The sequence below is a fragment of the Lutibacter litoralis genome (assembly GCF_014646675.1).
Lineage (GTDB): Bacteria > Bacteroidota > Bacteroidia > Flavobacteriales > Flavobacteriaceae > Lutibacter > Lutibacter litoralis.
The window spans coordinates 57,672-103,565 of sequence record NZ_BMNS01000009.1; the positions used below are offsets into that span (position 1 = coordinate 57,672).

Annotated in this window: 46 protein-coding genes (1 of these 46 cut by a window edge); 17 read left to right on the forward strand and 29 right to left on the reverse strand. The window is 29.9% G+C overall.

Annotation, left to right across the window (positions count from 1 at the left end; translation table 11 throughout):
• The 4 genes in view from IEW75_RS13805 to IEW75_RS13820 are tightly spaced (at most 21 nt apart) and all read right to left on the reverse strand, a layout consistent with a single transcriptional unit that may run on beyond the window.
• A protein-coding gene (locus tag IEW75_RS13805) for a hypothetical protein (protein ID WP_134247117.1) crosses the window boundary here: on the reverse strand, window positions 1–599 show its 5' portion. It extends 415 nt beyond the left edge of the window; only the first 599 of its 1,014 coding nucleotides appear in the window; its start codon is at window positions 597–599; its stop codon lies beyond the left edge, outside the window.
• Window positions 600–620: 21 nt separating this feature from the next.
• Window positions 621–1,328, reverse strand: coding sequence for a 16S rRNA (uracil(1498)-N(3))-methyltransferase (locus IEW75_RS13810; protein ID WP_134247116.1), 708 nt, complete (start codon window positions 1,326–1,328; stop codon window positions 621–623).
• On the reverse strand, window positions 1,328–2,446 hold the full coding sequence (locus tag IEW75_RS13815; protein ID WP_134247115.1) for a GTP cyclohydrolase: 1,119 nt from the start codon (window positions 2,444–2,446) through the stop codon (window positions 1,328–1,330). The genes IEW75_RS13810 and IEW75_RS13815 overlap by 1 nt, the downstream gene beginning before the upstream one ends.
• A gap of 15 nt (window positions 2,447–2,461) precedes the next feature.
• Entirely contained in the window at window positions 2,462–3,394 is a 933-nt protein-coding gene (locus tag IEW75_RS13820; protein WP_134247114.1) for a transporter, read from the reverse strand.
• Between the two features lie 102 nt (window positions 3,395–3,496).
• Here IEW75_RS13820 and IEW75_RS13825 point away from each other — a divergent pair, with 102 nt between their 5' ends.
• A complete protein-coding gene (locus tag IEW75_RS13825; RefSeq protein ID WP_134247113.1) occupies window positions 3,497–3,760 on the forward strand; it encodes a DUF4834 domain-containing protein in 264 nt (87 codons plus the stop codon).
• An 87-nt stretch (window positions 3,761–3,847) separates the two neighbouring features.
• Window positions 3,848–6,268, forward strand: a complete 2,421-nt coding sequence (locus IEW75_RS13830; protein ID WP_134247112.1) for a YfhO family protein — start codon at window positions 3,848–3,850, stop codon at window positions 6,266–6,268.
• Between the two features lie 5 nt (window positions 6,269–6,273).
• On the opposite strand, the gene IEW75_RS13835 is transcribed toward IEW75_RS13830, so the two are convergent.
• A complete protein-coding gene (locus IEW75_RS13835) occupies window positions 6,274–7,326 on the reverse strand; it encodes a glycosyltransferase family 4 protein (RefSeq protein ID WP_134247111.1) in 1,053 nt (350 codons plus the stop codon).
• A 150-nt stretch (window positions 7,327–7,476) separates the two neighbouring features.
• Between IEW75_RS13835 and IEW75_RS13840 the strand changes: the two genes are divergently transcribed.
• The 6 genes from IEW75_RS13840 to IEW75_RS13865 all read left to right on the forward strand — a co-directional run bounded on the left by IEW75_RS13840 (window position 7,477) and on the right by IEW75_RS13865 (window position 13,745).
• A complete protein-coding gene (locus tag IEW75_RS13840; protein ID WP_134247110.1) occupies window positions 7,477–8,637 on the forward strand; it encodes a polysaccharide pyruvyl transferase family protein in 1,161 nt (386 codons plus the stop codon).
• Window positions 8,634–9,929, forward strand: a complete 1,296-nt coding sequence (locus IEW75_RS13845) for a glycosyltransferase family protein (protein WP_134247109.1) — start codon at window positions 8,634–8,636, stop codon at window positions 9,927–9,929. The genes IEW75_RS13840 and IEW75_RS13845 overlap by 4 nt, the downstream gene beginning before the upstream one ends.
• 12 nt (window positions 9,930–9,941) lie before the next feature.
• On the forward strand, window positions 9,942–11,027 hold the full coding sequence (wecB, locus tag IEW75_RS13850; protein WP_134247108.1) for a non-hydrolyzing UDP-N-acetylglucosamine 2-epimerase: 1,086 nt from the start codon (window positions 9,942–9,944) through the stop codon (window positions 11,025–11,027).
• Window positions 11,028–12,479, forward strand: coding sequence for a lipopolysaccharide biosynthesis protein (locus tag IEW75_RS13855; RefSeq protein WP_134247107.1), 1,452 nt, complete (start codon window positions 11,028–11,030; stop codon window positions 12,477–12,479). It abuts the gene before it with no gap.
• Between the two features lie 113 nt (window positions 12,480–12,592).
• Window positions 12,593–13,207 carry a hypothetical protein gene (locus tag IEW75_RS13860; protein ID WP_134247106.1) on the forward strand — a complete coding sequence of 205 codons (615 nt, stop codon included), beginning with the start codon at window positions 12,593–12,595 and terminating at the stop codon, window positions 13,205–13,207.
• 43 nt (window positions 13,208–13,250) lie between these two features.
• Window positions 13,251–13,745, forward strand: a complete 495-nt coding sequence (locus tag IEW75_RS13865) for a DinB family protein (RefSeq protein WP_134247105.1) — start codon at window positions 13,251–13,253, stop codon at window positions 13,743–13,745.
• Here IEW75_RS13865 and IEW75_RS13870 read toward each other — a convergent pair.
• The 8 genes from IEW75_RS13870 to IEW75_RS13905 form a co-directional block, all read right to left on the reverse strand.
• The gene (locus IEW75_RS13870) at window positions 13,738–14,793 is read right to left on the reverse strand and encodes an ATP-grasp domain-containing protein (RefSeq protein ID WP_134247104.1); all 1,056 of its coding nucleotides are present in this window, start codon (window positions 14,791–14,793) and stop codon (window positions 13,738–13,740) included. The two genes, IEW75_RS13865 and IEW75_RS13870, sit on opposite strands and share 8 nt — an antisense overlap.
• Window positions 14,793–15,017 (reverse strand): DUF6095 family protein, encoded by a 225-nt coding sequence (locus IEW75_RS13875; RefSeq protein ID WP_134247103.1) that lies wholly within the window; start codon window positions 15,015–15,017, stop codon window positions 14,793–14,795. Before IEW75_RS13875 ends, IEW75_RS13870 begins: the two co-directional genes overlap by 1 nt.
• Window positions 15,018–15,144: 127 nt before the next feature.
• A complete protein-coding gene (locus tag IEW75_RS13880; RefSeq protein WP_134247102.1) occupies window positions 15,145–17,373 on the reverse strand; it encodes an NADP-dependent isocitrate dehydrogenase in 2,229 nt (742 codons plus the stop codon).
• Window positions 17,374–18,162: 789 nt separating this feature from the next.
• Window positions 18,163–18,513 carry a 50S ribosomal protein L19 gene (rplS, locus tag IEW75_RS13885; protein ID WP_134247101.1) on the reverse strand — a complete coding sequence of 117 codons (351 nt, stop codon included), beginning with the start codon at window positions 18,511–18,513 and terminating at the stop codon, window positions 18,163–18,165.
• Between the two features lie 87 nt (window positions 18,514–18,600).
• Window positions 18,601–19,278 (reverse strand): tRNA (guanosine(37)-N1)-methyltransferase TrmD, encoded by a 678-nt coding sequence (gene trmD / locus IEW75_RS13890; protein WP_134247100.1) that lies wholly within the window; start codon window positions 19,276–19,278, stop codon window positions 18,601–18,603.
• A 52-nt stretch (window positions 19,279–19,330) separates the two neighbouring features.
• Complete coding sequence (locus IEW75_RS13895) at window positions 19,331–20,644, reverse strand: DEAD/DEAH box helicase (protein ID WP_134247099.1); 1,314 nt, start codon at window positions 20,642–20,644, stop codon at window positions 19,331–19,333.
• Between the two features lie 127 nt (window positions 20,645–20,771).
• Window positions 20,772–21,626, reverse strand: coding sequence for a peptide chain release factor N(5)-glutamine methyltransferase (gene prmC, locus IEW75_RS13900; protein ID WP_134247098.1), 855 nt, complete (start codon window positions 21,624–21,626; stop codon window positions 20,772–20,774).
• A complete protein-coding gene (locus tag IEW75_RS13905; protein WP_134247097.1) occupies window positions 21,626–22,120 on the reverse strand; it encodes a GNAT family N-acetyltransferase in 495 nt (164 codons plus the stop codon). Before IEW75_RS13905 ends, prmC begins: the two co-directional genes overlap by 1 nt.
• Before the next feature lie 22 nt (window positions 22,121–22,142).
• On the opposite strand from IEW75_RS13905, the gene ribD reads away from it, so the two are divergent.
• On the forward strand, window positions 22,143–23,195 hold the full coding sequence (gene ribD / locus IEW75_RS13910) for a bifunctional diaminohydroxyphosphoribosylaminopyrimidine deaminase/5-amino-6-(5-phosphoribosylamino)uracil reductase RibD (protein ID WP_134247096.1): 1,053 nt from the start codon (window positions 22,143–22,145) through the stop codon (window positions 23,193–23,195).
• Here the strand turns inward: ribD and IEW75_RS13915 are convergent.
• The 3 genes from IEW75_RS13915 to IEW75_RS13925 form a co-directional block, all read right to left on the reverse strand.
• Window positions 23,179–23,511, reverse strand: coding sequence for a hypothetical protein (locus tag IEW75_RS13915; protein WP_134247095.1), 333 nt, complete (start codon window positions 23,509–23,511; stop codon window positions 23,179–23,181). The two genes, ribD and IEW75_RS13915, sit on opposite strands and share 17 nt — an antisense overlap.
• A gap of 8 nt (window positions 23,512–23,519) precedes the next feature.
• The gene (locus tag IEW75_RS13920) at window positions 23,520–24,236 is read right to left on the reverse strand and encodes a YebC/PmpR family DNA-binding transcriptional regulator (protein ID WP_134247094.1); all 717 of its coding nucleotides are present in this window, start codon (window positions 24,234–24,236) and stop codon (window positions 23,520–23,522) included.
• A gap of 61 nt (window positions 24,237–24,297) precedes the next feature.
• Window positions 24,298–25,926: an acyl-CoA carboxylase subunit beta gene (locus IEW75_RS13925; protein WP_134247093.1), complete on the reverse strand. Its 1,629-nt coding sequence runs from the start codon at window positions 25,924–25,926 to the stop codon at window positions 24,298–24,300.
• A 132-nt stretch (window positions 25,927–26,058) separates the two neighbouring features.
• Here IEW75_RS13925 and IEW75_RS13930 point away from each other — a divergent pair, with 132 nt between their 5' ends.
• The 6 genes from IEW75_RS13930 to ettA all read left to right on the forward strand — a co-directional run bounded on the left by IEW75_RS13930 (window position 26,059) and on the right by ettA (window position 30,273).
• On the forward strand, window positions 26,059–26,415 hold the full coding sequence (locus IEW75_RS13930) for a DoxX family protein (protein WP_134247092.1): 357 nt from the start codon (window positions 26,059–26,061) through the stop codon (window positions 26,413–26,415).
• Between the two features lie 13 nt (window positions 26,416–26,428).
• Window positions 26,429–26,959, forward strand: coding sequence for an NADPH-dependent FMN reductase (locus IEW75_RS13935; RefSeq protein WP_134247091.1), 531 nt, complete (start codon window positions 26,429–26,431; stop codon window positions 26,957–26,959).
• Window positions 26,960–26,961: 2 nt separating this feature from the next.
• Complete coding sequence (locus tag IEW75_RS13940; protein WP_134247090.1) at window positions 26,962–27,420, forward strand: MarR family winged helix-turn-helix transcriptional regulator; 459 nt, start codon at window positions 26,962–26,964, stop codon at window positions 27,418–27,420.
• A complete protein-coding gene (locus tag IEW75_RS13945) occupies window positions 27,401–28,123 on the forward strand; it encodes a pirin family protein (protein WP_134247089.1) in 723 nt (240 codons plus the stop codon). Before IEW75_RS13940 ends, IEW75_RS13945 begins: the two co-directional genes overlap by 20 nt.
• A 131-nt stretch (window positions 28,124–28,254) precedes the next feature.
• Window positions 28,255–28,431: a CAL67264 family membrane protein gene (locus IEW75_RS13950; protein WP_188704071.1), complete on the forward strand. Its 177-nt coding sequence runs from the start codon at window positions 28,255–28,257 to the stop codon at window positions 28,429–28,431.
• 150 nt (window positions 28,432–28,581) lie between these two features.
• A complete protein-coding gene (ettA, locus tag IEW75_RS13955; RefSeq protein ID WP_134247088.1) occupies window positions 28,582–30,273 on the forward strand; it encodes an energy-dependent translational throttle protein EttA in 1,692 nt (563 codons plus the stop codon).
• A gap of 121 nt (window positions 30,274–30,394) precedes the next feature.
• On the opposite strand, the gene IEW75_RS13960 is transcribed toward ettA, so the two are convergent.
• From IEW75_RS13960 to IEW75_RS14010, 11 genes are all read right to left on the reverse strand, one after another.
• The gene (locus IEW75_RS13960) at window positions 30,395–31,048 is read right to left on the reverse strand and encodes a Crp/Fnr family transcriptional regulator (RefSeq protein WP_134247087.1); all 654 of its coding nucleotides are present in this window, start codon (window positions 31,046–31,048) and stop codon (window positions 30,395–30,397) included.
• A 100-nt stretch (window positions 31,049–31,148) separates the two neighbouring features.
• Window positions 31,149–32,198 (reverse strand): porin, encoded by a 1,050-nt coding sequence (locus tag IEW75_RS13965; RefSeq protein WP_134247086.1) that lies wholly within the window; start codon window positions 32,196–32,198, stop codon window positions 31,149–31,151.
• A 111-nt stretch (window positions 32,199–32,309) separates the two neighbouring features.
• Window positions 32,310–33,311 (reverse strand): rhodanese-like domain-containing protein, encoded by a 1,002-nt coding sequence (locus tag IEW75_RS13970; protein ID WP_134247085.1) that lies wholly within the window; start codon window positions 33,309–33,311, stop codon window positions 32,310–32,312.
• A 57-nt stretch (window positions 33,312–33,368) separates the two neighbouring features.
• Entirely contained in the window at window positions 33,369–34,355 is a 987-nt protein-coding gene (locus IEW75_RS13975; RefSeq protein WP_134247084.1) for a rhodanese-like domain-containing protein, read from the reverse strand.
• Between the two features lie 339 nt (window positions 34,356–34,694).
• Window positions 34,695–35,312 carry a rhodanese-like domain-containing protein gene (locus tag IEW75_RS13980; RefSeq protein ID WP_134247083.1) on the reverse strand — a complete coding sequence of 206 codons (618 nt, stop codon included), beginning with the start codon at window positions 35,310–35,312 and terminating at the stop codon, window positions 34,695–34,697.
• 26 nt (window positions 35,313–35,338) lie between these two features.
• Window positions 35,339–36,004 (reverse strand): rhodanese-like domain-containing protein, encoded by a 666-nt coding sequence (locus IEW75_RS13985; RefSeq protein WP_134247082.1) that lies wholly within the window; start codon window positions 36,002–36,004, stop codon window positions 35,339–35,341.
• A gap of 16 nt (window positions 36,005–36,020) precedes the next feature.
• On the reverse strand, window positions 36,021–36,611 hold the full coding sequence (locus tag IEW75_RS13990) for a DUF6691 family protein (RefSeq protein WP_134247081.1): 591 nt from the start codon (window positions 36,609–36,611) through the stop codon (window positions 36,021–36,023).
• Window positions 36,612–36,631: 20 nt separating this feature from the next.
• Window positions 36,632–37,162, reverse strand: coding sequence for a YeeE/YedE thiosulfate transporter family protein (locus tag IEW75_RS13995; protein WP_134247080.1), 531 nt, complete (start codon window positions 37,160–37,162; stop codon window positions 36,632–36,634).
• Between the two features lie 12 nt (window positions 37,163–37,174).
• Complete coding sequence (nrfD, locus tag IEW75_RS14000; protein WP_134247079.1) at window positions 37,175–38,116, reverse strand: NrfD/PsrC family molybdoenzyme membrane anchor subunit; 942 nt, start codon at window positions 38,114–38,116, stop codon at window positions 37,175–37,177.
• 10 nt (window positions 38,117–38,126) lie between these two features.
• The gene (locus IEW75_RS14005) at window positions 38,127–38,660 is read right to left on the reverse strand and encodes a 4Fe-4S dicluster domain-containing protein (RefSeq protein WP_134247078.1); all 534 of its coding nucleotides are present in this window, start codon (window positions 38,658–38,660) and stop codon (window positions 38,127–38,129) included.
• Window positions 38,657–40,900, reverse strand: coding sequence for a molybdopterin-containing oxidoreductase family protein (locus IEW75_RS14010; protein ID WP_134247077.1), 2,244 nt, complete (start codon window positions 40,898–40,900; stop codon window positions 38,657–38,659). The genes IEW75_RS14005 and IEW75_RS14010 overlap by 4 nt, the downstream gene beginning before the upstream one ends.
• A gap of 242 nt (window positions 40,901–41,142) precedes the next feature.
• Here IEW75_RS14010 and IEW75_RS14015 point away from each other — a divergent pair, with 242 nt between their 5' ends.
• Both IEW75_RS14015 and IEW75_RS14020 read left to right on the forward strand, forming a co-directional pair.
• Complete coding sequence (locus IEW75_RS14015) at window positions 41,143–43,026, forward strand: hypothetical protein (RefSeq protein ID WP_134247076.1); 1,884 nt, start codon at window positions 41,143–41,145, stop codon at window positions 43,024–43,026.
• A 20-nt stretch (window positions 43,027–43,046) separates the two neighbouring features.
• A complete protein-coding gene (locus IEW75_RS14020; RefSeq protein ID WP_134247075.1) occupies window positions 43,047–43,709 on the forward strand; it encodes a lysoplasmalogenase in 663 nt (220 codons plus the stop codon).
• An 8-nt stretch (window positions 43,710–43,717) separates the two neighbouring features.
• Here the strand turns inward: IEW75_RS14020 and IEW75_RS14025 are convergent, their stop codons facing one another.
• Window positions 43,718–45,259 (reverse strand): acyl-CoA carboxylase subunit beta, encoded by a 1,542-nt coding sequence (locus IEW75_RS14025; protein WP_188704073.1) that lies wholly within the window; start codon window positions 45,257–45,259, stop codon window positions 43,718–43,720.
• 33 nt (window positions 45,260–45,292) lie between these two features.
• Window positions 45,293–45,894 (reverse strand): ATP-binding protein (locus IEW75_RS14030; RefSeq protein WP_444543261.1); only part of this gene is annotated, 602 nt, incomplete at its 5' end.

Genomic DNA, 45,894 nt, shown 5'->3' on the forward strand with positions numbered 1-45,894 from the left:
GTTTCAATTGTAACGATACATATAATTGCAATAAGTAAAGATATTGTACCGCTATTTTTATGGTACGAGAATTCATTTTCTTTTAATTCTCTTTTTTTCCAGTAGATAAATCCATAATAAAAAACAGCGATTTCTGTAACTACTGGGATTACAACATTTTTAGGAAGCATTTCATAGCAAGTGTTTTTTAAAGTTGTAAAAAAATCAAAGGAATACTCTTTTTTTTGTTTATAATCTTTTATTACTTTTCTAACATTGTAAATCACATATGATAAAATCGATAACTCAATAATTGGAAGAATCCAAACCTTAAAACGATTTAAGTATTGCTGGTTTTCTGAAGGAAGTATTGCAGAGCTAATAATTACTCCAAGAATTAAAAATGGAACAACAGTTGTCTTCGGAATATCAGATTTTCTAATCAGTAAGAAATATAAAAAGGGAACAGTAAATAAGAGGTCAAATATAATTCCAATAGCTAAATAATTAGGATTCAATTGGAATATAGAAATCTTTGTGATAAGAACCATTAACGCGATAATAAGTGCTGGAATACCGAATGTAATTAAGTTTCTTTGAAGGTTTTTGGTTTTAATCATCGATTTCTATTTAATTACATACTAATCATTAAAAAAAGCAACACTATGTACAGCAACAATTCCAGCGGTTTCTGTTCGTAATCTGCTTTCTCCCAAAGATACTGGAATAAAATTATGTTCCAAACTTTGCTGAATTTCTTTGGTTGAAAAATCACCTTCAGGACCAATAAGAATAGTGTTTTTTGTTGAAGGTTTTAATTCTGATTTTAATGATTTTTTTGAAGTTTCCTCACAATGTGCAATAAATAATTGACCGTTAAATTCTGAATTTATAAACTGATTAAAAGTAATAGGTTCATTAAGTTTTGGGAAGTGATATTTTAGTGATTGTTTTGCTGCAGAATGCACAATTTTTTCCATTCTATCTATTTTCAAGACTTTCCTTTCCGAATGCTGGCAAATAATAGGTGTAATTTCGTCAATTCCAATTTCTGTAGCTTTTTCTAAAAACCATTCAAAACGGTCGTTTAATTTTGTGGGAGCAATGGCGATATGTAAATAATAATTCCAAGGTTTAATGTGTGATTGATTATGTAGAATTTTAACCAAACACCTTTTGTCGTTTGCAATTTCAATTTTAGAGGTAAATAAATCTCCTAAACCGTTCGTTATAAAAATTTCATCTCCTTCTTTTTTGCGTAATACGCGGATAATATGTCGACTTTCAGTTTTGTCGAACGTAAATTGTTGGCTTGTTTTGGTTATTTCAGAATTGTAAAATAATTGCATTATAAGTCTTTTTTATAGGTACACCTTTTTTTGTAAGTGACTGGTTCAAAATTTTTCCAAACAGCAGCAATTGCCTTGTTACTGGCAAGTTCTGGAGTTCTAATACAGGTTTCAATGCCTAATTTTTCAAAACTTTTTTGATATTCATTAAAAATTATAGCGTGTACTCCTTTACTTTGATATTCAGGATGCACTCCAATTAAATAGAAAATGGCGTCTTTACTATTTTTTTTTGCTTTTAATAAATGGAAGACTCCAAAAGGTAATAATTTTCCCTTAGATTTTTGTAATGCTTTTGAAAATGAGGGCATTGTAATTGCAAAAGCAACCATCTTTTCATCTTTGTCAATTACAAACTTTATATATTCAGGATTTATAAATGAAATGTATTTCTTTTTAAAATAATCAATTTCAATTTTAGAGATAGGAACAAAAGAAGGTAATTTAGCATAACTTTTATTGAACAAATCGAACATATTGTTTACATATGGCATAATGTCCTTTGTTCTTGTAAAATTTAGAGGCGTTAAATTATAGCGTTTTTCAAGTACTCCACAAACTCTTTGTAGTGGCTCAGATTTAACATTTTTAAAAGGAAATTTATTTTCCAAGTATTCCTTTCCTACTTGAAAGCCTAATTTTTCAAGATGAGTTTTGTAATATGGATAATTGTACCAAGTAACCATTGTTCCAATATGATCAAAACCATAAGTTAATACACCAACTTTATCAAGGTTTGAAAAGCCAACGGGACCTTCCATAAATTCTAATTTATGTTGAATTCCAATCTCAGCCACCTTTTCAAGCAACAGTTTTGAAACATCAATATCATCAATAAAATCAAACCAACCGAAACGTATTTTTTTTATTTTTTGCTCATTTATTTCGGTATAATTAATAATTGCAGCAATTCTACCAACAATTTCATTGTTTTTTTCTGCTACAAAAAAGCGAGCTTCGGCATGTTGAAATACTGGATTTATGTTTTTATCAAAAGATTCAAGTTCTTCGTTAATAATAGGAGGAACCCAATATTTATTGTTTTTGTAGAGTTTAAAAGGAAACTTAACATAGTTTTTTAGTTCCTTTTTAGAGGTCATTTCTTTAATTGTAATCATAGTTGTAAAATGCAATTAGTTTCTTTTTTTACCAAATAATCTTCCAAAAAAACCTTTTCTTTTTTTCTTTTTACCAATTGTTTTTTTAGGGCTATTTTTTATAGTAAATGTATCATAATGTCTATCTAATCTCCAGGCTAAACCGGTAGAAATATAGTAGTACGTATAATTATCAAAAAAGTTAGTTCTTGCAGAAGCGTCAATTTGTAAATTTTCATTAATTAAATATGCTAAACCAGTGCCGAATTGATATTTTGGAGTAAACTTTTCTTGATATTGACCTTGATTTTCAATAAAAAAAGACCAATCTTGGTCAATTGCATAAGTCATTGTAACAATATACTTATAAAAAACATCGTCAGTTGTGTATTTATCAGTCATTAAATTAGTTAAAACAACCAATCTGTCAGTAAAATCATTTTGAAGTAATAGCGCAAGTTTGTAACTGATATCATCTTCTTTAAAATCTTTACTCACAAATTTTGTATGAACTCCAGCATAGATTCCAATTGACGGAATTAGGCGTTTCCAATCAAAAGCATATCTTTTTTTAAAACTTCTAATTTCTTTAGATCTGTCGGCATATTCTTGTTGCCTAATTAAATATTTCGCACCAATTGTTAAATCACTAATACCTTTTATATGTCCGTTTGGATGGTGAGATAGATCGTCTACTTGGTATGCTAAATTTAAATCAAACTCTAATTTTTCAGAAAATTTCCCATATCTAAAAAGTAACTCACCACCATAGGTGTTTGAAGGTAATGAATACAAAGGGTTATCGCTATTTCTATAAAAAAAACCAGTTTCAAACTGGTATACATTAGTGCCTATGCTATAAGGGCTTTCAGAAAAACCTGGACGTTTAGAGTTTATTATTTCAGTATATTGTGCAGCAGTGATTTGAATACTAAAAATTGCCAAAAAAAGTAGAAATACTCTATTCATAAGTTTATGTTAATTAAGGGTCAAATATAAGATTTTATATAATTAAACGTTTTAGTTACTTGCAAATTGTTATTTTTGAAAATTATATAAAAAACGTATTAAATGGGTTTATTAAAAACAATAGCGATTCTTGTTATTATTTATTACGCTTTCAAGTTTTTTAGTAGGTATATTGCACCTATTTTCTTGAAAAAAGTGATTGATAATGTTGAAAAGAAATATAAAGAACAACAACAAAATCACCAACAAAAAGAAGATGGTAAAGTTGGTGAAACAGTAATTGCTAAAAAACCAGTTGGGCCAAAAGAAAGTAATAAGGATGTAGGTGATTATGTTGATTACGAAGAGGTTAAAGATGATAGGTAGCTTAAAGAACTTTAACTAAAACTTTAATTTTATAGAGGAATGCTACTGATATGTGTTCCTTTTTGATCTAAAAATATAAACACACAAATGAAATTTTCTCTAAATAAAATTGCTCCATATTTAATTGCCATTGCCGTATTTATGGTAGTTTCTATTACCTATTTTTCTCCAGTTTTAGAAGGGAAAAAAATTCAACAAGGTGATATCACGCAATTTAAAGGTTCTTCAAAAGAAATTGCAGATTTTAGAGCAGAGAATAATGCTGAACCTTATTGGACAAATGCCACTTTTGGGGGAATGCCAGCCTATGCTGTAAGTGCTTATTATCCGTATGATTTTATTAATAAACTGGATAATTTAATTCGATTTTTACCAAGACCAGCCGATTATTTATTCTTATACTTTTTTAGTTTTTTTGTACTTTTATTAGTGTTAAAGGTAGATTGGAAATTAGCAATTTTAGGTGCTTTAGGATATGGTTTTTCAACATATTTAGTGATAATTTTAGGGGTTGGACACAATGCTAAAGCACATGCAATCGCTTATTTTCCTTTAGTTATAGCTGGAATTTTATTGGTTTTTCAACGCCAGTATATCCTTGGCTTTATAATTACAGCATTAGCAATGGGGCTGGAGTTAAGTGCTAGCCATATCCAAATGACGTATTATTTATTGTTTTTAGTACTAATTTATGGGATAGTTAAATTGATAGATTCCATAGAAAAACATGAAACTCCTCATTTTGTTAAAAGTGTTTTAGTTTTAGTTGTTGCCGTTGTTTTGGCAGTTGGAACAAATGCTACACGTTTATTGGCTACAAGTGAATATTCTAAAGTAAGTACGCGTGGAAAAAGTGAATTATCTATCAATCCAGATGGTTCAGAAAAGCAAGCAACAAGCGGACTTTCAAAAGAATATATTACACAATATAGTTACGGAATTTCAGAAACATTTAACTTGTTTATTCCTCGTTTTATGGGTGGAGGAAATTATGAAAATGTTGGAAATGAGTCTAATATTTATCAATTTTTAAAAGACAAAACAGATCCACGTCAGGCAAAACAGTTTGCAGAGTTCGCTCCAATGTACTGGGGGCAACAACCAATTGTAGAAGCGCCAGCATATATAGGAGCAATTTTTGTGTTTTTGTTTATTTTAGGAATTTTCTTAGTAAAAGGAACTTTTAAAAAGTGGTTAGTTGCGGCTGTTATTTTTTCCATTTTATTAAGTTGGGGAAAAAACTTCGACATTTTAACTAACTTTTTTATTGATTATGTGCCATTATATAACAAATTTAGGGCTGTTTCATCAATACAAGTTATTGCAGAATTGGCAATACCATTATTAGCAATTTTAACTTTAAAAGAATGGTTTTCAACTAAAGTTTCTTCTGAAGAAAAGTTACAAGCATTAAAAAAATCGTTTTATATAGCTGCTGGTATAGCATTAATTTTCACACTATTTGGGTCTAGTTTATTTGCTTTTGAAGGTTTGAGAGATTCAAATTACGACCAAATGTTGCCAGGTTTATTAGATGCTATTATTGAAGATAGAAAAGCCATTTTCTTTTCAGATAGTTTACGAACCTTAACTCTAGTTGTGTTGGCGGCAGGAATATTATGGTTGTTTTTAAAGCAAAAATTAAAATCAACTATTGCAATAATTGCTTTGGGAGCTTTAATTTTATTTGATTTAGTTTCTGTAGGTAAACGTTATGTAAATAATGACGATTTTAAAGCAGCAACTAAAATAGACAAGCCTTTTGTAGCATCTGAAGTTGATAAAGAAATCCTAAAAGATACAACGTATTACCGTGTGGCTAATTTTATGGTAGACCCTATGAATGATGGAAGTACATCTTATTTTCATAAATCTATCGGAGGTTATCATGCTGCTAAAATGGGAATTTATCAGGAATTATTTGACTTTCAAATTGCAAAAAATAACATTCAAGTATTAAATATGTTGAATACTAAATATTTTGTCTTTTTAGATGGAAGTGAGCGTGAAACTGTGCAACCAAACCCAGATGCAAATGGGAATGCTTGGTTTGTTAATACAATAAAAATTGTTGAAAAAGCCAATGAAGAAATTAAAGCTTTAGATAGTTTACAAACTAAAAATGAAGCTGTAATTACTTTAGATCGTATTTCAAACGATTTTAAAACAGAATATATAAAGGATTCTTTGGCAAGTATTGAGTTAACTTCTTATAAAGCAAATGAATTGATTTATGAATCAAATTCATTAGAAAATCAGTTTGCTGTTTTTTCTGAAATTTATTATGAAAATGGTTGGAATGCTTATGTTAATGGCGAATTAAAACGGCATTACAGAATAAATTATGTGTTGAGGGGAATGGTAATTCCAAAAGGAAAACATACCATAACATTTAAGTTTGAGCCAACTGTTATTAAAAGGGGAACTACAATAACTTTAGTATCATATTTGTTTTTAATTCTAATTCCGGTAGGTTGGTTTTTTGTTGAAAAACGAAGAAAAAAGTAGCTAAATTAGAAATTTTTAAGGTGTCCTAAAAATTCGTTTTCTCTTCTTTTTAAAGGGAAATTGTCAGTAATTTGAGTTCTTACATCACTTGGTGTTAACTTATTATTAGGTAAGTTTTCAATCAATGCTTTTAATAAATCGTTGCTTTTTTGTTTTAAAATATAGCCATTGTTTCCAATGATATCTGGAATACCTGCAACGTTACTTCCTATTGGAATACAACCGCACAACATTGCTTCACACAGCGCATTTGGAAAACCTTCAAACATAGAAAGTTGAAAATAATATTGGTGTTTGTTGTATATTTCCAAAAGTTCTTCTTGCTTAACATTGTCAATTAAATGTAGGTTTTTAGGACAATCTGCTTTTAAATATACCTTACCAACAATGGTAAAATAATATTCTGGAAAAAGCTCGGCAGCTTTTACTATTAGGTCAATTCCTTTTCTGTAATGTCCAATTTCATCAATAGCAAAAGTGACAGATAAAAAAGAGTTTTTAACTCTGTTTAAATTTTTGTTTTGCCATTTATTAGTGTCATAGCCATTCACCATTTCAACAATTGGTGTTTTAATAGTCTTGTTAAAAGATCGAATCCCTTGATTTGGAAATTTTACATCTAAATAATTGTAAAAACTTTTTTCTAAGCTTTTGTGGACGGGTAGTATTAATGAGGTATTTTTAAATGAAAAATTTGTAAACCAACTTAAGAGTTTTTTTGTATGTGCACCATAATTTATTTCAGGTAATTTTGCGCAATCTGTACCGATTGCAATAATAATAATCGGTTTTTTTACAAGTTTTCCAAAAATAACCGGTAAAAAAGAAAGATACCCAGAAGATTGAATTACAATGGCTTTGTATTTATGTAAATTAAAAAGCAAAAAGAAAAATTGCTTTATAAACGCATAAAACAAATAGATTTTTTTTGAAGTATTGAATTGATATAAATCTACATTATAGTTTTTTTCTAAAATAGCAACATCTCTTTTTACAAATGTAGCGTATAAAACAAATAGCATTAAAACAGATTCTTTTTCTTGTTTTTCAATTGTCATTCAATGCTTGTTTTAAAGTTGAAATTATAAATAATTATAGTTTAATCTAGCAACGAATTTAATGAAAAGTTATAAATTAGCAATTGAGATTTTGAAATTGTTTTATATTTTAACAGACTATTTCAAATTAAAACAGAGTCCTAGAATTAGATGGTAAAACATAAAAAAACTGATAAAATTCAGCTATTAATAAACAACGTTGTGCCATTAAATAATGGAGATGTTGCATTGTTTTATTCATTGTATACAAAATTAATAGCTGCTGGATTTCAGGTGAAAATAGCAACGTACTATTATAAATTAGCACAAGGATTATATCCAGATATTCCTTTTGTAGAAGAAATTGGACAGCATAAAATTTTTATGAAATTACCATTTATAAAGCCCTTTGTACTTCCTTTTTTATTTTTCTTTTCAAGACATTATAGGGCAGCTGATGTAATAATTGGAACACCTGGTGGATATATTAATTCTAACTACAACATAAAAAATAGTTTATGCGTTTATAAGATTGCTAAGTTTTTTGGTAAAAAATCTCTAATTTATTCCCAATCTGTCGGACCCTTAAATAAAAAAGATGCAGTATTTTTTAAAAAAATAATGAATAATTCAGTTTCATATATTTTTGTGAGAGATCAGTTTTCTTTTGATGTTTTAACAGATTTAAATATTCCAAAAGACAAGTTTAAGTTGACAAAAGATGCAGCATTTTTATTAGATTTTAAAGAAAATAAACCGAAGAAATTAAAGAAAATTGCAATTTCTGTACGTGAATGGGATTTCGATGGAAGAAATAAAACGGCCTATATAAAAATGATTAACGCGTTTATAAAAGAATGCATATATAATGGATTTATTATTGAATTTCTTTCAACTTGTCAAGGTTTAAAAAATTATAAAGATGATGCTAAACTAGCACAAGAGATTTTTAATAATTTAGAAGCTTCATTACAAAAAAAGGTTACAGTTTTAAAAGATTATTACGTATTTGATGATTTTTACAAAAAATTAGAAGAATATGAATTTGTAATTGGTACTAGATTACATATGTGTATCACTTCATTAACTAAAAATATTCCAGCATTTAATATTAGTTATGAAGTTAAAGGGAAGGAGTGTTATAATTATCTCGGTCTGTCAGAGTATTCAATTGATTATAATGATGATACTGAAAAAGCGTTACAATTATTCATTAATTTTATGAATAAATCTGATGAAATTAGAGAACATTTAAAAAGCATAATACCTAAAATTAACGAAGAATGTAATGCAGATTTTAATTTTTTTGCAAAAAAAATAAAAGAACTTTGAGAGTTTTAATAATCACATATTATTGGCCACCTGCTGGTGGTTCTGGAGTACAACGTTGGCTTAAATTTGTAAAATATTTAAGAGACTTTGAAATAGAGCCAATTGTTTATACAGTTGAAAACCCGAAATATCCAATTTTAGACGAAAGTTTGCAGAAAGATATTCCAAAAGGTGTTGAAGTGTTAAAACAACCTATTTTTGAGCCCAATAATTTACTTTCATTTTTCGGAAATAAGAAAACAGAAAGCGCTGGTTTTTTAAATCCGAATCCCTCATTTTTTGGTAAGTTGTTGCAATATATTAGAGCGAATTATTTTATTCCAGATGCTAGAAAATTTTGGATAAATCCTTCAGTAAACTATTTAAAAAGTTACATTTCAAATAATAATATTGATTCAATAATTACTACAGGACCGCCACATAGTATGCATTTAATTGGGTTGAAATTGAAACAACAATTGGGTGTGAAATGGATTGCAGATTTTAGAGATCCTTGGACTGAGATTGATTATTTTCATCAATTACCTTTATCAAAAAAGACGATTAATAAACATCATTTTTTAGAACAAGAGGTTTTGTTAAATGCAGATAAGGTGTTGGTAGTTGGTAGCACAATGAATAAAAACTATACCAAGTTCAACAATAATGTTGTTACCATAACAAATGGTTTTGACGGAGAAATAATTACTTCAGAAACTAAGTTAGATTCAAAATTTACAATTACCCATATTGGTTTAATGAATGCTGATAGAAATCCAAAAATGTTATGGAATGTTTTGACGGAAATTATTTCAGAAAACAAGGATTTTTCAGAAGATTTTATTCTGAAGTTAATAGGAAAAGTAGACTCATCGGTTATTGAAGAGATTGCAACTAATAAGCTTAATAAAAATGTTGAAATTATAGATTATGTTTCACATAATAATGTAATTGAGTTTCAGAAAAAATCACAAGTATTATTATTGCTTTTAAATAATGTACCAAGTGCAAAAGGTATAATTACAGGCAAAATATTTGAATATTTAATGGTAAATCGTCCAATTTTGGCAGTTGCTCCTTTAGATGGTGATTTAGCTGAAATTTTAAATAAAATAAATGCTGGAAAAGTAATAAGTTTTGAAGATAAGGTAAGTCTAAAAAGTACTATCTTAGAAATGTATTCAAAATACAAGCAAGGAAATTTAAGGATTGATTCAAAAAACGTTGAACAATTTCATAGAAAAGAATTGACAAAAAAACTAGCTGAAATAATTAAAAATACTGTAATGTCAGTGAAGGCAGAAATCAATTAGTTGTAAATTTAAATGAAGAAAAAAATTGTAACCATTTTAGGAGCGAGACCTCAATTTGTAAAAGCGGCTGTATTAAGTAGAGTAATTGCTAAACATAATAAAATTGAAGAAATTATTGTGCATACAGGTCAACATTACGATGCCAATATGAGCGAGATATTTTTTGATGAAATGGAAATTCCAAAGCCAAAATATAATTTAGCAATAAATGGACTAAGTCATGGCGCAATGACAGGTCAGATGCTCATTAAAATTGAAGAAGTTTTACAGAAAGAAAAACCAGATATGGTTGTTGTGTATGGTGATACAAACTCTACATTGGCAGGTGCTTTGGCTGCAACAAAAATGGATATAAAGGTTGCACATGTAGAAGCCGGTTTACGTTCGTTTAATATGAGAATGCCAGAAGAAATTAACCGAATATTAACTGATAGGATTTCGAGCCTTTTATTGTGTCCAACACTTACAGCGATGGATAATTTAAAACACGAAGGTTTTAATAATTTACCTCCTAAAGTTGTAAATAGTGGAGATATTATGAAAGATGCTGTAGAGTTTTATAGCGAATTCTCTGAGAAAAAATCATCAATAATAAAAAAATTAAACCTTATAAATAATGAATTTGTATTAGCTACAATTCATAGACAAGAAAATACAGATAACCTTGAAAGTTTAATAGCTATTTTTAATGGACTTCAAGAAATAAATAAAGCAAAACAAGTTGTACTTCCTTTGCATCCAAGAACAAAAGCTGTTTTAGAAAAGAACAATCTGAAATTCAATATAACTACAATTAATCCTATTGGTTATTTTGATATGTTAGAGTTACTTAAAAATTGTAATTTGGTTGTAACAGATAGCGGAGGGCTTCAAAAAGAGGCCTTTTTCAATAAAAAACATTGTATTGTTGCACGTGAAGAAACCGAATGGGTTGAATTAGTTTCAAACGGTTTTGCAAAAATTATTGGAAGTAATTCAACAAAAATGTTGGAAGCTTTTAACGAATTTCAGAACTCAAAAGCGAATTTTTCAATAAATTTATATGGAAATAACGTTGGAGAACATATTTATAAAGAATTAATAAATGTATTAAAATAAATGGGTATTGTTTTAAAACAATCTTTTACCAACACATTAATCCTTTTTTTAGGATTTGCCATTGGCGGTATAAATGTGCTGTTTTTATATACGCATTTTCTACATGAAGATTATTTTGGACTAATAACCTTTTTGTTGTCAACAGCAAATATTATTTTACCATTGTTAGTTTTTGGAATGCAACACTCTATAATAAAGTTTTACTCTTCCTACAAAACAAAAATAGAGCAGGATGGGTTTTTAATTTCGACTTTAATTTTACCATTAGTTGTAATTATTCCTTTAGCATTAATAGGAGTTTTTTTTTACCAATCCATAGCAAGTTGGCTATCTTCAGAAAATATTTTAATTAAAGATTACACATATTTAATTTTTATTGTGGCCATTTTTATGGGTTATTTTGAAGTGTTTTATTCTTGGACAAAAGTGCAGTTTAATTCGGTTTTTGGAAATTTTATTAAAGAAATATTTACGCGTATTTGCACCTCGTTTTTATTGTTGGCAGTATATTTTAATTGGATTTCTAACGAGCAATTTATTTATGCTGTTGTAGCAGTTTATGGGCTTCGAACACTTATTATGAAATTATATGCCATGTACATTTACATGCCAAAGCTAGTCTTTAAATTACCGGCCAATTTAAAGGAAATATTTTCATTCTCTATATACATTATTATTGCTGGTTCTGCTTCTGGAATTTTATTAGAAATTGATAAGTTTATGATTCCTCAGATGGAAAAAATTGCTGAAGTTGCATATTATTCGGTTGGAATTTATATTGCAAGTGTTGTAGCAATACCTACGCGTGCAATGCAACAAATTACAAATCCCATTACTGCTAAAGAGATGAATTCCAATAATATATTGATAGTGGAAAAGTTATATAAACAAAGTTCTATAAATTTATTGGTAGTTGGTGGTTTATTGTTTTTATTGATTAATTTAAATATTACAGAACTCTACGAAATTATTAATAAGCCGCAATACACCAGAGGTATTTGGATTGTTTTAATTATTTCCATTGCCAAAATAATGGATTTAGCCTTGGGTACAGGAAATGCTATTTTGGTAAATTCTAAATATTATAAAATATTTTTCTATTTGTCATTAACTATGGCCTTAAGCGTTATAGTTTTAAATAGGTGGTTAATTAGTTTAATTGGAATTAATGGAGCTGCTTTGGCAACGTTAATTGTAGTTTTGGTGTATGGGGTTATTAAAATATTATTTATAAAATCTAAGTTAAGTATTCAGCCATTCAGTAGAAATTCTGTAAAAGTTTTAGTAGTAATTATGGCTATTTATTTTGTAATTAACTTTTGGAACTTTAGTTTAAATCCAATACTCAGTATTTTTATAAAAGGAGTATTAATAACATCTGTTTATTTAGTTATAATTAAAAGATTGAATATTTCTGAAGATTTAAATAAATTATTTTCGAAGTATTTCTGAATTTCCAATAGATTTAAGAACTTATAAATTCAACATTTTAGTATGTATTTATATTACAATACAAACTCATTTTTAATTAATATATTCGCTTTTAAATAAAATTTAAAACTTTTATGGATTATTTTAACCATATTTTATATGGAATATTTATGGCATATTTTGGACTAATTTCTCCTGGGATGTTAAATATGACAGCTTTAAAAATTAGGATTAATACTGGTAAATTAGAGAGTGTAACATTTGCTGTTGGTGCTTCTATTGTAGTGTTTTTTCAGGCTGGAATAGCATTGTATTTTGCTGATTATTTTTTAAAGAATCCAACTGTCGTTGAAACTTTAAAAATAGTTGCAGTTTTTGTATTTTTTATACTTTCAATTTTTTTCTTTTCTCTTTCTCGCAAGAAATTAAACCCTAAAACTACAAATGCAAAAGGCAACTTTTTTTTAAAAGGAATGGGGATGTCTGCCATAAATATGTTAGCAATTCCTTTTTATCTTGGCTTAAGTATTTATTTAACATCTATTAATAAATTAATTATTGAGCAGCCTTATATTTTACTGTTTGTATTTGGTGCAGGTATTGGTTCTTTCTTAATATTTTATACCTATATATTGTTTGCAAATATTATTATAAAAAAAGTTAGTTATATAGCTAAAAACATTAACCTACTTTTGGCTTTACTTTTTTTACTGTTAGGAATTTTTACAATGATTAAGATTTTAAAATAGTTTTATTTTTTATATTTACAGAATTCAAAAACCATATTAAATAATGATTGAAGCTATTGAGAAAAACTTAGAAAGGGGCGTTCAACTTTTACAAAGTATTTCTGATGAAGATTACCGAAATACATCAATAGCACCATATTATTCTAGTATTGGAACTCATGTACGACATATTTTAGATGTTTTTGATTGTATTTTTGAAGGTTTACCCAATAAGCAAATTAATTTGATTAATAGAAAACGAAATAATTTAGCTGAGAATTTTACAAAAAATGGGATATATTATTTTGATGAAATTACTTCTAAGCTTAAATTAATAAAAGAGTCGGATTTTGATCAAATTGTTGAAGTTACAGACGATTTAGGATTGGGTATTATTACGGTAAATTATACCTTAGGAGGTATTTTAATTCAAGCGCATAGTCATGCGATTCATCATTTTGCAAGTGTTGGCTATGTAATTTCTCAGTTAGGAATAAAACTTCCTGATAACGATTTTGGGTTTAATCCTACTACTCCAAGAACAAAACCTACTAATTAGCAGCTAACTTCTTAACAGTTTTTATATAATTTTTGTATTTTAAATAAACTGAAATTAAATATTCTAAATTGGTGTACTCACCTTTGTTTAGTTGTTTGTTTTTAACTCCAATTTTATAGATAATTTCCCAATGATTTTTTATGGATTTTAAGGCTTTTAAATAGGTACCTTTTGAAGTGTCATAAATATGAGTTGGTTCGGCAATAACTCCGTTAATTTCTATTATTTTAAAATTTTCCCTATTTAATAATTCATTAAAATTATTGTATTTAACATCTATTCTACCATAATTCCAACCATTAATATCAAGATTAATAGTATCAAGGGTGTTTTTCAAATAACTGTTAATTAGGTGGTTGCCGTTAATAAATTGCGTTCCTTTAGAATGGTTTCCAATAACGTTTAAAATTATTTCTTCATTTATTTTGGGTATGTATTCTAGGTTAGCTTTGTTTAATTCTAACACTATATTTAAATAGTTTTTTGCTCTTTCGCTCTTTTTTATAAGTTCTAATAGCGTTGATTTACCATCACCAATTACAACCAAATATTTTTTTAAGGTAATAGAAGTTATGATGCCTTTTTTATTACCTGGTTCTTTATAATAAAAAATTCCACATTCATTTTTATAAGCTATAAATTCTTGAATTATTAAATCTATTGTGTTATACTTTTTTAAATAGTTTTGAAGCTCTTCTTGAGAGTTAATTTTTTTAACAAGCAATCCTCTAAATCCAATATTGGGTTTAATAATTAATGGAAATTCAATATTTTTATTTTTTATATCAGAAAGCGTTTTTTCAAATTGTTGACTTTTACTCACAAAAATACTTTGTGGTTTGTATTTATCAGGTATTAATTGGAGTGTTTTAAATTTAGATTCCAACCCATTTCCAGAGCCTTCTATACTTGGGTTTACAGCAGAAAAGAAACCAAAACTTCGGGATTTAATAGCCAAATAAAAAGCATACGGTAATAATGGAACATAAAACATATACGGCGGCCAATATTCCCATTGAAGTATAGTTTTAAGGTTTTTTACTTTCATTATTTTGAATTAAAAAATGCGTTCAAAATAATTCGAATCCCAATAAATCCAAGTGCAATTGCTGAAATCCCCAAAACAATACCTACTATTAGCCATAAATAATTGTTTTGAAGTTTTATAGCTTTGAAACCAATAGTTATTAAAATTGGAGCCAATATAAGTAGGGGTAAAGCGGCTGCTTCATATTTTATTCCTCTTACAAGTTCGTTTCTATTTGTTCCCATAAAAAATTAGTAGTTATTGGTATATTTATAAAATTAAAGCTTCAACTTAATAGTTGAAGCTTTAAAAATAATATAATTTAAATAAAATCTAATTTATAAATAAACTTATTTTAAGTAAAATGTTTTGTTAAGCTAATGCATCTATAATTTTATTAAGGGTAGCACTTGGTCGCATTGCATTTATAGTCAACTCTTCGTTTGGTTCATAGTATCCACCAATGTTTACCTCTTTACCTTGTGCATTGGTAAGTTCAGAAAGTATCTCAAATTCATGTTTCTTTAATTCTTTTGCAACTTTAGTAAATAGTTCTTTTAAGGAAGTATCTTCATTTTGTTTTGCTAATGCTTCCGCCCAATAAGTTGCTAAGTAAAAATGACTTCCTCTAGTATCTAATTCACCTACTTTTCGTGATGGAGATTTTTTATTGTCTAAAAATTTATCTGTTGCATCATCTAAAGTTTCTCCTAAAATAAGAGCCTTTTTATTATTATTTACTTCTCCTAAATGTTCTAGAGATACTGCTAATGCTAAAAACTCACCTAAAGAATCCCATCTTAAATGTCCTTCTTGATTAAACTGTTGTACATGTTTTGGAGCAGAACCACCTGCGCCAGTTTCGAACAATCCACCACCATTCATTAAAGGGACAATAGATAACATTTTGGCACTTGTGCCAACTTCTAAAATTGGAAATAAATCAGTTAAATAATCTCTTAATACATTGCCTGTAACAGAAATAGTATCTAATCCTTCTTTTAATCTTTTTAAAGTAAATATGGTAGCTTTGTATGGTGATAGAATTCTAATATCTAGTCCAGTAGTATCGTAATTTGGTAAGTACTTGTTTACTTTTTCAATTATTTGTGCATCGTGTGCTCTATTTTTATCTAACCAAAAAACAGTTGGTGTTCCTGTTGCCTTAGCTCTATTTACTGCTAATTTTATCCAATCTTGAATTGGAGCATCTTTAACCTGACACATTCTCCAAATATCTCCATTTTCAACTTGGTGTTCCATTAAAACAGTTCCATTAGCATCAATAACACGAACAGCACCATTGCCTTTAATTTCAAAAGTTTTATCGTGTGAACCATATTCTTCAGCTTTTTGAGCCATTAATCCTACATTTGGAACAGTTCCCATAGTAGTAGGATCAAAAGCACCATTTTCTTTACAAAAATTAATAGTTGCTTGGTAAATACTTGCGTAACTACTATCTGGAATTACAGCTTTGGTGTCTTGTTGCTCTCCATCTGCATTCCACATTTGCCCAGAAGTACGAATCATTGCAGGCATAGAAGCATCAATTATTACATCACTTGGTACATGTAAATTTGTAATTCCTTTGTCTGAGTTTACCATTGCTAAACTTGGTCCATTTTCAAAACAAGCTTTTATGTCAGCTTCAATAGCTGACTTTTTATTTTCTGGTAAATCCTGAATTTTATTTATTAAATCACCAAAACCATTATTTACGTTAACACCAATTTTTTCTAAAATGGTACTATGTTTTTCAAAAACATCTTTAAAAAATACCTTCACCGCTTGACCGAAAATAATTGGGTCCGAAACTTTCATCATTGTTGCTTTCATATGCAAAGAAAACAATACATCTTTATTTTTAGCATCCTTAATTTGAGCATCTAAAAACTCTAGAAGTGCTTTTTTACTCATTACAGTTCCATCAATTATTTCATCTTTTAAAAGTGAAAGATTTTCTTTTAAAACTGAAGTAGTTCCATTAGAAGTAACAAACTCAATTTTTACAGTAGTTGGTTCTTTTAGTGTTAAAGATTTTTCGTTAGACTTAAAATCTCCGTAATCCATTGTTGCAACATGAGTTTTAGAATTTGAAGACCATGCGCCCATAGAGTGTGGATTCTTTTTTGCGTAATTTTTTACTGCTTTTGGAGCTCTTCTGTCAGAATTTCCTTCACGTAAAACTGGATTTACAGCTGAGCCTTTAACTTTATCAAAACGCTCTTTAATATTCTTATCTTCAGTTGTAACAATATCTTCTGGGTAATTTGGAATTGCAAAACCTAAAGATTGTAATTCTTTTATAGCAGCTTTAAGTTGAGGTACCGATGCTGAAATATTAGGTAATTTAATAATATTAGCCTCTGGTTTCTTGGCAAGTTCACCTAATTCCGCAAGTGCATCATTAACTTGTTGTTCGGGCTTTAAATAATCTGGAAATACAGCTAAGATTCTACTCGCTAATGAAATATCTTTAGTTTCAATTTCAATGTTTGAAGGCTTAACAAATGCTTTAACAATAGGTAAAAATGAATAGGTAGCTAAAGCTGGAGCTTCATCTGTTTTTGTGTAAAATATTTTAGATGTATTACTCATAATATATATGTTTTTTTAACTATAATTCTCAATTATTTAATGAATTATAGGGTTATAATTTAATTTATTTTTTTAACGCTGCTAATGTACTAAATATTGAGGTAAAATTTGTTTCGAAAACGTTATAAATAAGGGAAATATTTTGAGTTTTATTTAAAAATATTGTATTTATTTTAGGAGAATATGAATGTTTAAAAAACAATAGCCATAATAATGATTTCTCAATATTATGGCTATTTGCTGAAATACTTTTTTTAATAAGTTTTAAAAGATAATCTTTAACCGTTTTGCCATTTTTTTACAAAAACCACATAATTAAAAACATCATTTTTAGTAGTTTCATTTTTTACAAATCAACTTCTTACTAATTCTTATTAAACTAGTTGTTTCTTTTAAAACAACTCCTAAAACTTTGTTGTAAATTTCTGTTAAGAAAATTACTTGCTCTAAGGTGTTATTTTAAAAATGCTTTTAAAATCCTGTTTCCATCTATTCATGCTAAATACGTGGTTACATTACTTTTTTAAAGTTAGATTTTAAAAACGATGTTCAAGAACATTTTGAATTTCACTTTAAAATAATAATCTAAATTTTAAAAAGTTACACCTTTAGACTTTTAGATTATCTTTTATTGTTTAATTCTATTGTAAATTAAGCGTGTAAATTTTAAAAATGCAAATTTATAATTGTTTTAATATCAACAAGATATGAACTAGACTTATTAACATTTGTTAATAAAAAACCCGCTTCAATATTGAAGCGGGTTTTGTACTTTTTATTGAAATAAGACTAGCGTCTTTTTTCTGCGATTCTAGCCTTTTTACCAGTTAATCCTCTAAAGTAGAAGATACGTGCTCTACGAACTCTACCGTGTTTGTTAACTTCAATTTTTTGAATTGCTGGCAGATTTATTGGGAAGATACGCTCTACTCCAACTGTTCCAGACATTTTTCTAATTGTAAATGTTTCTGAAGAACCAGCACCTCTTCTTTGAATTACAACACCTTTAAAAAACTGTGTACGGGTTTTTTGACCCTCTTTAATTTCGTAATAAACTGTAATAGAATCTCCTGCCGTAAATTGAGGGAATTCTTTTTTTTCTACAAATTCGTCTTGTATAAATTTTACTAAAGTTTCCATTTTAAACTTTTTAATAGTTTTTCATAAATTAACATTCACGATTCTCGTCAGAGGTTAATTTTGAGAGTGCAAATTTAATCAAAAATATTAGTCTTCCAACAAATCTGGTCTAATTTTTTTTGTATGTTCATAAGCTTTTTGATTTCGCCAATCTTCAATTTTAGGAAAATTACCAGATAAAAGCACTTCTGGAACTTTAAGCCCCTTATAATCAGAAGGTCGGGTGTAAACGGGAGGCGACAATAAATTGTCTTGAAAAGAGTCTGTTAAAGCAGAAGTTTCATCACCTAAAACACCAGGAATTAATCTAATTATAGCATCACATAAAACTGCTGCACCCAATTCGCCACCACTTAAAACATAATCACCAATAGAAATTTCTTTTGTAACAAATAAATCTCTAACGCGTTGATCAACACCTTTATAATGTCCACATAAAATAATCATATTTTCTTTTAAAGACAGGGTGTTTGCAGTTTGTTGATTTAAAGTTGGCGCATCTGGTGTCATATAAATTATTTCGTCATAATCTCGTTCTGCCTTTAATTTTGAAATACAAGTATCTATTGGCTCTATCATTAAAACCATACCAGCTCCGCCACCAAATTGATAGTCGTCAATTTTTCCATAGCTATTTAAAGCATATGTTCTTAAATCGTGAAAATGTACTTCAACCAAATTTTTATCGATAGCACGTTTTATAATAGAATATTCAAACGGACTTTTAATTAATTCTGGTGAAACGGTTATTATATCAATTCGCATGGCACAAAAGTAAGGTTTAAGTTTAAATCTTTTAAAGTCAAAAGTGAAAAGTTTATTTTAAAATACTAATTCTAACTTTTTTCTTTTTAAGCCTACTATTATTTAATGTTTGTACTAAATTATTTAAGTTAGTACTGGATACTGCTACATAGGCACAATCTTGTTTTAATTCTATAATTCCTAAATCTTCTTTTTTAATGTTTCCCTGCTTAAAAAATAATCCAGCAATATCTCCTTTTGAAATTTTATCTTTCCGTCCGCCAGAAATATGAAGTGTACTCCAATTACTATTTTTTACCTTTTGTGCAGATATTATGCTAATTTCTTCATCGTTTTTAATAAAAACAGGCAATTCTTCATTTAAATATTTTAAAATAAATGCAGTTCCATTGCTGTGCATTCTTGCTGTTCTACCATTTCTATGAATAAATTCATCAGGTCTTGTAGGTAATTCATAATGAATAATAAAATCCATTTCTGGGATATCAATTCCTCTAGCTGCTAAATCTGTTGAAACAAGTATTTTGTGTGTGCCATTTCTAAATTTAATCAGCGCTCTTTCTCTATCGTGTTGTTCTAAATCACCAGAAAAGCAACCATGATTTATATTTTTTTCATTTAAAAAATCACTTACATTTTGAATACTATCTTTTAAATTACAAAATATAATTCCACTTCCAGCACCAATATGACCAAGCAACCTTTCTAAGGATGCTAATTTATCTTGTGTTTTAGAAACAACGGTTTTAAGTTTTAAATTTGATGTTTTTTCATCTAAAAAACTTAATCTTTTAGGGTTCTTTATTCCAACAAAAGAAGGAATTTTTACTTTTTGAGTTGCTGAAGTCAATATTTTTTTTGAAACAGTTTTTAATTCTTCAAGAATAAATTTCATATCCTCTTCAAAACCAACTTCTAAGGATTTGTCAAATTCATCTAAAACCAATGTTTTGATAGTTGTAATTTTAAAAACTTCCCTTTCTATATGGTCCGCAACTCTGCCTGGAGTTCCAACAAGAATTGCAGGTGGATGTTTTAGCGCTATTCTATCTTTTGAACCCGATCTTCCACCATAAACTGCAGTGGCTTTGTATCCACTTCCAATCTCCCTAATTACCTGCTCAATTTGTATTGCAAGTTCTCTTGATGGTACTAATATTAATACTTGTATGTTTTTTATGTTTGGGTTTAATTCTGCAATTATTGGTAATAAAAATGCTAATGTTTTTCCTGTTCCAGTTGGGGATAATATAATTGTTTCCGAATTTGAAGAAATAGCTGTTTGTGCCGCTTCTTGCATTGGATTTAGTCTCGAAATTCCTAGTTTAGAAAGAATTTCACGTTGATTTTTAAAATTTTCTGACATTTGGCAAAGGTACTTTTTTAAAGTTAGAAAACGTCTTTGCGAGGAGATTGATAAAAGAAGTAGCAATCTCATTCCTTAAAGTTAAAAGAAAAATCACAATTAAAAATTTAAAACTCATAACTAATAATTAAAATCTACATCTAATCATTCTATCCGCCCCAAACATATCTTTTTTTAGCACTATGTTTTTAAATCCTTTTTCCGATAATAAATCAGCAGTTTCTTTTCCTAAGTATTGATTGATTTCAAAATATATGTGGCCATCTTTTGAAAGATAATTATTAGCTAAATCAGAAATTTTATCATAAAATAATAGGGGATTGTTATCTTCAACAAATAAGGCTACATGTGGTTCGTTATTTAAAACATTCTTTTGCATTTGCTCTTTTTCTAATGCACGAACATAAGGAGGATTGCTAACAATAATATCAAATTGTTTTGGTAGTTCTTTTAAATTTAAAATATCAGCTTCAATAAAATTAATAGTAACTGTATTTAATTCGGCATTTTTTTTAGCGGTTTTTAATGCTTCAGTAGAAATGTCTAGTGCATAAATAGTAGCATTTGGTACATTTTTAGCCAATGAAATAGGGATACAGCCGCTTCCAGTTCCAATGTCTAAGATTGTGCTTTTCGACTTTGGATTTACGACTTTTAATTCTTCGATAATCCAACTTACCAATTCTTCTGTTTCTGGTCGTGGAATTAATACATTTTTATTTACTTTGAATGGTAATCCGTAAAATTCAGTTTCACCTGTAATATATTGAATTGGAATATGTTTAGTTAAATCTTTGAGCGCTTTTTTCAGAAATATTAAATCCGTTTTAGAAACTTCAAAGTCAGGTTGTAATGCGACTTCAATTCTAGATAATTTCAATTTAAATTCTAGTAATAAATTAAAAAACGACTGAATTTCGGTTGTAGGATACAACTCGTTTAGTTTATTAAAAAACTCCTTTTTAAATTGTTGAATTTGCATTATAAATCTTTAAGCATCCATAAATTACAAGAATAATGTCCTGTATCTCCCAAGCGTGTATTTAAATCTTTAAAACCCGCTTTTCGATATAGTTTTCGGGCTTCTTCCATATAAGGTAAGGTTTCTAAGTAGCATTTTTCAAAACCAAAACTTACTGCTTTTTGCAAGCAAATATCCATCATTTTACTTCCTAATCCAATACCGCGGACTTCAGGCATAAAATACATTTTTTGCAATTCGCAGATATTTCCTTCATAATTATCTAGTTTTTTTATTCCCGCTCCACCAAATATTTCGCCATTTTTGTTTTCAACAACAAAATAAATTGCATTTTCTGTATTATAAGCTTCAAATAGCGTATCTAAAATAGTGTCGGCATAAGCGGTTCCCACTTTTGGAACTCCATATTCAATTAAAACACTACGAATTGCTTTTGCTATTTTCGGATTGTCTTCTGCAATAATTTCTCTAATTATAAAGTTGTCGAGAGTCATTTTATTGTATTATTTTTACGCTGTGAATTTACATGAAAAATACATAAAACGTTGCATTGAATTGGCTAAAAATGGATTAGGAACAACTTACCCAAATCCAATGGTTGGAAGTGTAATTGTTTTAAATAATATTATTATTGGTGAAGGTTGGCACAAAAAGGCTGGTGATCCGCATGCAGAAGTGAATGCAATTAATTCTGTTAAAGATTCTACACTTTTAAAAGATGCTACAATCTATGTAAGTCTAGAGCCTTGCTCTCATGTTGGAAAAACACCTCCTTGTGCAAATTTAATTGTAGCCAGCGGAATTAAAAATGTTGTAATTGGAATTGTGGATTCTAACAGCAAAGTAAGTGGGCGAGGCGTACAGTATTTAAAAGATAATGATTGCAATGTAATTGTTGGTGTTTTAGAAGAAGAATGCTATAAATTAAACAAACGATTTTTTACATTTCATACTAAAAGAAGGCCTTTTGTAATATTAAAATGGGCAGTAACAAAAGATGGTTTTATCGATAAATTGAGAGATGCAACTTCTGAAAATACTCCAAATTGGATTTCAAATGAATATTCTCAGCAATATGTTCATAAAATGAGAGCAGAAGAGCAGGCCATTTTAGTGGGGACAAACACTGCTTTAAACGACAATCCGACGTTGAATGTAAGAACTTGGACAGGAAACAACCCAATTCGGATTGTGTTGGATAGGACTTCAAAAATACCAAAAGACTATAATTTATTAAGTGATGGTATAAAAACCATTGTTTTTTCTGAAGTAAAACAGACTATAGATTCGTATGGAAATGTGATTTTTGAAAGAATTGATTTCAGTAAAAAGATGCCTGAACAAATTTGTGAAGTTTTGTATAAATATGAAATTCAATCTGTTATTATTGAAGGCGGAAAACAAACATTACAAAGTTTTATAGATGCAAATTTATGGGATGAAGCTTATGTTTTTGTTGGAAATGTATCTTTTAATCAAGGATTACCTGCACCAGAATTACAGGAAAGATCGGTTGAAGTTAGAAATTTTTTAGATGATGTTTTGAGAATTTTTAAAAATACTTACTAAAAATTTTAATAAGCACTAATGTTTTAATTACTATTAAACCACCATAAAACCATATAGGTGTTTTTACAGTTTCTTTTAGTTCGTAATAAGCTAATTTTATGGAGCTTGGCATTGTTTCAAGTTCATATTCTTGCGTACAATTAGAGCAAACAGATTTCCCTAATTTTCCACCAGACAAAAAAGGAATATGAAATAAATGCTTGTAAATTCCAATCACTGAAACTTGCGTAGAATTTACAGAATCACATTTAGGACAAACAACAGTTTTTGCTATTTCTCTTTTTAATTCTGAAGTTTTTTTGCCAGCTAAAAGCATATAATTAGTTACATTTCCATAGAGTGATACACATTCTGAACATCGTCATCTTCCTCTAAACGTTCCAGTAATTTTTCAACATCAGCTTGTTGTTCTTCAGATAATTTTACTGTAGTTGTTGGGATACGTTCAAAGCCAGAAGAAAGTATTTCTAAATTGTTTTCTTCTAAATATTTTTGAATGGCTCCAAATTGTTCAAATGGTGCGTAAATTAAAATTCCATCTTCATCTTCAAAAACTTCTTCAACTTCAAAATCTATTAATTCCAATTCAAACTCTTCCAAGTCCATTTGTAAATCTTCAGTTTTTACCCTAAAATTACAGGTATGATCGAACATAAAAACCACCGAACCCGATGTTCCCATATTTCCATCACATTTGCTAAAAGCAGCTCTTACATTAGCAACAGATCTATTATTATTGTCGGTTGCAGTTTCAACAACTACAGCAACACCGTGTGGTGCATAACCTTCAAATAATACCTCTTTATAGTCTGCAGTATCTTTATCACTTGCTTTTTTTATGGCACGTTCAACGTTATCTTTAGGCATATTTGCAGCCTTAGCATTCTGAATTACAGCTCTTAAACGTGCATTGCTTTCTGGGTGAGGTCCTCCTTCTTTAACTGCCATAACAATATCTTTACCAATTCTGGTAAATGTTTTTGCCATTGCAGACCAACGTTTCATTTTACGTGCTTTTCTAAATTCGAAGGCTCTTCCCATAATTTTCTATTAAATTTTTGTTGTGCAAATGTAAAAAATTACTATGTGTTTTTACAATTTTTTATACCTGAATTATTCCTAAGTTAAATTGTTTTTCAATAGGAGCGTGGTTGGCTGCTTCAATTCCCATACTAATCCATTTTCGAGTATCTAACGGATTAATAACACCATCTGTCCATAAACGAGCAGCAGCATAATATGGAGAAGTTTGTGCATCGTATTTTTCTTGAATGGATTTTAATATTTCTTGTTCTTTTTCTTTTGTTATTTTTTCGCCTTGTTTTTTTAGGGAAGCAGTTTCAATTTGCAACAAAACTTTTGCAGCTTGTGCACCACCCATAACAGCTAACCTAGCAGAAGGCCAAGCAACAATCAATCTTGGATCGTAGGCTTTGCCGCACATTGCATAATTTCCGGCCCCATAAGAATTTCCAATAATTATAGTAAACTTAGGTACCACCGAATTACTTACAGCGTTCACCATTTTGGCACCATCTTTTATAATGCCTCCGTGTTCGCTTTTGCTTCCAACCATGAAGCCAGTAACATCTTGTAAAAATACCAACGGAATCCTTTTCTGATTACAGTTTGCAATAAATCGGGTTGCTTTATCTGCGGAATCTGAATAGATAACACCACCAAACTGCATTTCTTTTTTCCCGTTTTTAACAACTTTACGCTGGTTTGCAACTATACCAACTGCCCAGCCATCAATTCTTGCGTAGGCACAGACAATGGTTTTTCCATAATCTTTTTTATACTCTTCAAATTCTGAATTATCAACTATACGTTCAATAATTGCTCTTATTTCATATTGGTCAGTTCTAGTTTTGGGTAAAATACCAAATATTTCATTAGGATTTTCAACAGGAAGTTTAGCTTTAGCTTTATTAAATCCGGCTTTATCATAATCCCCAATTTTATCAATAATATTTCTAATTTTTTCTAAAGCATCTTTATCGTCAGCTGCCTTATAATCTGTTACACCACTAATTTCACAATGTGTAGTTGCACCTCCTAAGGTCTCATTATCTATGCTTTCTCCAACAGCAGCTTTTACCAAATAGCTACCTGCTAAAAATATGCTACCTGTTTTATCAACAATCATAGCTTCATCACTCATAATTGGTAAATATGCACCACCAGCAACACAACTGCCCATAATTGCAGAAATTTGGGTAATTCCCATACTGCTCATAACGGCATTATTTCTAAAAATTCTTCCAAAGTGTTCTTTATCTGGAAAAATTTCATCTTGCATTGGTAAATACACTCCAGCACTATCCACTAAATAAATAATAGGAATTTTATTTTCTATAGAAATTTCTTGAGCTCTTAAATTCTTTTTTCCGGTAATAGGAAACCAAGCACCAGCCTTTACAGTAGCATCGTTGGCAACAACAATACATTGTTTTCCATTAATATATCCTATTTTAACCACAACACCACCAGACGGACAACCACCGTGTTCTTTGTACATTTCTTCACCAGTCAACGCTCCAATTTCTATGTTTTCTGAATCTTTATCAAATAAATACTCAATGCGCTCTCTGGCTGTTAACTTGCCTTTAGCTTTATGTTTTTCAATTCTTGCATCTCCTCCACCTTTATATACTTTAAGTAATTTCTTTTTTAATTCCGATAATTGAAGTTTATTAAAATCTTCATTTATATTGAAGTTGATATCCATTTATAGTTACAATTTTATGGTTGCTAAAGTACGAAATGAATGTTAAATATCATTTTTTATATACCTAAACAATAATTACCTAGGTAAATAAAATTATTTTGCTTATATTTGTGTAGAATTTAAATTAATAAAATGAAAACAAACAAAATTATTTATTGGGTGAGCACAGGCTTATTAAGTGCTCTATTATTAATGTCAGCCGGAATGTATGTATTTAACTATACAGAGGTTTCAGAAATGTTTATAGCATTTGGTTACCCACTTTACATTATTTATCCGCTAGCTATTGCTAAAGTATTGGCAGTAGCAGTTTTACTAACTCAAAAACAATCAAAAATTAAAGAATGGGCTTATTCAGCATTGTTTTTTGAATTTATTTTAGCATTTTTTGCACATTATATGATTGGAGATGGAGAAGAAATAGGAGCAGTAATTGCATTGATTTTATTAGTAATTTCTTATATTTTTAGTAGAAAAATATTTAAATAAATATAGTTTAATTATGAAAAAAATAATTACCATTGGAGCAAGTACAAGTAAAGACTCCATTAATAAAATATTTGTGGAATACACGGGAGGTTTGCTAAACAATGTTGAGGTTTTAAACATTGATTTAAACAATTATGAAATGCCACTCTTTTCTGTTGATGTTGAAGCAGAGGAAGGTTTTCCTAAAGGTGCAACAGAGTTAAATGAAGTAATTGATTCTGTAGATGGTTTTATAATTTCTTTTGCTGAACATAACGGAGCATATTCAGCAGCATTTAAGAATGCATTTGATTGGTTGTCAAGAATTAATGGAAAAGTTTGGAGGGATAAACCAATGTTGTTGCTGGCTACCTCCCCGGGTCCACGTGGCGGACAATCTGTTTTAGAAATCGCCACTGCAAGATTTCCATTTAATGGAGGTAATATTATTGGAAGCATGTCACTTCCTTCTTTTTTAGATAATTTTAAAGAAGGTAAGTTAGTTGAGGAAGATTTAAAATCGAACCTTTTAAAGCTTGTCGGTGATTTTCAAAAAGCGATTTAGTTGTGGCAGAATTTTCTAAAGAAATCAATTCAACATTTCCAAATGAGCGAATTAAAGCGTTGTTAAATATAAAGTTTACAGCAAATTATTTCGATACTATTGGGAATATACAGTTAAAACCTTTTAATATTTCGGAACAACAATACAATATTTTAAGAATTTTAAGAGGAGCAAAAGAGGCTATTACTGTAAAAACTGTAAAAGATAGAATGGTTCAAAAATCTCCAAATGCCACACGTTTAATGGATAAATTATGTGATAAGGATTTGATTGAACGTACGCGCTGTGAAAATGATAGGCGTGTAGTTTACGTTAAAATAACTAAAAAAGGGTTGGGTTTATTAGGAGAAATTAAAATGGATGACTTAAATCACTATCTAACTAATATTTCTGAAAATGAAGCTAAACTATTGAATCAACTTTTAGATAAATTTAGAACATATGAAGACAAAAGTATTTAAAGCGAATGAAAGAGGAACAGCCGACCATGGTTGGTTAAAAGCGAATTTCTCATTTAGTTTTGCACATTATTATAATCCAGAAAAAATTAATTTTGGTGCTTTAAGAGTGCTCAATGATGATGTTATTGAGGGAGGAATGGGGTTTGGAACACATCCGCATGAAAATATGGAAATAATTACAATTCCGTTAAAAGGTTCTCTAAAACATAGAGATTCTATGAGTAATAAATGGATTCCAATTGAAACTGGCGAAGTTCAAGTAATGAGCGCTGGGAGCGGAGTACAACATTCTGAAATGAATAACCATCCAAATGAAGAAATTAATTTATTTCAAATTTGGATTATTCCAAACAAAGAAAATGTAACTCCGAGATACGATCAAAAAAAGTTTGATGAATCAGAAAGAAAAAATAAGTTGCAAGTGTTGGTTTCTTCCATAGATAATCCTATTGAAGATTCTTTAACAATTCATCAGGATGCAAAAATTTCAAGGGTTGATTTAGATAAAAACACCGATTTTAAATATAATTTAGAAGCTAAATATCAGGGTGTTTATATTATGATGATCGATGGGGAGATACAACTTGAAAATGAAATTTTAAACAAACGCGATGCAATTGGTATTGAACAAACTAGTATAATTGATATTCATGCATTGGAAAAATCACAATTATTAATAATAGAAGTCCCAATGCGTTTTTAATACCTATTCTTTTCGTATAAGAAATAAACACTCACAATGTATGCGAGTGTTTTTTATGCAATTCATTTTAATTTACGATATTTGCGCACACAATTATTTTTTAAAGATAATTAACAAAAACATACAAAAAAATGAATAAAAATACGGTATTAGCTTGGGCTACGGCAATTATGTTAATAGTTGGACTAGGTCTTATTGCTCTTGGAGCATTTAGGTATAATGAAGTTGCAGGATGGGGATTTGCATCTGTAGGAGTCGGTTTTTTTGCAATTGCATGGGTTTTTAATGCATTAAAAGGAAGAGTTTAAGACTTCGTTAGACAGTCAAAAATCAAAAGTTGGAAAAGTTGAAAAATCTAAAATTAGATGTTTGAAGATAGGAGTCTAAATTTTAGATGACAAATAATTATAACTTAATTCCAACGCACAAATACTAATAAAAATTAACAATATTATAATATGTCAGACGATAAGAAAGTAATCTTTTCAATGTCCGGTTTATCAAAAACCTATCAAGGAGCAAATAAACCAGTTTTAAAAAATATTTATTTAAGCTTTTTTTATGGAGCTAAAATCGGAATTTTAGGTCTAAATGGTTCAGGAAAATCTACTTTGTTGAAGATTATTGCTGGAATTGAAAAAAACTACCAAGGAGATGTTGTTTTTGCACCAGGCTATTCTGTTGGGTTTTTATCACAAGAACCTAAATTAGATGATTCTAAAACAGTAATGGATATTGTAAAAGAAGGTGTTGCAGAAACTGTAGCTATTTTAGATGAATACAACAAAATAAACGACATGTTTGGTTTGGAGGAAGTGTATTCAGATGCTGATAAAATGGATAAATTAATGGCTCAGCAAGCTATTCTTCAAGATAAAATAGATGCTGCAAATGCTTGGGAATTAGACACTAAATTAGAAATCGCTATGGATGCGTTGCGTACTCCTGATGGCGATACGCCAATTAAAAACTTATCTGGTGGTGAACGCAGAAGGGTAGCATTGTGTAGATTGTTATTGCAAGAGCCAGATGTATTATTATTAGATGAGCCAACAAACCATTTAGATGCAGAATCTGTACATTGGTTAGAGCATCATTTACAACAATATAAAGGAACTGTAATTGCAGTAACACACGATAGGTATTTCTTAGATAATGTTGCAGGTTGGATTTTAGAGTTGGATAGAGGAGAGGGAATTCCTTGGAAAGGAAATTATTCTTCTTGGTTAGATCAAAAATCGAAACGTTTGGCTTTGGAATCTAAGACAGCTTCTAAACGACAAAAAACATTAGAGCGAGAGTTAGAGTGGGTGCGTCAAGGTGCAAAAGGGCGTCAAACAAAGCAAAAAGCACGTTTGAAAAATTATGACAAATTAATGAGTCAGGATCAAAATCAACTAGATGAAAAACTAGAGATTTACATTCCAAATGGACCACGTTTAGGAACCAAGGTTATTGAAGCAAAAGGAGTTTCAAAAGCATTTGGAGATAAATTATTATACGAAGATTTAAACTTTAATTTACCGCAAGCAGGAATTGTTGGTATTATTGGTCCGAACGGAGCAGGTAAAACCACTATTTTTAAAATGATTATGAATGAATTAGCTCCCGACAAAGGAGAATTTATTGTTGGTGATACTGCAAAAATAGCGTACGTAGATCAAAGTCATTCTAATATTGATCCAGAGAAAACTATTTGGCAAAACTTTTCAGATGAACAAGAATTGATTTTAATGGGTGGAAAACAAGTAAATTCTCGTGCTTATTTAAGTCGTTTTAATTTCTCAGGAAGTGATCAGAATAAAAAAGTAGATACCTTATCGGGAGGAGAACGTAATAGATTGCATTTAGCAATGACGTTGCGTGAAGAGGGGAACGTTTTATTGTTAGATGAGCCAACTAACGATTTGGATGTAAATACATTAAGAGCTTTAGAGGAAGGTTTAGAAAACTTTGCAGGTTGCGCTGTTGTTATTAGTCACGACCGTTGGTTTTTAGATAGAATTTGTACTCATATTTTAGCTTTTGAAGGAGATAGTCAGGTGTATTTCTTTGAAGGATCTTTTTCAGATTATGAAGAAAATAAGAAAAAACGCCTTGGTGGTGATTTAATGCCGAAACGAATAAAATATAAAAAATTAATTAGATAGTTTTAAAAGCTTCCAATATTAAGGTATTGAAATAAATAATTAGAAAAGTCTTTATTTAGATTCCGTTCAATTAGTTAGTTACTGAACGGAGTCTAAAAAGCAGTTTACTTTCTTTTTATAGCTATATATTATCTATTATTATTCTATTACGTCTAATTTTAATTTTACCTTCCTTTTCAAGTATCTTTAAAAGTCTAGAAACTACAACTCTTGATGTATTTAAATCATCCGCAATATCTTGATGGGTTATTTTTAACACATTGTCTTTCATTATCTTAACTTTGTCTGTTAAGTACTTAAGCAATCTATCATCTAGTTTCATAAATGCTAGGCTATCTATAGATTCAACCATTTCGAGCAAACGCATATGATAGCTGTCTATAATAAAATGTCTCCAACTTTCATAATTTTTAAGCCATTGATCAATTTTATCTACAGGTATAAAAATACTTTCGGTTTCTCTTTCTGTTACTCCTCTAAAAATACTTTCAGTTTTATGAAGACAGTTTATAAAGGAGATTGCACAAGTGTCTCCTTTTTCTAAAAAGTAAAGGGCAATTTCATCACCTTTATCATCTTCACGAATTATTTTAACGGCACCACTTAATATTAATGGTATATGTGTCATTTTATCACCAATATCAATTAGTAATTCGTTACTTTCAATTTTTCTTAAAATACCATTTTCGATAATCTCATCAATTAATTCATCTTCAAAAATAGTTGCAAAATGATTATTTAATTTTTCTCTTAATATATCTTTATCGGTAGTCATTTTTACTTTTTAAAAGTTGTTCTACAAATTTACGAAAAAAAAGGCATAAAAAAACTCCTGATATTACTCAGAAGTTTTTTAATTCAAATTAATTTATGTTCTAAAATTTAACTTGTAATTGCATTAATAGAGCATCATTATCTACACTTAAACCAGTTTCTATTTTATTTTGGTAATTAACTTGGATTCTAGTGTTTTTATTTATAAAATAATTTGCACCAATAGTCATCATTTCTTGATAACCAATTTTTTTAATATCTAAATCTTGATCAAAATATTCATATTTAAATACTGGTTGAAATTTTTCATTTAGATCATAAGTAGCCATAACGTAGGCACCAGCTCTTTTGTCTCCTAATTCTAAAGGAACTGAACCACAACCACCTTCAGCAGCTCTGTTATAGTCACCTTCATCATAAATGTATTCTCCTTGTAATTTAAATGCATTGTACGATAAAACTACTTCGCCTCCTAAGGTTGTTCTATCTTTATCTTTAGTATTTGGATAACCATATCTAAAACTTCCACCAAGTGTCATAAAATCAAATACTTTATAAGAAGCACGACCAATAATATCTTTTTTAGTATTATTATCTTTTAAACCTAAACCAGTACCATTCATTAAAGCTACAGAATAACGGAATTTTGTTTTGCTAGTTCCTCCTAACATCATTAAACCTAAATCTCTTTGAGGTGCCACTAATTGATCAGAAACAATAGATCTGTCGATTGTAGTTAAAGAATGACAAGCTGTTGTAACTTCTAAACCAAAAGGTTGTTTAAAAGAACCAACAGAGAATTTTGTCCATTCATATTTGTCAAAAGTTACAAATGCATCCATTAAATAAACATTACCATCAGATGCAATAAAATCACTTGTTTCTATCATTGCATAATAAGAAAAAGATCTGTTTACTCTACCTCGAACTCCAAAACGAGCTCTTTTAAATTTAAAAGTGTTGGTGCTTGGGTCTGTAAAATGTGTATCATATTCTGGTTGAAAATAACCAAAAAACGTAGAACTACTTGTTGAAGGAACTCCAGAAGAAGCACCTGTTGGAGCAGCGTCATCTTCGCACCCTTGGGCGAATGATGTGTTGAAATTTAGCGCAAACACTAAGGCAAATAGGAATATAATTTTAGTTCTCATATTAAAATTTTTTAAAAAGCCCTAAAAGGTAACTTATTGGCTGAAACACACTTTTATTAACTATAAATGGGTGTTAAATTTTAGGGCTTATAATTTATTTATTGTTATTAATTAGTTTACTAATGGTAAATTTTTTGGCTTACTATCTGCTCCCCATTGATTTGAAGCCCAAGCGGTATTAGTGTTGTATAAACCATTCATTCCAAATGTCATACTATAAGCATCATAACCTAAAACATTTAAACAAGCGGTTACAACTGCTGAAGTTTGACCAGTATAACAATAAGTAACAACTTTTGCTCCTGGAGTTGGGTCTAGCCCTTTATAGCTATTATCTGCTAAGGTTAAAGGAAGAATTCTATAAGCTCCATCAATATGTCCAAAAGCTTGGTAATCTGCAGGGTTAAAATAGTTGTTGATAAAGTAATTATTAGGATTGTTTAATACATCAGTTCCACTTGCAGTTTTAAATCCAGCAGCAACAACTTTTTCAATTTGGTTTTTTAATATTGTTGAACCATCTGTTGATAAAGTTGAAATTACAGGATCTCCAAATACATTGTTTTGAGGGGCGCCTTCATGAGTCCAGTTTGCATGTCCATCTGCTTCGTTTGTCCCAATTTTTCCATTCCATGCAGCTGCTGTAGCTTCGTTCCAACCAGACATACCCCATTTTAATGCTCTAGTATGAGAGTATCCATACATACGTAATAATGCAGTTGCATAACAAGCTGTTTGTCCAGTATAGCAAACCATTAATATTGGTTTACTTGCTGCAGCCGCTTCAGTTAAAATATTTGAAAAAGCTATGTTTTTGGCACCTTCTATATGTCCAGCAGCAAATGCTTCTGCATTTCTAATATCTAAAATAGTGTATTTTGCAATATAAGCAGGTACATCAACTTCAGAAGCAGGAGGTCCTACAACAAATTTTTCACCATCTGTATTGGTAATTATTTTATTAATATCTAAATTGTTATTAATAACATAATCTTTCATTAAAGTAAAAGCTGGAGTTGCGTTTACTAAAGTATCGTCACCTTTATCACATGATGTTAAAAAAAGTGTAGGGATTAGGAATAAACCGATTAAAAATACTGATATTCTTTTCATGATTTGTTTGTTTGTTTGTTTGTTTGTTTGTTTGTTTTTGTAAATATTTCTGTATTATTATTCTGAAAGTGGATAATTTTGAATTTCTTTATCTGAAAAACCATTCAAGTCTTTCTCTACTAAAGCTGAGTTCATATAACTATTTGAACCATAAGCTAAATTAGATACGTTATATCCTAAAACATGTAAATATGCAACTACATAAGCAGCAGATTGACCTGTAGAACAGTTAACTAATATGTTTTTGTCAGCTGGCAACGTGTAAAGGTTTTTAGTTGAAGCTAATGTTTTTGGTTGGTATTGAACCGCTCCTTTAATATGACCTAAGTTGTAATTTTCAGCATCTGTATAACTTGCAATAAAATAATCCGTAGGGTTTTCAAATGCTACTTCAGCTTTTACAATAAATTCTTTATAAGGTTTAGCAAATGCAGCTTCTATACGTTCTTTTAATATTTCTTTCGCATCAGTTTTACCAGTTGATAACTTAGGTGTTGCACCTTTCTGAGGCATTGAATTGGTTGTAGTTTCTACTTGGTCTGCAAAATTGTCTGTTGAATTTTTTACCCAGATATTTTGAGCAAGCTCACTATCCCAAGAACTCATTCCCCATTTTAAATTAAATACATTATTATATCCAGCAAGTCTTAATAAGCCAGCATAATAAGCGGCAGACTGACCAGAATAACATACGATTGTAATTTTCTCAAAAGATGTAGGATCAATTTCATCTTCAAAATAAGTTAATAATTCAGGGCCTTTTACATTTACTGAATTTTTGATGTGTCCATAATCAAACCATCCTTCACTTCTAATATCTAAAACTAAATATTTGTCATTTTTAAGGTTATCTTTAATTTCTGAAGCCTGAATTATTGCAGGAGCTAATTCACTGTTAATAAAGTTTCCACTTGCTTCTAAATATTGAACCAATATTTCGAATTCAGATGGATCAGATTGAATTTTTTGTTCACCTTTTTTAAAGCTACTTAATACAGTTATAGCTATAAAAAACACTGTTAAATATGTTATTGTTTTTTTCATTCTTTAAGATATTTTTATTTATTAATTTGTACTAATTGTTACATCAAAATTACTTACGAAAATGTTTTGTTTTTATGACTTTTATCAGTAAAGCCTTATATATAATTATTCTCTTTAGATACTTAAGTTACACATCTAAATCGCTTAATTACAAGAAGTTATGTAGGTGTGATTGATTTTTTATTAGGGAGATTTTTTTATTGTTTAGTTTTGAATATTTATTGTTTTTTATACTAAGATAAATAGCTTATTTTTATTTTTTCAAGGCTCTCTTTTTTGAATATAAAACACCAATAAAAAAAGCTGTTTTATTTCTAAAACAGCTTTAAATAATTAAAACTAACAACCACCTTCAACAGGCATTTTCTTTTTCTTTTTTATGGGAATTACTTTTTTAGGAGGTGCTTTTACAATCGGCTTAGGTTTTGATTGCTTGGCCGCCTTTTTAATTGACTCATTTATAAACGCATTAATGTCTGCTTCAGATTTTTCTACATCAATATTTTCTGTAATTAATTTATTTTGATTGTAGCTATTATTAATGGCAGCCATTTTTAAATTTTTAAAACCAAGTTGATAAAGTACCATAAAAGGTGCAACAATCTCATTGGGATTAGTACTATATAAAACCATTGTTTTATTTTCTTCTTGAAATTTATTAAAAATTGAAGTATTTTCTTCATTTAAAATTTCAGGAGCATAAATATTAACAGCATTGTTTAAATGTCCTTTTTGAAATTCGAATTCATTTCTTGTATCAATTAAAACGTACTCTTTATTTTCAATATCTTCTAATGAAATTAAAAAGTTATCTGTTGTAATATTTTCTAATGTAGTTTTTGAATTTATTGCATACATATGGGGTGGTCTTTTATAAGTTAAAAGTCCAATAAGTACAATCAAAATAAAAAGTACCGATGCAATTGATATTCGTTTTGTTTTTTCTAATTCTTTCATCTGTCTATATTATTTTTTGTTAACAATTAACATCCTCCTTCAACAGGCATTTTCTTTTTCTTTTTTATTGGAATTACCTTTTTAGGAATTACTTTTTTTACAACAGGTTTTTTTACTTCTTTAATTTGTTCTGGATAAACTACACCAAAAAACATACTAGCCGATTTTCTGAATGTGTACAGGTCAAATTCTTGGGCAGGCATAGTTTCAGTTGGAATAGGCGGATTAATTATAGTTTTATACCAATTATTAATTCCTCCTTTTAAAACTTTAAGATTTTGGAAGCTTAATCTGTTGCCAAGAATCCAGGCTTGATCTGCGTAAAAATTATCGTTTGAAAAAAGAACTACATCATATTGGTTTTGATTTAAATACATTAGAGAGTCTTCATCCAATAAATTTTTTAAAGGAATGTTAATAGCATTTGGTAATGAGTATTTACTAAATTCATCTTCGCCTCTAACGTCAATCAATATAAAGGAAGGATCTTGACTTATTATTTTGTTAGCTAATGCGTCTGTTGAAATATACCGTTCTGGACTAACCGAATTACTTAATAACTCTTCAGGATTTATACCTTCGTGTTTTTCGTATTTAGGCAATAAAACGAGTCCACCTGCAAGTACTACAAATATTATGGCTAATATTGTGTACCTAAATGATAAAAATTTTGCTGTTTTTCTATTAACCATTTTAGTTTTTTTTATCTTAATAAAATATTTTTTTAACTCTTTTTCTAATCATATCAGAAGCTGCGAAAGCTACAATTGCTATTATGGTAAATATAAAAGCAAACCAATATCTATTTACACCTAAAGAATCCATTAAAGTAATATTACCTTCAAAATATCCATTATAAATTGGTTCAAAAAGGGTATATAATTCAGAAAATATAAAGATTCCTGCCATAATACCTATTACATAAACTATGGCGTCAATTTTTCCAATTGCTACAGCACATAAACTTGTTCCTGGACAAAAACCAGCAGCTACAAATCCTACACCCATAACAACACCACCAATAATAGCTCCCCATAAATATGTAGGATGAATGTACAGTTGCTCCATGTTTAAATAACCAAGGTAGTCCATGTATAAGATACCGATTAGTGCTACTAATGCGGCTGTAAAAAATACTTTTAATACCGCAAAATCATACCCATAAAATACACCTGCTAATTTTCTTGAGGAAGAAAAGCCAGATGCTTCTAAAATAAATCCGAAGAAAATTCCAATTAGTATTGCTATAATATTGTTCCACTCGTAAGGAATTACTCCATTAGGAATTAAAGGTCCCATATATTTTTATTTTTTAATTATTAAATCCAATTTTTTCTAAAGAAATAGGCTACTAAGAATCCTGTTCCAAAAATAGCCAACATAGTTATAAAACCACCTGTTGATAATACGGCCATACCACTTAATGCAGCACCACTCGTACAACCACGTGCAATTTGTGCACCTATTCCAAATAAAACTCCACCACCTAAGGCGAATACTAATCTTCTTTTACTTGTAATTTTTGGTGAGTGTTGCACTCTCCAACCAATTCTACCTGCCAATCCGCCAGATATAAATGCACCAATTAAAACGCCAAGTGCTTCAAAAACCAACCAAGAATTTAAAGGTGATTTTTCTTCTTTTACAAATTTGCTGTAATAGGCATTATGCTCTGCATGGTTTGAAGCCAATGCATCAACAATTGTTACTACACCGCTTTTCATTGCACCACTAGCGCCTAAGCCTCTACCAGTCATATAAAAAGTAAAAAGTATTAATATTCCAAGTAGAAAACCTCCAAAGTAAGGATTCCAATATACATGTTTGTTTTTTTGATTGTCTATATTCATAATTTACTTTTTTTAATAAAGGTATCTTGTAATTTGTCCAGCTTCAACCATAACAAATCTAAAAACCAATCCGCCAATTAATACTAATAATGCTGGTATTGCTACAGGTATTTTATACCCAATAAGTTCCGTTAGTTCTAAAATAGCAGGAACAATAAGTCCTAAAATAATTACAAACCCAAAGAACATTAGCGTAAACTCACCACCAACTAATAATTGCATGGCTTCTAATTGTACTTCGGATCCGGCATACATTCCCATAAGCATATGAACAATTAATCCTAATTCAATAACAATTAAAATTAAATCTATTTTGCCAAAAAGATGTTTTTCTTTAGCAGTTTTAGCTAGTAAAATAATTGTTGCAGCTCCTGTTGAAAGTCCAGATACTAAAAATAAAGGTCCTAAAATGGCATTGTTCCAAAGCGGTCTAGCATTAAAGGCAGATAATAAAATACCGGTATAAATTCCTAAAATAATTGACAATGGTATTAAAGCTAATGCCATATTTCTTCTGTTTTTTTGAAGAAATTTCTCAAAGGTGTTTAAAAATTCAAACTTTAATTTCCATTTTGGAAATAATTCAGAATAATAGCTCATTACCCATAAAAATGAAATAGGAGTAATTATTAATAATACCCAAGCTCCCCAACTCATTGGAGATTCTATTCTAATAGTTGTGTATAACCTCCAGAAATATAGTTTATGAGTTAAATCATAAAATAAAGCTAATAAACCTAAAGTTAAAGCAATTGGAGATACAATTGATGCAAATTTCACCGATGCAGGATATTCTTTATCTTTCCCTAAAACAGTAATTAAACCTGCAAAAAACAGTAATCCAGCAGCTAAACCTCCCAAAAATAAATATACTGATATTGGCCAGTGCCATATTTCTAATGAAGGATCTATATTTGGAATATTTCTTCCACTTGTAAATAATTCTTCTTGCATAATTTTTAATTTATATTAAATAATAAACTTGAGGTTTAGTTCCAGCTTCAGGAGCCAGTGTTTTATGTTTTCTGTTTTTCAATAGTTGAGAAACTTCACTATTTGGATTGTCTAAATCGCCAAAATACATACACTTAGTAGGGCACACCGACACGCAAGCAGGAAGTTGTCCTTTTTCTAATCTATGGTGACAGAAAGTACATTTATCTACATAACCATCTGGATGTTGGAAACGTGCATCGTAAGGGCAAGATTCTATGCAAGCACCACATCCAATACATTCATTACCAGTAACTAAAACAATTCCGTTATCTAATTGATGACTAGCGCCAGTTGGGCAACAACGTACACAGGGAGCATTATCACAGTGATTACAACGTTCAGATTTTAATTCTAATTCTATATTTGGATACGCACCATTTACAGTTTCTGTAATCCAATCTCTACAATACCCAATAGGTACATCGTTTTCAGTTTGACAAGCAACAACACAATCGCTACATCCAACACATTTTAAGGTGTCAATTACCATTGCATATCTCATATCTCTATATTTTTATGTGGATTTTTAGTTAAAATTGTTACAAAATTCCCTCTCATTCCTGTACCACCCATTATTGGGTCTATAGCTACCTTAGAAATTAGTTGTGTATCGTTAATACCTTTGGCATAAGCTCTGGTTAGTTTTTTATTATCATGTCCAAAACCGTGTACCATATAAACAGAATCCCAACGAACTCTTTCAGTAACTCTTACTTTTATAGAAAACGTAGAAGTAACATCATCTTGATTTTTTAACCAAACATATTGTCCTGTTTTTAATCCTAATATTCTTGCTACTTTAGGGTTTACCCAAAGGTCATTTTCTTTTTTTAAATCGTTTAAATTTGGATTGTTTGCCGTTCTACTAAATGTATGCATTGGTGCTCTTCCATAATTTAATCGATAATAACCTTGAGGTGGTTCAGGGTGCTTATTGTAAACTGGCATTGGATCAAATCCTAAATTTTTTAACTCTTGAGAAAACAATTCAATTTTACCACTTGGGGTATAAAAAGTATGATTTTCATCTTCTTTTAAATATAAAGAGCCTGACGTTCTTGGATAATTTTTAACACCAATTTTTTCTAGTTCTTCTAGAGAAGTTCCCATCTCTTTTAATTGCCATTCAATAACTTCTTTAAAATCGTTGTAATTAAAATAGTCACCAACTCCCATACGTTCACCAATTTGTTTGGCAATCCACCAAGCTGGTTTAGATTCCCATTTTGGTTCTACAGCAGGAACTCTTACGGCAATTGAGGGTTCTCTGTTGGTAGCTGATCTAATACCATCATAGCGCTCTAAATATGTACATTCAGGTAAAACAACATCAGCATAACCAGTAACAGCCATTGGCATTGTGTCAACCACAACCATAAATTCCAATTCTTCAATTGCTTTTTCAAGCAATTCTTTATTTGGAATAGACTTGGTAATGTTTGTCCCTGCAACCATCCAAGCTTTTACTGGATATTTTCCACCTTCACTTTCAATAGAGGCTTTTACAACTTCAGTTGTAATTCCCATTTGTGCTAAAGGATATTTTTCTCCAATTTCTTTCCATCCCCATTTTGGATGTGGATATGCTGGATGCGGATATTTAGGCACCTTAATACTTTCTTTAAAATAAAAACCACCTCTACGTCCCCAAGATCCTAATAGGCCATTTAAAATGGCTACAGCTCTTGCGCGTTGTGTATCATCTCCATACCAAGTTACATGGCGTCCTGGATGCACAATTACAGCAGGTGCAGCATGTGCCATTTCTCTGGCAGTTTTTCTAATTTCTGCAGGTTTTATTGTAGTTATTCCATACGCCCATTCTGGAGTAAATGTTTGAACGTGATTTTTCAAACTTTCAAATCCAGTGGTGTATTTCTTTACGTACTCTTTATCGTATAATTCTTCTTCAATAATTACATTCATCCAAGAAAGCATTAACGCAATATCTGTAGCAGGTTTTATTGCCAGCCAATGGTTAGATTTACTTGCAGCTGTTGAAAAGCGAGGATCAACTGTAATAATAGTTGCGCCGTTATCAATGGCATCAGACATTTCTTGCACCTGAGAATTGTGCATATTTTCACCAATATGTGAACCAATAAGTACTAAACATTTAGTGTCTCTTATATCTGTAGGTTCTGGGGAACCAACCCAAGAGCCATAAGTTAAATTAAATCCAGTTTCTCTAGGACCTCTGCATTGGGCATAAGCTGGTTCAGCTATAGTATCTGAACCAAACGATTTGTACAAATGTTCGAAATGTTTACCTGGGGATCCGTGTTTTAATAAAGCAATTGCTTCTGGGCCATGTTTTTCTTTAATGCTATTAAATTTTGAAGCAATTAAATCTAATGCTTCATCCCAACTTGCTTCTCTAAATGTTTGCTCACCATTAACAGTGGTTCTAATTAAAGGTGTTTTTAATCGGTCTTCATCTGCATACATTCCTACACCGCCTGTTCCTCTCGGACATAAGCGCCCGTAACAATGCGGATCATTATCGTTTCCAATAATTTTTTTGATGGTACCTTCTTCATCTGTATATGTCCAAGCGGCACACTTCCAAAAACAAACTTCGCAATAAGTAGGAGTTCTTTTAAATGTTTTGGCAACATTTTCTTTTACAAGTTCATCTAAATATGAATTTGCTCCAAACATATTTAACGCACTTGTAGTTGCTGCTACACCACCTAAACCTAAAGCAGAAATTTTTATAAATTTTCTTCTTGAAGTAGTCATAAGTTTAAATATTTTTTTCTGATGTAAAGATATTTATTGAGGTATCTCAAGAGTATGATATAAGTCATAAAATCAATTTTGTAACAGTAACAATCGTTACATAACAAGCTGATAAACATCTATTTATATGTAACTTTGGTAACTTAATTACGATGTTTGTCTGATATTCAAACGGTTATATTTTGTTTTTGAGACGGTTGCTACATTTTTATTTATTGTAAATTTGTAAAACAATAAAACTTATGAAATTAAAGGACGTTAAATTTTGGTTTTTAATAATAACTGTTATAGGTATTACTATTTTTTTATTTTTAAAAAATAAGACGTTTCAAGATACTTATGTAAAAGTAAATGAATATACAAAAATTGAGAATATAGCTAAAGAATCTTGCTTAGAATGTCATCAAAATACTAAAGGTTATTCCAATTATCATAATCCAGAATTAATAGGTTGTATTAGTTGTCATTTAGGAAATCCAAATACTTTAGATAAAGAAAGTTCGCATAAAGGAATGGTATTAATTCCAGGGAATTTATCGGATGCTAAAGTGACTTGTGGAGTATGTCATCCTAATGAATTAACTAAAATCGAAAATTCTTTAATGACTACTAATAGTGGAATTGTGGCTGTTGATAAATATATTTTTGGGGAAGCAGATTCACCAAACGGACAGTACCATATTCAATTAATTGAAAATTCAGCTTCAGATAAACATTTAAGAGATTTATGTGCAAATTGCCATCTAGGAGCGCAAAAAACAGCATTTGGACCAATAACTCAGTTAAGTAGAGGTGGAGGTTGTAATGCGTGTCATTTAAACTATTCTGAGGAAGCAATAGAAGATTTGTCAAAGTATATTTCTTCAGAAAAAGAAGTTTTACCACTTAATCATCCAGCAACAAATATTTTTGTTAAAAATGAACATTGTTTTGGTTGTCATAGCCGATCAAGCAGAATCTCAACCAATTACGAAGGTTTTCAAGAAACTTTGTTAGATGAAAGTGATGTTTTAAATGATAAAGCCTACAAGGTTATAGAAGACAAACGTGTTTATAAATTTATAGAAGAAGATGTGCATCATACCAAAGGAATGTTATGCATAGACTGTCATTCTTCACACGAAGTAATGGGTGATGGAAAATTATATACACATGAAGAACAAGCTGTAAAGGTACAGTGTTCCGATTGTCATTTTAAAGAAAAACCAAACACTATTTCTTACGATTCTTTAGATGCAGAAAGTTTGTTGGTTTTTTTGCATAGAGACTATAAACATTACGATAAAGAGGTAATTACTGTAGAAAAAAGTGGTCACCCCTTAGTAAATACATTTATAGATTCTGTTGGAAATGCGATTTTAATTGGTAAAAAAGATGGAAAATTACATCCTTTAAATCCACAGCCAGAAATTTGTTCTAGAGATAATGCACATAAAAATGTTAGTTGTGCTGCTTGCCATTCTTCTTGGACAACACGTTGTATAGGCTGCCATAACGAATATGATAAAAACGAACCAAGAGCTTTTGATTTGTTAGATAGAAAGTATGGAAAAGGGCAGTGGAAAGAATTTGTTGCGGAGTTTTCATCATCACTTCCAGCCATGGGAGTTCGAGAAAACTCTGAAGGAAAACATATTGAGCCAGCAGTTCCAGGAATGATTTTAACTATAGATAAAGGAAGTTATGCAGGAAAGGAACTCGGAGAAGATGTGTCATTTCATAGACTGTATGCACCAAATTCTCCTCATACAACTACTTCAAACGTAAGAGATTGTAAAAGTTGTCATTCAAATCCAGAAGCATTGGGTTATGGAAAAGGAGCACTTGTTTATAAAATTAGAGAGGGCAAAGGTGTATGGGAATTTACTCCAGAATATGCTCTAAATGAAAATGATAACTTACCAGAAGATGCTTGGATTCCATTTTTAAAAGAGGTTGAAGAAGGTATAGTAAATTCTACAAGAACTGATTTTAGACCATTTACTTTAGAAGAACAGCGACAGTTGTTGTTGGTTGGAGCTTGTTTGCATTGTCACAAAGAAGATTCTAAAGTAATGAAAGAGAGTTTATTATCTGGAATTAGACCGTTGTTGAAAAAATTAGATAAAAGTTGTACATTGCCGTAGTGATAAAAAATTAAAATAAAATGGTAAAAAAAATTGCTTTATTTGCATTCCTAACGGTTTCATTATTAGACATTATTGGAATTATTTTTAAAATAGATAGCCTTACTTTTATTTTTAAGCCTTTTATTCTTTTAGCTCTTTTATTTTTGTATTCGCAATCGGTTGAATATAGAAATAGGTGGTATGCAATGGCATTGATATTTTGTTTTTTTGGGGATGTGTTTTTATTGTATTCCGGAGAAAATGTATTTAAATTTGGGTTAAGTTTCTTTTTAATTGCACATCTTCTTTTTATTGCTGTTGTTGTTAAACGAATTAAAAAAGTTTCATTTGTAAATAGTCTAATGGGGTTAATTCCATTTGGTATTGTGCTGTATTTACTATTATTTTTATTGAAAGATTCATTAAAAGATTTATTTATACCAGTTTTAATTTATGGAGTGGTTATATGCATTTTTGGAATTGTTTCATTGATAGATTTTTTGAATACCAAAAACAAAAAATCTTTATTAATGCTGTTAGGAGCAATAGTTTTTATTATTTCCGATGCTATTTTAGTCATTAATAAGTTTTATAATGCAGCGTTAGTTTTACAAGTTTCTGTAATGGTTACTTATATTTTTGCACAGTATTTAATTTATAGTTCAATGGTTTCAGATAAAAGAAATCTTATTAAAAACTAAATATTTGTTTATAAAGGAATGTTCCCATGTTTTCTTTTAGGTTTATTTATATCTTTATTTTCTAACATTTGGAAAGCTTTAATTAATTTTCTACGAGTATTTTTAGGGTAAATAACTTCATCAATAAAACCACGTCTAGCGGCTCTATATGGGTCTGCAAATTTTAAAGCGTATTCAGCCTCTTTTTCTTTTAATTTTTCTTCAGGATTGTCTGCTGATTTAATTTCATTTTTAAAAATAATTTCAGCCGCTCCTTTTGCGCCCATAACTGCTATTTCAGCTGTAGGCCAAGCAAAATTCATATCTGCACCGATGTGTTTAGAATTCATCACATCATAAGCACCTCCATAAGCTTTACGAGTAATTACAGTTAGTTTTGGCACCGTAGCTTCGCTTAAAGCGTATAATAATTTAGCTCCATTCTTAATAATTCCATTCCATTCTTGATCCGTACCCGGTAAGAAACCAGGAACATCAACTAATACTAATAATGGAATATTAAAGCAATCGCAAAATCGCGTAAATCTCGCTGCTTTTATAGAACTATTTGTGTCTAAACAACCTGCTAATTGCATTGGTTGATTGGCAACAATACCGATACTTCTTCCTGCTAATCTAGAAAAACCTACAATTATATTTTCAGCATAATCTTTTTGAATCTCAAAAAAAGAGTCTTCATCAATAATTCCGTTTATAACACTGCGCATATCATAAGGTTTATGAGCATCTTCTGGAATTAAATCTATTAAATGAGGTCTTAATTCTTCACCTAATTCATAAGGAATTTTCTTTGTAGTTTCTTTATTATTTTGTGGAATATAGCTGAGCAATTTTTTTAAATCTTCTAAACATTGAATGTCGTTTGCAGCTGTTAAATGAGCTACGCCAGATTTTGTTGCATGTGTTCTTGCTCCTCCTAATTCTTCGGAGGTCACCTCTTCATTTGTTACTGTTTTTACAACGTTTGGACCGGTTACAAACATATAACTAGTGTCTTCAACCATAATAGTAAAATCGGTCATTGCAGGTGAATAAACAGCGCCACCAGCGCAAGGTCCCATTATTGCAGAAAGTTGAGGAATTACTCCAGAAGATTGAACATTTCTATGAAAGATATCAGCATAACCACCTAAAGATCTCACGCCTTCTTGTATCCGTGCACCACCAGAATCGTTTAGCCCAATGCAAGGAGCACCTACTTTCACAGCCTGGTCCATTATTTTACATATCTTTTCGGCATGTGTTTCAGATAATGCTCCTCCAAAAACTGTAAAATCTTGAGCAAAAATATAAACCAATCGGCCTTCTATTGTTCCGTAACCAGTTACAACACCATCACCAAAAATAATTTGATCTTCCATACCAAAATCGGTTGTTCTGTGTGTTACCAAAACGCCCATTTCTTCGAAAGAATTATTATCTAATAAATAATTTATGCGCTCACGTGCGGTTAGTTTTTTCTTTGCATGTTGTTTTTCAATTCGTTTTTCTCCACCACCTGAATGAGCCAAAGCAACTCTAACATCTAATTTTTCAATTTTTGTATTCATTTTTTTTTCCATAATAGTGCAAATTGTAGGTGTTTAATTAGTTGGTAATTTAAGCGTTTTTTCATCTTCTAGGTAGATTCTAAGAGCTACTAATGCTGCTATTTTAGCTTCTTCCTTGGTTGAAGCAATTAGCTTTTCTGGAGTAAAATAGTTTTTAACAAAATGTGTATCAAAATTTCCAGATCTAAATGCTTCGTGTTCACAAACAAATTTTCCAAAAGGAAGTGTTGTAAAAGCACCTTCAACTTTATAGTTATCTATAGCGTTAATCATTAGCTGGATTGATTCTTCTCGAGTTTTACCATATGTGATTAATTTAGATAACATAGGGTCGTAATAAATTGGGATTTCCAAACCTTCTTCGAAGCCATCATCAACTCTTATGCCCTTACCAACAGGAATTTTATAGGTTGTTAAAGTACCAACACTTGGTAGAAAATCGTTTAAAGGGTCTTCTGCATATACTCTAAGTTCAAGGGCATGACCACATATTTTTAAGTCTTCCTGTTTTAAAGTAATTGCTTCTCCTCGTGCAATATTTATTTGTTGTTCCACCAAATCTACACCTGTAATTAATTCTGTAACAGGATGTTCAACTTGCAACCGGGTATTCATTTCTAAAAAATAAAAATTTA

Bases quoted from the DNA above. Each gene is read 5' to 3' on its own strand.
- IEW75_RS13875 (WP_134247103.1), bottom strand. From the start codon at position 15,017: ATGGGAACAAATAGAAACGAACTTGTAAGAGGAATAAAATATGAAGCA.
- IEW75_RS13895 (WP_134247099.1), bottom strand. From the start codon at position 20,644: ATGTCAGAAAATTTTAAAAATCAACGTGAAATTCTTTCTAAACTAGGA.
- IEW75_RS14010 (WP_134247077.1), bottom strand. From the start codon at position 40,900: ATGACTACTTCAAGAAGAAAATTTATAAAAATTTCTGCTTTAGGTTTA.
- IEW75_RS13860 (WP_134247106.1), top strand. From the start codon at position 12,593: ATGGATTATTTTAACCATATTTTATATGGAATATTTATGGCATATTTT.
- IEW75_RS13915 (WP_134247095.1), bottom strand. From the start codon at position 23,511: ATGCTTTTAGCTGGCAAAAAAACTTCAGAATTAAAAAGAGAAATAGCA.
- trmD (WP_134247100.1), bottom strand. From the start codon at position 19,278: ATGCGAATTGATATAATAACCGTTTCACCAGAATTAATTAAAAGTCCG.
- IEW75_RS13835 (WP_134247111.1), bottom strand. From the start codon at position 7,326: ATGACAATTGAAAAACAAGAAAAAGAATCTGTTTTAATGCTATTTGTT.
- IEW75_RS13840 (WP_134247110.1), top strand. From the start codon at position 7,477: ATGGTAAAACATAAAAAAACTGATAAAATTCAGCTATTAATAAACAAC.
- IEW75_RS13905 (WP_134247097.1), bottom strand. From the start codon at position 22,120: ATGACTCTCGACAACTTTATAATTAGAGAAATTATTGCAGAAGACAAT.
- IEW75_RS13985 (WP_134247082.1), bottom strand. From the start codon at position 36,004: ATGGTTAATAGAAAAACAGCAAAATTTTTATCATTTAGGTACACAATA.
- IEW75_RS13825 (WP_134247113.1), top strand. From the start codon at position 3,497: ATGGGTTTATTAAAAACAATAGCGATTCTTGTTATTATTTATTACGCT.
- IEW75_RS13820 (WP_134247114.1), bottom strand. From the start codon at position 3,394: ATGAATAGAGTATTTCTACTTTTTTTGGCAATTTTTAGTATTCAAATC.
- prmC (WP_134247098.1), bottom strand. From the start codon at position 21,626: ATGCAAATTCAACAATTTAAAAAGGAGTTTTTTAATAAACTAAACGAG.
- IEW75_RS13925 (WP_134247093.1), bottom strand. From the start codon at position 25,926: ATGGATATCAACTTCAATATAAATGAAGATTTTAATAAACTTCAATTA.
- IEW75_RS14020 (WP_134247075.1), top strand. From the start codon at position 43,047: ATGGTAAAAAAAATTGCTTTATTTGCATTCCTAACGGTTTCATTATTA.
- IEW75_RS13980 (WP_134247083.1), bottom strand. From the start codon at position 35,312: ATGAAAGAATTAGAAAAAACAAAACGAATATCAATTGCATCGGTACTT.
- IEW75_RS14005 (WP_134247078.1), bottom strand. From the start codon at position 38,660: ATGAGATATGCAATGGTAATTGACACCTTAAAATGTGTTGGATGTAGC.
- IEW75_RS13920 (WP_134247094.1), bottom strand. From the start codon at position 24,236: ATGGGAAGAGCCTTCGAATTTAGAAAAGCACGTAAAATGAAACGTTGG.
- IEW75_RS13870 (WP_134247104.1), bottom strand. From the start codon at position 14,793: ATGAAAGTAAAAAACCTTAAAACTATACTTCAATGGGAATATTGGCCG.
- IEW75_RS13975 (WP_134247084.1), bottom strand. From the start codon at position 34,355: ATGAAAAAAACAATAACATATTTAACAGTGTTTTTTATAGCTATAACT.
- IEW75_RS13830 (WP_134247112.1), top strand. From the start codon at position 3,848: ATGAAATTTTCTCTAAATAAAATTGCTCCATATTTAATTGCCATTGCC.
- IEW75_RS13810 (WP_134247116.1), bottom strand. From the start codon at position 1,328: ATGCAATTATTTTACAATTCTGAAATAACCAAAACAAGCCAACAATTT.
- IEW75_RS13865 (WP_134247105.1), top strand. From the start codon at position 13,251: ATGATTGAAGCTATTGAGAAAAACTTAGAAAGGGGCGTTCAACTTTTA.
- IEW75_RS13930 (WP_134247092.1), top strand. From the start codon at position 26,059: ATGAAAACAAACAAAATTATTTATTGGGTGAGCACAGGCTTATTAAGT.
- rplS (WP_134247101.1), bottom strand. From the start codon at position 18,513: ATGGAAACTTTAGTAAAATTTATACAAGACGAATTTGTAGAAAAAAAA.
- IEW75_RS14015 (WP_134247076.1), top strand. From the start codon at position 41,143: ATGAAATTAAAGGACGTTAAATTTTGGTTTTTAATAATAACTGTTATA.
- ettA (WP_134247088.1), top strand. From the start codon at position 28,582: ATGTCAGACGATAAGAAAGTAATCTTTTCAATGTCCGGTTTATCAAAA.
- IEW75_RS13935 (WP_134247091.1), top strand. From the start codon at position 26,429: ATGAAAAAAATAATTACCATTGGAGCAAGTACAAGTAAAGACTCCATT.
- IEW75_RS13990 (WP_134247081.1), bottom strand. From the start codon at position 36,611: ATGGGACCTTTAATTCCTAATGGAGTAATTCCTTACGAGTGGAACAAT.
- IEW75_RS13965 (WP_134247086.1), bottom strand. From the start codon at position 32,198: ATGAGAACTAAAATTATATTCCTATTTGCCTTAGTGTTTGCGCTAAAT.
- IEW75_RS14025 (WP_188704073.1), bottom strand. From the start codon at position 45,259: ATGAATACAAAAATTGAAAAATTAGATGTTAGAGTTGCTTTGGCTCAT.
- IEW75_RS13855 (WP_134247107.1), top strand. From the start codon at position 11,028: ATGGGTATTGTTTTAAAACAATCTTTTACCAACACATTAATCCTTTTT.
- IEW75_RS13950 (WP_188704071.1), top strand. From the start codon at position 28,255: ATGAATAAAAATACGGTATTAGCTTGGGCTACGGCAATTATGTTAATA.
- IEW75_RS13970 (WP_134247085.1), bottom strand. From the start codon at position 33,311: ATGAAAAGAATATCAGTATTTTTAATCGGTTTATTCCTAATCCCTACA.
- IEW75_RS13995 (WP_134247080.1), bottom strand. From the start codon at position 37,162: ATGAATATAGACAATCAAAAAAACAAACATGTATATTGGAATCCTTAC.
- nrfD (WP_134247079.1), bottom strand. From the start codon at position 38,116: ATGCAAGAAGAATTATTTACAAGTGGAAGAAATATTCCAAATATAGAT.
- IEW75_RS13815 (WP_134247115.1), bottom strand. From the start codon at position 2,446: ATGATTACAATTAAAGAAATGACCTCTAAAAAGGAACTAAAAAACTAT.
- IEW75_RS13880 (WP_134247102.1), bottom strand. From the start codon at position 17,373: ATGAGTAATACATCTAAAATATTTTACACAAAAACAGATGAAGCTCCA.
- wecB (WP_134247108.1), top strand. From the start codon at position 9,942: ATGAAGAAAAAAATTGTAACCATTTTAGGAGCGAGACCTCAATTTGTA.
- IEW75_RS13945 (WP_134247089.1), top strand. From the start codon at position 27,401: ATGAAGACAAAAGTATTTAAAGCGAATGAAAGAGGAACAGCCGACCAT.
- IEW75_RS13960 (WP_134247087.1), bottom strand. From the start codon at position 31,048: ATGACTACCGATAAAGATATATTAAGAGAAAAATTAAATAATCATTTT.